Source organism: Enterococcus villorum, from assembly GCF_007990225.1.
Classification (GTDB): domain Bacteria; phylum Bacillota; class Bacilli; order Lactobacillales; family Enterococcaceae; genus Enterococcus_B; species Enterococcus_B villorum.
Genome location: NZ_BJWF01000020.1, coordinates 1 through 46,337 on the forward strand (window position 1 = coordinate 1; position 46,337 = coordinate 46,337).

Consider the following 46,337-nt stretch of genomic DNA (forward strand, 5'->3'; position numbering starts at 1 on the left):
CCGAAGAAGAATATTGTATCTTTTACATGGGTACACCTATCTATAGTCTTACTCCCTACGATTATGGTCCTTATTATCATGGTGATTTTTTTAAGGGAGGTATTCCTAATATTAACTATCTAAAAATCAAACAGGGAGTAATCAATAAAATAAAAAAGATAATTGTCACTTATATTATTAACAATTTCTATTATTGGCGCCAAAAATATTCTCCCGCTGATTTTCAATATGAAGCAAAAAAACTAAAAGAAGAATGGAGCTTGGATTAAATCAAGTTCCATTCTTCTTTTAGTTTTATTTTAAGAGAGGATAAGCTGTTGCAAGGGTTTCTTTTCCATTTGCTTTTACATTTAGTTTAACTTCAATCTCAAATCGCCCTCCGCTTTCCAAATTACTAAACGTATGTTCACCAGGACTAATAGAAGCGGGCTTTTCCATCTCAATAATCCGTTCCACTTCACTAGTGATTTTTTCCGCATTCCAATTATCAGGAAAAACAGTCGAAAGCGGGCCCTTTGTTGTCACGATTTTCCCATCTACTTTATAATAAACTTTAGCCTTATAAGGCATGCCTTCGACTACTTTTCCTTGTGGTTCATAAATGATCCCGCTTTCTTTAGCATAAAAATTAGGATGTTGCGAATGCGCACCAGTTAAAATTGGCTTGCCGTTTTTAGCTGTTTTCACTTCCCCCGCCAGATGGTTTAAGTTTTTTGTTTGAAAGTACTTCGTCGTTGGTAGTTTTTCCACCAGTAGTTTATTGGGACTGCCAGCTAAAACTGCTTTTTCTTCGGTAGCTAAAACCGCTTTGGCTTGGGCTTCTTCAACTTCAATGACCGCTAAGGTTTCGCCTGCTTCCACTGATTTTAACAAGGAGCGCATTTCTCCCCAAGGCAGACACATGGCGACTCCAGCTGGCAAATTGCATTTTATACACTTCATTTAAGGTAGGAGAGGACTCTGGATCATCTAGAAGTTCAGATAATAACGAAGCCCCTTCACGGAAACTCTTTTTTTTCGTCAACCGATACAGTTGATTAACCGCCTCTGAACGAACTTCTTCCTTTAAATACGGACGTGAAAACTCAGCAAAAGCTGTAGCTTGCACAATGGGCGAAATGGCTGCTAATGCAAAGCGTGTGCTTAAAGGAAAAATCGAATTGGCGCCATACATGAGGTCTAAATAATCCGAAAGAATCAAATTATCAAAAACATTGTGCCCACTTTTTAACGATTGAAATCCTTTGTCCGAAGTTTCTGAATCAAACGCTACCCTTTCAGAAGGAGAAAGACCCAAGTTTTTTACTTGTTTATGAATGACAGGGTAAACTTTTGCTTCTTGTAAAGTTCGTTCAGAAGCTAAAGCCATCCATGTTGGTTGACAAGCCGAAACGAGTAAGAGAATCACTGAAAATAAACCAAACCATCTTTTTGTCCACTTTTTCATTTGTTTACGCCTTTTCTTTTGATGCCTTGAGTATACAAAAGAAAGAAAGCGCTTTATATATAGTTTTCATTTTTTCTCTCACCTAAATTTTCTAAAAATAGAAAAAATAGGAGCGATAAAAATAATAATTTTGCGTACTTTTTTATTTTCCCCTTTTAATACCCCTTTTCCCAATTAAACACACTCCCCTTTAGTCACTATCAAAAAGAAAAGAGGATACAAATGGAAACATATACTAATCATTCTTCACATTTTTTGATGTTCGCCTCAGTTTTAAAAAGGGCGTGTTTTACTTTTCTCGTATGTTCGCTTAAAAGAAGAAAAACACAAGTGGGATTCTTTTTTCTTAGCTTTTCTCACGGAATTTCTTTGCAGAATAAGTTTACCTGACTATATGTAAGGAAAGATGGAGGATGAAATTTAAAATAGTATAAACGGGGTTCAAGTAGCAACTTCTATACAATAAGCACTAAATTCCCAAAATATGAGGAGATATTTTAAAAATTTATCTTTTATTCGCTGAAGATAACCCTACTTTCATGACCTTTCCACGGTATTTAAAGTGCTAATCGTTGACACCAATACAAAAAATCTCAAAACAAGAGAAATTGTTTTGAGATTTTCTTTTTTACTGTGCTTGAGATGGCTTGTTGCCTTTTAATAATTGATAAGCGATCAGGTACCCTTTTCACCAAACGAATCACTCGTTTCATTTTGATCCTACAAACGATTTAATACTTCCTCCACATTTTTGATCATTACTGAAATCGTTCCATCTGGATTATTTACAAATTCAATTAAATCGGGGTTACGATAAACATCTACAGGTACAATCAGTTCAATTCCGTTAGACAATTTAAACTTTTGTTTGCCAAATTTTTTCTCAGAAATTTCTTGCACTTCTTTGACTGGTGGGGCTTCGACTACAAAGCCTTGTTCTTTTACTTCTTCTTGAAAGGCCAGCTTAGCTGTGATATTTTCTTTAAACACTTTCTCAGCAATCATTTCATGATCCAGTCTTCCTTTTTCTTCAATCGTGTCGTAAACTGCTTCTTTCAAATCAGCCACAAGATCAAATTCTTCTGTTTCAAATTTTTTCCCTAAACTTTTAGCTACTTTTTGAATCACTTTGACATTTTCTTCAAGTGAAGGTGCGGGTACACTCTCGATCACTCTACCAGAAAAATAAAGTTCTTTTTTCCCAGAAAACTCATATTTTTTTTCAATCAATTCATAAGTCAGATTAGTTAAATCAACTGCAAAAGCTTCATCTGCTTTTTGAGATTTAGACCCCAAGATCGCTCGATTTAATATCAAGCGATTATCAATTCCTGCTTCATCTGCCTCTACAAAGTGAGTATATGATTCACGATAATTGACTTTTAGCAAAGCCAGATACATGATCGTATCTACTTCGTATAATACGACGAACACATCTGCACTTGGTGCCTCTTCACTTTGTTGATAAATCTCAAACCAGCGTTGAACAATGCCTTCGCTGGCTTCAACAAAATGTTCTTGACAATTTTGCAATTGTTGAGCTATCACACTGTCAGGTGTTAATTGACCTGTTTTCGTTTGGGCAGAAGAAATTTTTTGAATTTTCTTTTGTAGAAAATCACGAATAAATTCCTTCGTTAAATCCAATTCTTTTTGAGAAAATACAGGAGATCCTGTTTCACGATCAATAATATGCAAAATGGCTTTTTTTAAATAAATATCCATATTCTCATTCCCTTCTGATTTAGTTTACGGAAAATAGTAAAAAAATACCAGAACGAAAATCATTTTTCTTCGTTTTTGATAAAAAAACTACGTTATTAAACAAAATGGATTCTTTTTTTTTTAAAATGCGCTACACTTAACTGTGAACTAAAAATTAAGGAGTTGAAAATATGAATTCATTAACAAATACGTATCGTTTATCAAATGGTTACGAGATTCCTATTGTAGGTTTTGGCACTTGGCAAACGCCAGATGGAGATGTCGCTGTTTCTTCTGTTAAAAAGGCATTAACAGCTGGTTATCGCCATATTGACACTGCACAAGGTTATAAAAATGAAGAAAGTGTCGGTCAAGCTATCAAAGAAAGTGGCATTCCTAGAGAAGAAATTTTTCTAACTACCAAACTATGGAACGCCAATCACAGCTATGATTTAGTCATGTCTTCTTTTGAAGAATCCCTACAAAAACTTCAAACTGACTATCTTGATCTCTTTTTGATTCATTGGCCTAATCCTGTGGCTTTTCGTGAAAACTGGGAAGAAGCAAATGCTCAAACTTGGCGTGCTTTTGAAGAACTATATGAAGCTGGGAAAATCAAAGCAATCGGTGTCAGCAATTTCTTACCCCATCATTTAGATGCACTAGCGAAGACAGCGAAGATCATGCCAATGGTCAACCAAATTTTCTTAGCGCCAGGTGAATTACAACCTGAAGTGGTCGATTACGCTAAAAAACACGACATGATTCTTGAAGCTTATAGCCCACTAGGTACAGGAAAAATATTTGATGTGCCAGAAATGCAAGAAATTGCTAAAGCTCATGAGAAAAGCATTGCTCAGGTTGCTTTACGCTGGTCGTTGCAACATGGCTTCTTACCCCTTCCTAAATCGGTGACACCTAGTCGCATTAAAGAAAATACGGAGTTATTTGATTTTGAACTTTCTGAAGATGAGATGAAGCAAATTGATCAATTGGATGGCGTAGTTGGAAAAGCTAAAAATCCTGATACCGCACAATTTTAATTGAAGGAAGCTGGATAAACATGAAACCGATTGAACGCTTAAACGCACTTTCTGACGAGATCACTCGTACTTTTCACTCTGATTTTATCTTTTTAATCAGTCCAGACAAGGTTCAACATTTTCCAGCACGTAACTGGACGCATGATCAAAAGATAGGAGAACTGGTCAACCGATTCGATCATTCCCTTATGACGACAACATGGCAAGGGCATGAAGTGATTTACTCACCAGATTTGACAGTTTTTGCTTTAATTCCTCACAAAAATAATTAAAAATGATCATTTAGAACCATTTATTCTGATTTGTCTACCTGCATTAAGTAAGTTGTTTTACTTGATGCAGGTAGTTTTTGTTTGATCCTTGGCTTTTATGATTGTCCTAACATTGCACCATTTGAAGTTTTTTTGATAATTTTCGTTAAAAAAGTTGTTTTTTTCATTATTAAACAGCATATATATAAGTTTTTTTCGTTTAATCCTTTTCAATTCTCTTTTTTTTTCTTATAATCGTAAAGGTATGAGCGAAGGAGAGAACTTATGAAGAAAAAACAAAAACAAAAATTACTTAAACAATTCCGTCCTTCTTTAGATGGAATCAGAAATCAATTATTTCATTCATTAGAAGATGAAAGCTTACGTCGCTATGGATTACCATTACAAGTGATGCTTGATCCAAAAGATCGAAAAATCTTAACCATCGGCTTAGCAGGTAAGACAAATGAAGACACACGCATCAATGTCCCGATTGATGATAACTTTACGACTGTCTTGAAACGTATTCGTTCAGGAGAAAAAGGTATCTTTGAACGTTTCCGTGACAATTTATTGATTGAAATTGTTTCTTACTGGAATGATCAACGTCTTAAAAACGATGAACCTACAGCTCAAACAGTTTCTACGCCAGTAGCTGAAACAGCTGTTAAAGAAACAAAACCTGCTGAAACAACAAAATCAGTGGATGAAGAAAAAGCGAACACTACTGAAAATCAACGCTCAACAGACTCTGTCGCTTTAAACTTTGCTGATTTCTCTCAAGCAGTAGCTGAATATCCAAAATTCTATGCAGAAAAAGATGTGAGTGCTGCCATCATTTATGAAAAAACTGCAGAGGCACCACGCAAATTAGCTGAAATTTCTATGACAGAAGAAAATAAATTTACTATCGAAAAAGCGTTAGAACGCAAATACAAAGTAAAACTTACTTTGATTCCATTGATTGAACAATTTGCTGCAACTGCTCTTAAAGAAAGATAACAGTATTCTTAGGCTTTTTAAAAAATTTAAACGAAAAAAGGAGTGGAACTACACCACTCCTTTTTTCATCTCCTATCAAGAAAATGAACTATCTTTTCAGCTCCATTTATGTTAAGTTGCTAACCAAAAAAGTGAGAATAAACTCCTAATTCATAAATCACTTTAGTAAGTATAATCACAAAAACCAAAGATAATAGAACTAATATTATTTTTTGCTTTTTCGTGAATAGCGGATGTTTTTTTTCCTTGGGTTGTTTTTTACCTGAAAAACTGAGGGGATAAAAGAAATGCACCCCACATAAGAAAGAAATACCACCAGCGCACTAAGCGCAAAGCCAGCTAAAATATCGCTAGGGTAATGAACTCTTAAATAAATTCTAGTACATGCAATAAGAAGTGGATAACCTGTTAAAATCAAAGCTATTCGCCTCACCTTTCGTCGATCCCAAAGAACAGAAAGCGAGAGAATAACTGAGAGAAAAAACGCAAAGGCTAACAAAGAATGCCCACTAGGAAAAGAATAACTGGTACGGGTTTCGACTTGCCACACATCAGGTCTAGTTCTGGCTATTACATTTTTTAAGATATAACCAGCACCACTAACAGCAAGGATGTTAAAAACGTTCCAAAGTGCCAATAAATGATAATTCTTTTTCCATACATATATGGCAAAGAAAAATGCTAATCCTAATGTTGGTCCAATTGTTGCTAATTTTGCAAAATAGCGAACGATCGTTGTTATTATTTGATTTTGTGGCCACGCGAATGTTGTATAAATGGCAGAATCCATTTTCTTAAACCATAAAGGATTGATTTTCACGCATAAAATTAATCCTATGAGAATACTCAATGCAACTACTGACAAAATCAGTGGTATTTTTCGATCATTCTTCATAAATAACTTCCTTTCTACTCTTATATCTACCTGCTTTTTACTGGGATTTTTTAAATCCAAGTATCATTCCTAGCCCACACCCCAAAATAATCAGCGATGTTCCTCCTTGGCTCAGAAATGGTAAAGGAATACCAGTTAAAGGAAGTAACCCAATAGATGCACCGATATTTTCCACGATTTGAAACAACAATCCAAATACCCATACGATCGCAAGATATAGATTTCCTTTATTATTGGTTTGGATAGCAGTATAGATCACTTGATAGAAGAGATAAAAATATAAAAAGACAACCGTCACACTACCTAAAAAGCCAAATGTTTCGGCAATTACTGTAAAAACCATATCTGATTCACGAACAGGCACATAAATGGCTGGGATTTCTGCTGGTCTACCGCTAAATCCACCTGCGCTAACAGACAACAAACTTTGTGCTTGTTGTTAACCAATAGACTGACTGTAAGCAAATGGGTCGATCCATGCTCTAACTCGATCCAATTGATAAGTTTTAAAATTGAGTCCATAAAGAATTTGATTGCCGTATTCAGTAAAAACTAAACAAATTAATAGAACACCTATGATGAATAAAATGCCAGAACAAATGGCTAAAATTTTCCAGTGGACACCTGCGATCATAAAGAGCGCGCCTAAACAAATAATAAATACTAAGCTCGTTCCAAAATCCTTTTGCATATACATCAATAAAAAAGTGGGTAAACTAATCAACAGTATATTCATCACATACTTAAGATCGGATTTAACCGTCCGTTCACTGACTTTTTTTTCATAATGCAAAGTAAAATAGACAATGACTAGAGCAAACGTTAACTTGACTAATTCGGAAGGCTGAAAAGAAAAGCTTCCTATTCTTAGCCAACGTTTCGTCCCCGTCAATTGATACATCACCGGATCATAAAACTTATACAATAAGCTCATAATAGCTAATGAAACTACATAAAAATAAGGAGATAAACGTAATAGTAATGCGGTTTTTATTTTTTGGGTCAGAAACAATAAGCCCAAAGAAGCCACACAAAAGATAATCTGCTTCAAAACAATATGTTGATAGGATACCTGATCATAGACTGCTGCGCCATACTGCACACCAATACTTAATAAATAAAAGAGAAAAATCGGCAAAAACAATGCATAATTAAACTCAAATGATTTTGACTTCACAAACAACACCTCTTAAATGAAAATATTAATTAGTTGTCATAAGCACTTGTTACGACATGACTAAAACATCTGTTATTAACTAACCTTCCTCTCCCATCTTCTCTAATTAGGCGAAAAGTATTTCACATGAGGAGAAATAAAAAAATAGCTTAGTCAAACAATGCCATGATTTATTTTCAAGTAAATGGTGTAAATAGCCAATTCCAAAAAATAAGCCGAAAATTCACAAAAATCAATGATGATTTTTAGAAGTTTCGGCTTATGTCTTAAAGTTGTGTCCATCAACAACTGTCTCATCGTGTGAGTTTTGACACTAAACAACGTAAAGAATCTCTCTTAGCTATCTTATGAAGAGCCTTAATTCGACAATTCCTGTTTTACACATTGGCGTCTTTCGACGTTTCTGCGCAATAGCCTATGTTTGTTTAGGAGTCTCGCCTAACAAGTATTTGAATTTTAAAAAAGTATAACGTTTAACCAAAGATTTCACAAGGGTATTTAAAGGAAAGCTCGAAAAAATTTAGGCTTATTTAACCATTTCCTAAGCTTCCCACAAAAAACTACAAAAGAGAAGATCGAATTAACAAAGGGTAATTCATTCTTTTTAGTCTTGTTGCTTTTCTCGAATTTGATTTAAATAGCTTTTAGCTATCTCTTGATTCATTTGATCTGCTTCTCTTAGATACATTGCAACTTGTTCGATTTCATCGCCTTTAGCGCCTACTGTAATGGCTAATGCTCTAGCTTGTAAAGACATGTGTCCCTTTTGGATTCCATCAGTTACTAATGCACGTAACGCAGCAAAATTTTGAGCTAAGCCAACAGCAGCTATGATTTGAGCTAGTTCGGTAGCTGATGTTACTTTTAACATCTCTAGTGCAATTTTAGCTTTGGGTAAAATTCTTGAAGCACCACCCACTGTCGCTACTGCCAAAGGAACAGTTAATTGACCAATAAGTTGATTATTCACAATTTGCCAATCTGATAAACCTTGATACATTCCGTTTTTTGAAGCATATGCATGAATCGCAGCTGAGCAAGCCCTCGTGTCATTGCCAGTTGCTAGTATTACTGCTTCAATGCCATTCATAATTCCCTTATTATGCGTGGTTGCACGATAAACATCTAAATGAGCATATTCTGATGCTTGTTGAATTTTTTCTGCTACTAATCGCCCTTCTTCTTGGCTTTTTCCTAGCTTTTCAAAAGGAATAGCGCAAGAAGCTGTGGCTAGTGATTCCGTGGCAAAATTACTTAGTATACTAAACAAGATTTCTTTTTGAGGAAACCATTCTCGTATTCGAAGAGCTACACCTTCCAAAATTGAATTAACAATATTTGCCCCCATAGCATCTTTCACATCGATGAAAAAATCAATCGACAAATACACATGGTTTTGTTTCTTGAATTCTCTAGTGGTAATTTCTCTAACGCCACCTCCTCGTTTTACGATGGAGGGATAACTTTCATTGGCACATTGGATCAACTCTGCTTTTTTTGCTTCGATGGTTTGGATAAATGCTTGATCAATTGTTTGACCAGTTAAAACAATTTGTCCTCGCATTAAACGTTTAGGCGTTTCTGCTAAGATATTTCCACAAATTTTAGCTCCATTGCTGGCTGCGGCAATCACAGACGGTTCCTCTGTAGCCATTGGAATCCATTTTTTCATTCCATTAATTTGAAAATGCTGAGCCACACCTAAAGGAATCTCTACTTGACTAATTTGATTTTCGATCAAATGGTTGGCGATTTCTTCAGATAACCGTTCATTTTTTAGATCATCTGCTTGTCTTTCGCTGATAACACCTTCATTTATTAACTGATGTCGACGTTGTTCAGGTGTCAATTGATAAAACTTTTTTTTTTGATCATTTATTCCATTCATTTCGTGATTTCCTTCAAGTAATACGGCTAGGCCTAGTCCGCCACCAATACATAAAGAAGCCACACCATAAGTTTGCCCGGTTCGTTTTAACCCATAACTTAATGTAGTCAAGATTCTTGCACCACTTGCACCAATGGGATGTCCTAAAGCAATCGCACCACCATCCACGTTTACTTTTTTTTCATCTAATTGCAACTGACGATTAACTACAATTGAAGAAGCCGCAAATGCTTCGGTGATTTCAAACCGATCAATTTGCTCAACAGAAAGAGCCGTTTTTTGCAACAATGTTTGGATAGCTGTGATCGGTGCAATTCCCATAATACTAGGATCAATACCTATTTCTGCTACCCCTTTAATCGTTGCTAAGTAAGGGAGATTATTTTCAATGGCATATTCTTTAGATGCCAAGATTAAAACGGAAGCACCATCATTTAAAGGCGATGCATTTCCAGCGGTCACTGTACCTGCTTCTGAAAAAACAGTTTTTAATGTTCCTAATTTTTCTAGTGTACTATTTTCTCGAATCGCTTCATCTTTTTCCAACACGGTTTCATCAGGTAAAAAAATAGGAATAATCTCTTCTTTAAATACACCACTTTCACTTGCTCGGGCGGCTTTTTTTTGTGAGTCTAACGCATATTGGTCTTGTTCTTGTCTTGTAACTGAAAATTTAGTTGCAACTTTTTCAGCCGTTAAGCCCATATGTGCATGTGAAAAAGCATCGGTTAAACCATCATTAACCATACTTGCTATTGGTTCTTGATAAGTCGCAGTTTTTTCTTCATACAGTTGAAGCAATGGTGCGCGAGTCATACTTTCAGTTCCTCCAGCTATGACTAAATTCGCTTCACCTAACTGAATAAGTTGACGTGCCAAGATCACTGCCTTCATCCCTGATCCGCAGACCTCATTAATTGTCATGGCAGGAACATTTACGGGAATACCGCTATTGATGGAAATTTGTCTAGCCACATTTTGACCATTTCCAGCTTGTAAAACATTACCAAATATGACTTGATCAATTTTATCTTTATGAATACCTGTTTTTTTCAACAGTTCTTTTGTAATAATTGCTCCTAATTCTACAGCAGAAAAACTGCTTAAACGACCACGATATTTCCCAATTGGGGTTCTCGCAGCATCTATAATTACGACTTCCTTCAAGTAATCCACCTCCTAGAAAAATATACCATTGTTTCTACTAAAAACAAATAGTCCATGACTGCTTCAAAAAAAACTAGGAATAAATTTTACAAATCCTTAAATATTCGCTTTTTTATACTTCTTTTAAACTTTTTATGATACTTTAGTAAAGTAAGTTTTTTATCACAGTAAAGAGGTGTTGAAATGAAAGTTGGAATTGATCGTCTTTCCTTTTTTATTCCAAATTTATATTTAGATATGACTGAATTAGCTAAACGCAGAGGAGATGATCCTGCAAAATATCATATTGGGATTGGGCAAGACCAAATGGCTGTTAACCGAGTATCAGAAGACATCGTCACACTTGGAGCCAATGCGGCAAGCAAGATTGTCACAGATGAAGATCGTGAATTGATTGATATGGTGATTGTTGGCACAGAATCGGGCATTGATCATTCAAAAGCAAGTGCTGTAATTATTCATCATTTATTGAAAGTACAACCTTTTGCTCGTTCTTTTGAAGTAAAAGAAGCTTGTTATGGGGGAACTGCTGCTTTACACATGGCCAAAGAATATGTAAAAAATCATCCTGAACGAAAAGTTTTAGTTATTGCTAGTGATATTGCACGCTATGGGTTAGCTAGTGGCGGTGAAGTCACTCAAGGAGTAGGTGCAGTGGCGATGATGATCACAAAAGATCCACGCATTCTTTCACTCGAAGATGATAATACATTTTTAACAGAAGATATCTATGATTTCTGGCGCCCTAATTACAGTCAATTTCCAGTAGTTGATGGTCCTTTATCTAATTCTACGTATATCGAATCTTTCCAAAAAGTATGGAATCATCATAAAGATATCACAGGACTTACTTTAGAAGATTATACTGCGCTAAGCTTCCATATTCCTTATACGAAAATGGGGAAAAAAGCACTGCAAAGCGTCTTGGATCAAGCCGATGAAGAAACGCAAGCACGCTTATTGGCTCGTTATGAAGAAAGTATTCATTATAGTCGCCGTATTGGTAATCTTTATACTGGGTCCCTTTATCTTGGGCTAATTTCACTTTTAGAAAACTCACAAGCATTAAAAGCTGGTGATCGACTTGGTTTATTCAGTTATGGTTCTGGGGCTGTTAGTGAATTTTTTACTGGTTATCTAGAAAAAGGCTACCAAGAATTTTTATTTACCAAAGAGCATCAAGAAATGTTGGATAAAAGACAAGCCATTACAGTTGATCAGTATGAAGAAATTTTCAATGAAACATTACCTCAAAAAGGTGAACAAGCTGAGTATTCTTCTACTGTTCCTTTTTCAATCTATAAAGTAGAAAATGATATTCGATATTACAAACAATATTAGAAATAGAACATGTGAGGGTGTGAGACAAAAAGTAAAGAATACTTTCGTCTCACGCTCTAAATATGTGTAAACGGTGTTCAAAGGCTTACATCTGCGACAATAAGCTCAAACAGAGGAAAACATGAGAAGCTGTTTTTCTCTGTTCGTTCTTATTGCTTGATGCAGGGCAGCCTTTTCACGACCTCTTGACGTAAACGGTGTTCAAGTAGCAACTCCTCAGCAATAAGCGCTAAATTTCTAAAATATGAAGAGCTATTTTAAAAATTTACCTCTTATTCGCTCGGAGCTGACCGCTACTTTCACGACCTCTCGTTTTGAATTAACAACATGCGATAAGTCAATTTTGTTGTACTTATTGTATGCTCGTTTTTTTGAAATTGCTGGTCCAGATAGGTAATCAGTTGTGGATCATTTTTATATTCTTCATAATAGTTTTCTATAAGTAAACGCGAGATTTCTTCTTTTACATCATAGGTAAATTCTTTTATTTGATAGGAATATTTTTTCTGTTTCAAATAGTTTGCAAACTGATCCATTAAGTGAGGCGAAGTGTTGGGATCTTCTTCAAAAATGCCTAAGCGTTTTTCTAATGGTAAAAATAGATCATCTTTTGAATCGACAACTCGGATAATGACGCAAGTTTTCTTTGTTTTGCTTAGCAATTGTTCTAGTTTTTCAAAATTGTCTAAAGCTGGATTTGCAGCAGTAAAAACCAAGTCATAAACTTTTGGTTGCTTCAAAAACTCCTTAAACGGTCGTTTTGTAAAATGAACATTTTCTATGCCAAGCTTGTTTGCTTCTATTTTTGCAAATTTCAGCATCTCAGCAGAAAAGTCAACTAACTCAAAAATCCCTGCTTCTTTAGCCATAGATAAATAGCGTCCTGAACCTCCTGCTATATCTACTACTTGATGAGTAGGCAATACCCCGTTATCTTTTAAATAAGCAATCACATCTTCCACTATTTTGGTCTGTGATTCTATTTGATTCAAGTAATAATCTGAAGCAAATTCGTCCCATTCTTGTTCGTTCATTTTATTTCCCCTTTGTAATGATTAGACGTTTTTTCTCTTTTCGGAATAAATAAACATTTTTCCTTCATTAATTTTCTATTCTATCATATTTCTCTTTATTCCCTTCGCAAAAAAATAAACCGTTGCGCTTAGTCAACAGTTTATTTTTTTAGGATGTATTTGCTTACAAATGGATTATTTATCCACTCTTTTTCTAAACAGTTGCAGCACTTTCTAAGGCCATCACCCCTGATAAATGATCTGACAAGTACACACTTTCTGGTTCACTTTCTAACCAATCACGGTAAGCTAAAAGATGGTCTCCTTTTTCTGCATGCTTAGCTAAAATGTCACAACTAGATTGAATAAATGTACGGATGAAATCTGCGTTTGTTTCTTTATAGAGTAATTGTAAGTATCGGTATTCGATCCCTTTAAATAAACCGATATCTCCGCCATCTCCTTCATCTTGAAATACGCCTGTTTTACCAAGTACTTCAATAGAGGTTTTTGCACATTGAAGCGCCTCATCTAAATATTCCTGTTCCTTTGTGACATGGTAAAATTCAATCAAAACCCCAATATAAACCCCTTGATTATAAGTAAATTTCCATTGATAATCAATTTTCCCATCACCCATTCTATTGATGCCGTCTTCCACAAACTTAGAATCTTCTTGTACAAGGTTTTCTTTCATCCATTTTAATGTTTTTTCACTGATTTCTAAATAGCGAGGATTCTTATCCAATTGATAAAGACGTAGTGCTAAGATGATGATTGGCGCATTCACTGGTGTATTTTTATAGTCAAGCTGCGTACGTTTCCAAGCAAAACCTCCACCCATCTGTTCATTCCAAGCAGTGTCAAAAATATCTAAGCATACTTCACGGGCATCCTCTAAATAGTTTTTTTCGTGTGTCAAGTGGTATAAACGTAAGGCTGCTAAGCCATTCCACAGCATATCATCATAATATTCGTGAAGTAACGTACCACCATTTCTGTTTTTATTATACTGATACGTTTTTTCTGCTAATGCCAAATAGTGAGAATCTTTCGTGCGTAAATAGGCATCTATACGCACATCGATCAAATGTGCCATCCACCAATAATGAAAAGAGGCGTTTTGTTCTTCTTCTTTCAACGGATAAACATTGTTCATCCATTGTTCTTTATCGTTTGATGTATAGTAATAATCAATACTTTTTTGTGCTTTGTCTGCTAATTTTTCAAATTTATTCATTCGATGATCCTTCTTTCAAAATTTTATTTCCCTGTTTTTGTGCATTTTCTAGTGCTTGCTGAGGGGTTTCTTTTTCTGCTAACATATTTTCTAATTGTGGATTGACAGCCAACTTTTCTAAGTCGGAATAGCCAGTTACTGTTGGACGAATTTTAGCAAAATCCATCGTTTCTACAAATGCTTTATATTTCTCATTATCAGCAAAGTAAGGATCTTTGGCCGCTGTTTTATTGGCAGGTAACCAATTTGAAATTTTTGCAAATTCGATCCCAATTTCTGGATTGATCGTCCACCATTTAATGAAATCCCAAGCAGCGTCTTTATTTTTAGCATTCTTAGGTATGACCAAACCAAATCCACCAGTTAGTGCTCCCTTGTCTCCATTAGGTCCAGAAACAGGTGGAACAACCCCATATTCCAGTCCCTCTACTTTATCGTAATCAGCTAAAGCCCAAGGACCGTTATACATCAATGCGACTTTCCCAGCTGCAAAAGCATCTGTTCCGTCATTAAATCCTTGTTGGTAGACTTTTTTTTCATTTAACAATTGATTCCAAAAATTCAATACTTCTAGCCCCGCTTTAGAATTGAAGGCCGTCGTTTTACCATCTTCAGAAAGCATCGTGCCACCAGCTTGTTGCAACCACATATTGAATAGACCGACATCATCTAATGAAAAACCAGCTTGCACTAATTGTTTTCCTTCCCACTTCGTTGTTTTTTCAGCGACATTTAAGAGTTCTTCCCACGTTTTTGGTGGTGTGACACCTGCTTGTGCTAATAGTTTTTTATTATAAAAAAGTGAGCGATTATCTACTAATAATGGGATACCGTATTGTTTTCCATCAGCGCTCATTTCTTTGACTGTTTCTTCATAGAAATCATTCAAATCAATGTGATCTTTTTCAATCAAACTGTCCAGGTCTAACAAGGCGTTTTTTTCTGCATACATTTTTGTGTTGACCCGATCCCACATAATCACATCAGGAATCTCTCCACCTGCCATACCAGTAAGAAGTTTTTCTTCTACATTGTCCTGCACTTTATAAGTAACAGTATAGGAATCTTGACTTTTATTGTATTGATCAATCAATTGATTTAACTGGTCTACTTGAGTGCCACTCCAAGAACCCCAAAATGTAATTTTTTGCTTTCCATCATCGGTTTGTTCCTTTTGCGTGCCACTTTTTCCACACGCACTGAGCAAAACAAGCACACCAGCAATGATTAAACCTTTAACTATTTTTTTCATTTTTTCTTCTCCTTTTTTATTTTATTCCCGCTTCTGCCAATCCTTGCACATAATTTTTTTGTACAAAAATAAATAAAATCAAAACTGGCAAAGTAGCTAAAATCGTTCCAGCCATCAGCGGTCCATAATTCGTACTGTAATTATATTGAAATGCAGCAAGTCCCACTTGAACCGTTTTCATTTCTTCAGCATTTAAGACGATCAACGGCCACATAAATGCATTCCATCCCGATTGAAAAGTCATGATTCCTAAAGTTGTTAGAGCTGGTTTTGCTAAGGGAAAATACACTTTTAAAAAGATTTTAAATTCACTTGCGCCATCAATTCTGGCACTTTCTCCAAGTTCATGAGGCAATTGTTCAAAAAACTGTTTCATAAAAAAGATTGAAAAAGCTCCCGCAGCACCTGGAAGTAAAATTGCCCAGTAAGTGTTAATCAATCCCAACCCGCCAGATCCTACTAAGTTATTTCCTCCTAACAATGGAAAACTTCTTAAGGCAATAAATGTTGGAATCATTGTCACGATACTTGGTATCATCATGGATGCTAGAAAAATAAGAAATAAGACTTTCTTCCCCTTAAATTTCAGTTGTCCAAAGGAATAACCCGCTAAGGAACCGAAAAATAGATTAGTTAATACACCACCCAGTGCTAAAATCAATGAATTTTTCAAATAGGACAGAAAAGGCATCGTCAAAAATACTTCTTTGTAGTGATCAAGTGTAAAATGCTTAGGTATGAAAGACATCGAACCACTTAAAATTTCACTATCTGATTTAAATGAGGTGGCAATCGTCCATAGGAAAGGTAAAACAGTCGTCATACTGATCAAAATAACTAAGAGATACCACAAAAATATTTTTGTCGTTTTTTTCTTTGATACCATTCATTCTCACACTCCTTCAATGCTAAACCACCAAATCCTTTATTATAAATATAATAAACTAAGGTGATTGTTGAATTTCCGGGTTCACCCTTGGTTAGCATATAGGCCTGATCAAAAACTTGAAACGCCCCAATGATCAATTGTGTGGTGACTAAAAAAGTAGTTTTTGATAATTGTGGCCAAGTGATGCGGGAAAATTTTTGCCAGCTATTGGCTCCTTCCATATCAGCTGCTTCATAAAGTACTGGATTGATTCCTTGAAGACCTGCTAAAAAAATCATCATATTTCCCCCAAAAGTCATCCATACACTCATAATAACAATTGCCGTCATCGCCCAATTGGAACTATAGAGCCATGCTGGACCATCGATGCCCACAAGTCTCAATAATTGATTCAGTAACCCATACTGGGGATTCAATAACCAATACCAAATAGTCGCTGTTGCCACAGTGGAACATAGCACCGGCAAATAAAAAAAAGTGCGAAACAGCGTAGTACTTTTTCTTTTTTCATTTAAAAGCAACGCAGTACCTAAAGAGACAACTAGACCTAAAGGAACATATAAAAATGTATAGGCTAAGGTATTTTTTAAAGAAATAAAAAAGAATTCATCATGAAAAATTTTTTGAAAATTAGCTAGACCTAACCAATTAGCCGGCTCGATGATATTGTAATCGGTAAAACTAAAATACAAAGCCATCACAATGGGCAAAATCCCAAAGCCAATCAGTAGAACAACAGGAAATAAAATAAACAGATAAGCGATGTTTTGTTGTTCATTTCTCCCCCGTCGCTTTTTCTGGCTACTTATTTGTTGCATTTTCTCTCCCCCCTTAAACCACATTTATAATAATCAATATATTAAATGTTTTATAAATACAATTATATATATTAATTACTATTTGTCAACGCTTTCAAAGATTATTTAAAAAATAAATCACTTGATTTAATTATATGTTATATTTAATATACAATTAGAGAGAACGGAGGGTATTCCATGAATAAACCATTGTATCAAATGATTTATAATGAACTAAAGCAACAGATAGAATCAGGTAAATATGGGATTAATGAACTTTTACCTACCGAAAAAGAGCTATCTTCCACTTATCAAGTGAGTACGATTACAACAAAAAAAGCACTAGATTTATTAAAAGAAGAAGGATACATTGTTAGAAAACCCAGAAAAGGTTCAGTGGTCATCAGTAATAGAAAAAATGAAGCCAATTTCAATAAAATGATTATTGGCTTAGTGATAACAAATTTTTCTGATTTCTTTGGCACAGAAATCCTTCGAAGTATTTTAAATTATGAAGCTGATAAATTACATGTCATGGTAAAAATCACTTATGGCGATATAAAAAAAGAAAATGAGTTTATTCAAGAGTTAATGGATTCAGGTATTCAAGGATTAATTCTTTTACCTACGTCCTCCGAATATACTTCGCCAAAAATACTAGAATTAATTGCACAAGATTTTCCTATCGTCGTTATCGATCGGTTAATGGACCAATTACCTGTTTGTAGTGTGCAAACAGATAGCTTTTCTGCGTCAAAAGAATTAATCAACTATTTATTTGATAAAAATCATCACAAAATTGGGTTGATTACCTCTGACAGTCATGTCTCAACGATTGATGAACGCATTGATGGTTTCTTAGCCGCCCATGTTGACGCAAATCGTGCAGTTAGTCAAAAACAAATTTTTTCAGTAATTGATTCTGTTGTGCCTGGTTCTTCAAGAAATATTTCAGAAGACGTTGACTTGATTGTCGCATTTTTACAGCAAAATCCTACGATAACCGCATTGTTTGCTACAGAATATAATATTGCTTTGTTAGCTAAAAGTGCGATCGAACGACTAGCAAAAACAGTACCTAACGATTACTCAATCGTCTGTTTTGATCATCCAACCATTAATCTATTTGATTTAAACGCCTTTATTTTTACTCATATTGAACAAGATCAAGCTGCTATAGGTGAAGAAGCCGTAAAGCTGTTGTTGAAAAAGATCAACGAACCAGCGCTCATCGAAAAAGTAAATCTTGGTTACCGATTGATTGAAGGCGATTCTGTCACTCGGATTTAATAAAAAAACGCTTGAAACAATCTTTGTCTCAAGCGTTTTTAAATAGTAATAAATTGCTATTTTTTATCTTTATAAATCATATCAAAATAAATATTTTAGATTTTAGCTCCAATATATCTATGGTTTTCCAAACCAAAAATAGGAGCAAATAAGACTTTCTTTTTATCCTGAATTATATTCATAATTGCATCCATTTTAATTATTTCAAGAGACTCTTCATGATACAATATCAAATATTCAATCTCGTCATTGAACTTATAAAGCCATTTCAACAAATCTAAATCTGCAGTTATCCTGTATGTATGGTATATCTTATGACACCCATCATCTTTTTCTACGGCTGTATGCAAATGATGATCCATATACTCCATTAAAAAAATACTGTGCTCTTTATTTCCTATATATTTTTTACTGCTTTCTATGTGTTTCTCCCAATTCTTTTTGATTGATTTTACAATATTGTTATGTGAATGTTCTTCAAAATTTTTGCTAACTGAATAATTAGTTATTTCTCCTATTCTGCTTTTTTCAAATTGTTCAGTAAAAATTTTTTCACTCTTTTGTTCTAATATAACTGACTCCATTTTTTGTTTTGCGCCTTTTTTATTTTCAAGCGAAGAAGTAATAGCAAAATGCTCAATAAATCCATTTTCAAATAAAAAATCTGGAAAATGACTATTTTTTTCATTAGGATTCGCATTATTGATCCACTGTTTTATTTCTTTAAATTCTTCTTGAGAGATTCCAAAACAATTTTCTATTTTCATTTTTCTTTGAATATTTTGAATACATTCCCATTCTTTATTTTTTTGTTTTTTTAAATTTCTACTCATATATCTATCCCTACCTTTATATTCACAATATAAAGATTATACATAATCAGATTAAAAATATAACTATACATATTAAAAATTCTATTTTAAAATTTGTGTTTAAAATAAATATGTTTAACTTAAATTAATATTACATATATAATTTTCAGCCAAATATAAATAAAAAGAATGGATATGTAACCATTTGTAGATATCTACGTAATTTTTGTAACAGTTATTATATATTTTTATTCATCAGATTCATATCTTGTTCTTTCGAATAGAAAATTTACGCTTTCTATCAAGATTGTATTTTTAATAAACAAAATGACAAGAACACCACTAAGCCTGTTTACTTTCTAAATCATGCAACTGTAGGTAAAATAAAAAATAAGCAGGCCAGTTACATTTAAATAAAAACAAAGTTAATTTTATAAACTGATAGACGGAGGGATTAATATGTGTGGACGCTATTTTTTTGACTTATCCTCTGAAGAACTCAGAGCGTATTATGAGCAAGTTGCACCGCATGCCGTTGACAAACAGATCCATGTTGGTACGAATGAAATTTTCCCATCAAACTATGTGGTCACTTTAGGAATGAATAATGAATCCGATCTCGTTCCTGGAATCACTCGTTGGGGCTTTGAGGGATTTAAAAAAGGCCAGTTGATGATTAATGCACGTGCGGAAACGGTAGAAGAAAAAAAGACCTTTGCCAAACCATTCAAAGAAACACGTTGTGTGTTTCCAATGTCTGGTTTTTACGAATGGGATGCAAACAAACAAAAACTGTTTTTTACTAACCCTGGCAACAATGTTATTTATGTTGGGGGTTTTTATCGGATTCATAAAAAAGATGTTGGCTTCGAAACAGAATCAATTCTCATGACAACTAGCCCCAATGAATCAGTTGCACCAATTCACGACCGTATGCCACTAATCGTAGAAAAAGATCATATCAAAGAATGGCTGACGGACTTAGATTTCGCTAGGAAGTATCTTACTGCTGATATGCCTGCATTACAACGTGTGCAAGCATAGTATCACCACACTTTATCTCCGTTTACAATAAAAATTGATTTATTAAAGCATCCCCCATAATAGTTAGTTTTTTAGGTTTAACTTTTATGGAGGATCTGTTTTATTTCTAAAAAATAACAGGCATTGTTTAATGACTATATCTGCATTAAAATGGTGTAAATGATTAATTAGGAGGATAATATATGCCCAATTTAAACTGTTTTTCTGGCGGATTAGAAAGAAGTGAGCAAGCAATTAATATTCTTGATGAATTACTTTCTGATAAGAATTCTGAACTTCATGATGATTTAAGAGCTGTTCTAATGAATTATAAAGGTGAACTCATTAGAAAAAGTTCAGGCATACCTTTTATTTTAAGCAGAATGAATTTGGATATCTCAAAAAGTTTACAAAAGAAAAATATCATTTTAACTAATACTCAAACAAGTAAACTTAAACAGTTAACTTCTCTATCTACTATCCATTATGGTTATTAGCAGGACAACTTTCTTCGATCGTACGTTCTTTGAAGCTGTTATGACAGTCCACTGATTAAATGAAATAAGGACAACACCATTTGCTCTTCACACGGCACTCATTTGAATTAGTTATTCCAACCATAAAAAAATTCCCTCTGACAATTCAAATTTTTTTATTCGGTTGTCTATTTTAATTTTAGTTTTTTATCTAAACAATCCTCTCTATCATCTAAGTAAATCAAAGGAATCATTAAGTTTTACCATTCGCTTTTTTATCCTGCGGTGATTTACATCCATAACTAAAACAATACATCTCCTCTTGCAAGTGTCAAGACACCAATGGTAAAATAAATACCATGTCTTGACACCTCTTTTTTTTGTCAAAAATTCTTACTCGCTTTAGTATCAAAATATCTTAGCAACTATTATCTAAATAATAAATAAGTTCAGTCTAAATAAACAAAAAGAACAAAAACTGACGGTGTCTTTTATTTAGGAGGAAACAAATGAATTACATTCAACTTAACGAACAACTCAAAGAATTTTTAATTGAAGACATTGGTCGTGGTGATCAAAGTGCAGCGATCTTCCCGGCATCAGAACGTGCCAGTGGGACTTTTCTATTAAAAGAATCAGGAATTATTTGTGGTCTTTGGTTAGCACCGATGATTTACGAGTTGCTTGGCGGAAATGTTCAATTTACCTCTTTCGTCGAAGAAGGAACTTTCTTAGAAGCCAATACACCAATTGCCACAGTTTATGGCCCAATACAAACACTTTTGACAGGGGAACGATTAATTTTAAATCTGTGGCAACGATTAGGTGGTATTGCTACAGCTACACATTTAGCAATTAAACAATTAAATGATCAAACGATTCGAGTCACAGATACTCGAAAAACAATTCCTGGATTACGACAACTAGATAAATATGCTGTTACTCAAGGTGGAGGCTTTAATCATCGAAAAGGATTAGATGATGCTATTATGCTAAAAGATAATCATATCGCTTTTTTTGGAAGCATCACCAAAGCAGTGCAGACAGCTCGAGAACAGAATGGTCACATGATTAAAATTGAAGTAGAGGTTGAAACAATTGAAGCCTTTAAAGAAGCCGTTGCTGCAAAAGTAGACGTCATTATGATTGACAATCAATCACCAAAAAAAATTTCACAATTCTTAGTTCACAATCATCAAAAAATTATCACAGAAGCTTCTGGAAATATTACACTACAAAATATCCATGAATACCAAGGTTGTGGTGTGGATTACCTTTCTTTAGGTTTCTTAACCCATTCCGTTTCTGCTCTCGATATTAGTTTTAATAGCAAAAATGGAAATGACAAAGTTACTATTTGTTGAATAAAACAAAAAAGCCAGCGTTTTTATACGCTGGCCGATAGGATATACTCCCTTAAACTTAAAAAAATGTTTATACTTGTTCTTTTTGTACCTTCACCAGAATCAATTTTGTGATTTCCATCAAAATGATCGTTACTAAAGCAATTCCCATACATGTTAAAACTTCAGTTAAACCAAATGCTTCTGGAATTGAAAAGACTTCTTTTAAACCAGGAATCATCGTTAAACAATATAAGGCGCTACATACGACCACAGCAAGCAAGACACTACGATTTGAGAAAAATCCCGCTTGAATCGCTGTTTGTGTGTTCGAACGAGCTGGAAATGTTTGGAGTGTGCGACACCAAATCAGAGTAGAAAAGGACATAGCGACACCAAACTCAGGTGAATGCTGCATTCCTAACCATTGAGAAAAGATGACGGAAATCCCGATCAATACCCCACGGTAAGTAACAGAAATTAATGTTTTATCAGTAAAGATACCGGAATTTGGATCTCTTGGCGGTCTTTTCATTGTTGCTGGTTCTGCTTTTTCTGTACCGAGCGCAATCGCTGGTAAGGAGTCATTCACCAAGTTGATAAATAGTAACTGTAAAGCAGTAAATGGATTTGACCAATCAGCCACTAAAGCAAAAATAATGGCAATGATCGCCCCTAAATTTCCTGAGAATAAATAGGAAATGGCTTTTTTGATGTTGTCAAATACATTTCGCCCAACTTCTACAGCACTCACAATCGAAGCAAAATTATCATCAGTTAAAACCATCGCCGCTGCATCTTTGGCGACATCCGTACCTGTCCCCATTGCTATACCAATGTCTGCTTGTTTCAACGCCGGTGCATCATTGACACCATCTCCTGTCATTGCTGAGATATGTCCTTTCGTTTGCCAAGCACGAACAATACGGATTTTGTTTTCTGGAGAAACACGTGCATAGACCGTCACTTTCTCTAAAATTTCATTTAATTGTTCTTCGGATAACTCATCAAGTTCTGTCCCAGTAAGTGCTTGATCTCCATTGGCAAAAATACCAATCTCTTTAGCAATTGCCACCGCAGTTGTTTTATGGTCACCGGTGATCATAATCGTTTTGATACCTGCACTTCTCGCTTCTTTGACTGCTTGTGTGACTTCATCTCTAGGAGGATCAATCATTGCAAGTAACCCAACTAAAATCAAGTCATCTTCATCTTCAAAAGACAAATTAATATTTTCAATTGGACGATACGCAAAAGCTAAAACACGTAATGCTTTGTTTGAAAAAGCTTCGTTTTGCTCCTTAAATTTTTGCATCAATTCATCAGTCATCGGTACCACTTCACCGTCTAACAAGACTTTTTTACTACGTGCAAAAACAATATCTGGTCCACCTTTAACAAAAAGGTATTGATTTTTATTAATGTTATGAGCTGTTGACATCAATTTTCGATCAGAATCAAAAGGTAACTCAGCTTGTCTTGGATAATTATTACGAATCTCTTGGTACGGTTGATTTAACTTTTCACTAAAATCAATAAACGCAACTTCTGTTGGATCCCCTAGTTTTGTTCCGTCTTCACTGATTGAGGCATCATTGGCTAAGACACTGATTTCAATTAATCGTCTTTCATCATCGGTCCACTTCGTTGGGTCATTGGTAAAATCGCCTGTTGAACCATTTGCCAAATAATAATCAACAACCGTCATCTTATTTTGCGTGAGCGTTCCGGTCTTATCCGTACAAATAATGCTGGTCGAACCAAGTGTTTCAACAGCTGGTAATTTACGGATAATGGCATGCCGTTTCGCCATTTTATTTGTTCCTAATGATAAAACGATCGTGACAATTGATTGTAAGGCCTCAGGAATAGCCGCAACTGCAACCGCAACTGCAAACATCACTGCACTTACAATATCTGCAGTTAAATCGCCTGTGCCCTCACCTAGATAAATACGGAATAATTGAATTCCTAAAATAACTAATGATAAACCCAAAATGGCTAAACTTAATTTCTTGCTAAATTTATCTAACCCTCGTTGGAGTGGAGTCACTTGTTCCGTCGTTGATTCAAGTAAACCGGCAACTTCACCAATCTCTGTATTGTTTCCAGTTGCTGTTACTAAAAACTTCCCACGACCATAAGTAATAATGGTTCCACTAAAAACCATGTTTACACGATCCCCAATCGGAACGGTCTGAGTAATGCTTGTGACTTCTTTTTCCGATGCCACGGACTCTCCGGTTAACATTCCTTCATCAACTTTTAACGAGCCAGCTTCTAACAAACGACCATCCGCAGGAACATAATCACCTGCGTCCAGTAAAACAATATCTCCTACCACTAATTCATTGGCAGGTATCGTTTTTTCTTTACCATCACGTATCACACGAGCGTCGGGTGCAGAGAGATTTTTTAATGCTTCTAAAGAGCCTTCTGCTTTTTTTGTTTGGATCACACTGATTACGGAGTTCAACATCAATACAGCAAAGATCACAAAAAATTCAATGTAATCGCCCATGACCATTTGAATCAAAGCAACAATCAATAAAACAATAACCATTGCATCTTTAAATGTTTCTAAAAACAATTTCCAAGTTGGTTTCTTAGGTGCTTCTTTTAGTTGGTTCAATCCATCTCTTTCTAGTTTTTCTTTTGCCTGTGATGTACTTAAACCATCTGCTGAGCTCTGTGTTTTTTGCATCAACGAGTCAATTGTTTCTTTATAGACAGTTCGCTGAGCTTGTTCCTTGTTTTCCAAAATTCATCCCCCATTTTGTTTTTTCGTTACCAAATGGCATTCTGACTGAAAAAAAAGAGACCTAAGACAAATACAGATTTGTCTTAGGTCTCACCATTTCATACAATACCAGAAAACCATTCGGTTAACTTACTGTTGATATTATCACAACAAACGTTGTCGGTTACTCCCCTAAGGAGATATTCAACTATACTATTATCCTACATGAAGGAATAAAAAATTGCAACCCATTTACCTTGCACTCATTATTTTTTCATTATCTTTTTATTCCCGCTATCTCAATTTTAGGTTTCTTGTGTTTCTCATGATATAATATTGATTGTTATTCTAAATAAGGAGGATACTGATTTGGTCACAACTATAATAACTATTCTTTATTTGATTAATGCACTGATTGCTTTAGTGACTATTTTAATCAAACCTCGCGATGTAGCAGCCATTTGGGCATGGCTACTTGTACTCTTCGCACTTCCAGGAGTTGGCTTTGTCCTTTATCTTTTCTTTGGTCGTGGGTTAACTGATAAGAAAAAATTCTATTTAAGACAAAGCGATTTAAAAGAGCTAGAAAACTTTCAAGATTTTAAAGGAGACACGATTGATCATTATAATCCAGTAATGGACAATCAAGAACACCAACAATTCGTTGACTTTTTTTCCTCGCTCAATCGTATGCCACTCACCCGACGAAATTCTGTCACCTTGCTAACAGACGGTCAACAAAAATTGACTTCTCTTTTAACTGATATCAAGCAAGCCAAACATTCAATCCATATTGAATATTACGCATTCGTAACTGATCATATTGGTCAACAGGTATTGTCATTGCTTGAAGAAAAAGCCGCAGAAGGTGTTGAAGTTCGTTTACTTTATGATGCATTTGGTTCTCATGGCACCAAAGCCAAAGATTTTAATCGACTGATCCAACAAGGTGGTCATGTCCATACTTTTATTACTTCTCAAAGAGCTCTACTTCGTTTTCGTTTAAATTATCACGACCATCGAAAAATTGTAGTCATTGATGGGAAAATTGGTTACACTGGTGGCTTTAACATCGCCAATCAATACGTCAAGACAACGAAAAAATTTGGTTATTGGCGAGATACTCATATTCGAATCTATGGAGCGGCAGCCTCTTTATTGCAACTACGCTTTTTAACCGATTGGAATGTTTCTGTGCCAGAGCAAAAGAAAGTTGGGTATCATCTTGATTATTTCTTTCAAAAAGAACAGGGGAAAGATTTTAAAGAGGCAAATACTTCTATTCAGCTAGTCTCAAGTGGACCGAACAATGAACGGGAACAAATCAAGTTATCATTTATTAAATTAATCACCGCAGCAAAAAAACGCATCTGGATTCAAACGCCTTATCTTGTTCCAGATGAAAGTGTCATCGCCGCATTAAAAATTGCAGCTTCTTCAGGGGTTGAAGTAAAAATCATGATTCCAAACAAACCGGATCATCCTTTTATTTATCGGGCAACACAATATTATGCTCGCCAATTGATCAAAGAAAATGTTCAAATTTTGATTTATGAAGCTGGTTTTTTACATGCCAAAACATTGATTATGGATGATGAAATTTGTATGGTTGGTTCTGCAAATCAAGATATTCGTAGTTATCGCTTAAATTTTGAAACAAGTGCAGTTATTTATGATCCAGTATTTTTAGACCAATTAGCCAATCAATTTTTGCTGGATGAAAAACAATGCCTACCGATGACGACTGAAACAGTCAAAGAAATGTCTACTTGGTTGCTATTTAAACAACAAATTTCTCGCTTGTTTTCTCCAATTCTGTGAAATAGAAAACTTTTCTGGGACAAAAATAACTATTACTTTTTTCTCATATTCTAAAACTGAATAAACAGAGAAAATAAACAGAGAAAATAAACAGACACTCTTCAAAAAATAAGCCAAGGTTGACAAAAAAATGAATCCTTTTCAAAATAAAAAAGGAGATTCCTTTTTTCCTTCAATAGACATTCTATTTTCGTTTTATAGCTAGTTATCAATCCAGTTGTTTTTCAGCTGCCCAGTGATTGATTGGGCCATATTTATGTCCAACAATAATTTCTTCACGAATCGCAATATTGACATATTCTTTAGCGATACGGATTGCTTCTTCTACTGTTTTTCCTTTTGCCAATTCTGCTGCAATACAAGCAGATAATGTATCTCCTGTGCCATTAATTCGATCAGTAGGATAAAATTTTTCACTTAGCCAAAAAGATTGACCAGATTCCAGTAAAACATAATCTCTTACTTCTTGTTGTTTGCTTTCTTTTTTATGAGCTCCCTTAATCATCACGTTTTTTGCGCCCATCTTTTGAAGCTGGTTCGCTGCTTGGGCATAATCATCCTCTGTTTTTAACGTACGTCCAGTTAATTTTTCCGCCTCATAAAAATTAGGCGTCAAAACAGTCGCTAAAGGCAATAATTTTTCCTTTAAGCTCGTTAAAGCAGCTTCTTCTAGTAATAAATTGCCATGCTTTGTGACAATGACCGGATCCACTACTAACGGACCAAAATCATACTTTTGATAATTATTTACCACTGTCTCAATCAACTCAGCATCCGCTAGCATTCCCGTTTTGGCAGCTCTTACTTGATAATCTTTTGCAATCAAGGAAAATTCTTTCTCAATGAAATCACTTGGTAAAGTAATACTAGCGCCGATGCCATAAGAATTACCTGCCACACAAGCAGTCATGATTGATACACCATAAACACCACGAGTAAAGAATGTGTGCATATCTGCTTGCATGCCCGCACTTCCATCACTGTCTGATCCTGCAATCGTCATCACTTGTAAAAATTGCTTATCCATTTGTACCATCCCTTTTATCTAGCTTCAATTATTTTCTTTCCCATTCACTATACCACTTCGCAAGTGATGCAATCAACTTGATCGAACGAACAGATGCCGTTTGTCTTTCCGATCATGAATAAGAAGAATGAGCAATAAAAGTGATGAAACATCAGACTATCTAAAAACTGAGGTGCTCCCAAAAAGTTTTACGTTTTCACGTGCATCTTTTTGGGAGCGCCTCACTTCTGTCAGAAACTCTAAATCAAAATCATTAGAATTATTTTACTACTAATACATTACACGGTGCATGGGTAACAACATAAGAAGTCGTGGAGCCGACTAATACCCGTTCAACGGCGTTCAATCCTGTAGCACCCATAACAATCAAGTCAATTTTTTCTTTTGATTCATTAAAATTTGCAATTAAAGTCTTCGGATATCCATATAAAATATACGTTTCAATATCTGTTAATCCTTTTTCGATGGCTAAATTGCGATGTTCCTTCATTTGATTTTCTGCTACTTCATCTAATTCTTCTTGCAAATTAGTCGTTACAAAAGCAAAATCACCATAATAGTTACCAGTTACTTCATTTACATATAAAATATGCAGTTTTGCATGGTTTCTTTTAGCAATTGTGACCGCTTCTGCAAAGGCCTTTTCAGCTTTTTCTGAACCGTCAATTGCAACTAATATGTTTTGATACGTATCTACCATTGAAACCGCCTCCTTTAAAATAAGTGTAGCATGATTATTTTATTGGAACAAATAATTAGATAATTCTTCCTTCTATTATCGAAACAAGATTTACTTTATTAATTTTGTTTCTCTAGCCTTCGAAGCTAGTCCAGTATCACGATTATTTGTAAGAACAGATTGTTGAAGGGATGAATTTTTTATATTAGAAAACACCTGAAATATTTTTTTGGTAATCCCATTTTTTTCTTGCAATTTACTCTCTTTTTTAAGAAGTATTTGACTTTTTTTCACTTGTGTTCCATCTGCTTGTCGTTTATGTAAGTCTTCCATTCCTTTATTATCAGAAATAATAGCTTGTCTGGAAATAATCTTTTCTATCCTTTTAGGTTGATTGGACGATGGTTGTAGCATAACCTCTTGATGACGTTTGTTTTTTAATTCGTCTGATATTTTTTTGATTCTTTGCATTAGAAATTCTTTTATCTCTAAGGAGTTAACTTGCTGATAAATGGTTGTTAAAAAATTTTTGTCTCTTTGTCTTCCTCTTCTAAATGCTTTGTCCGCTCTTAATGCAACGTCAAGATTCATCTCTTCTTTTAATACAAGGATCTTTTCTTTTTGTATGATTAATTCTTTTAGTTTTATTTGTTCCTCTGCGGTTATGAAACGATCAATTCCATTAGCAATACGATCTTTAAATGGTAACTCACTTTTATTCGTGGAAGCAACCACGTACGCTTTTAATTCAAGCTTTGTTAAATGGCTCTTCTTTACAATTTGTTGAAGAAACGGATCTTTTTTTAAATATGTATAAAATGCTTGTCTTTCCTTTAAAGTTAAATACGGAGCCATTACCGTCTGGATCACAGTTTCTCTTTCCGTTGGTGTTTTAAAATTTTCAACTAATTCTTTCACAAATTTCTGCAGTTGAATGTCATAAGGTGTAGCTGTTTTGTTGATATGTTCTTTAAAAGGAACTATTTTGGTAATCATCGCATTTGTTAATTCACTTGAATTTGTTTTTGTTTGTAAAAATACGGCTGCTCTGACTAATTCTTGGCATGCTTTGTCTTCGGCGATTGCTTTCTCCTTTTTTCCGTTCAACTTTTCTTTTTCATTTTTCTTTTTATCCAACATTGGCAAGGATAAAAATTCTAAGAAATCCTTAGTTATTTCTAAAGAAGAAAATGTATAAAATGAATGCGTTGCTTTTCCTATTTCATCCATTGTTAGTTTCTCTCGGTTATTCAGTGCGACAATTAGCGCTTGTTTATTTTTATAAGTGGATTGATGAATCAACTGCACAAGCTTTTTCCAAGTTGCAAACTTTTTCTGTTCTTCGGTTTTTAAATTTGGTAAAACTTCTTCTTCAAAAATAGCATACTCTTTTCTTATTAATTGGTTAGAATCATGTTTTTCTCCTAACATTTCGATATATAAATTAATTCCTTCATTCATTAATTTAGCCGTATCATTTGATTCCAAATTCATCCCTTTAGTCTCCTAACTTTTATTTATTACTTAGTAGTAGCTTTTCATTAATTTACAATATTAAAGTCTTCTCTAGTTTTAGAAATTCATGGTTTTGACAATAGTGAGAAGAGTATAGAACAAAATATAAAAAATACTTTCACCTCACACTCTAAATATATACAAACGGTGTTCTAAGACTTGCATCTGCGACAATAAGCCCAAACAGAGGAAAAACATGAGAAGCTATTTTTCAATTTTCTTCGCTAATACTCAGGTCAAAACACTCTTTTCACGACCTCTTCTTAAACGGTGTTCTAAGAGCTGTCCTTCGGTATTAGTTCAAAAAATTTTAAAATATGAAAAGCTATTTCTCAATTTTATTCACTAATACTCAGGTCAAAACGCTCTTTTCACGACCTCTTCTTAAACGGTGCTCAAGTAGCAACTCCTCAGCAATAAGAGATAAATTTCTAAAATATAAAGAGCTATTTTAAAAATTTATCTCTTATTCGCTCGGAGCTGATCGCTACTTTCACGACCTCTTCTCCATAAACGGTGTTCACAGCATTGCTTCTGCGGAATTAAGCTCGAAAAGACAAAAATATGTGAAGCTATTTTCGCATTTTCGTTCTTAATTCTTGAAGCAGATCATGCTGCTCACAACCTCTGATAAACGGTGTTCAAAAGCTAGCCTCTTCGGCATTAAATCAGAATTCATCAAAACATGGAAAGCTGTTTTATTGAATTCTTCTTTAATGCTTGAGGCTGAACAGCTTTTTCACGACCTCTTCTCATAGTTTATCAAGTTCAATCGTTGAATAAATAACTAGACTTCATGCGCCTGCTGTTCAAATAATTTGACCATCGTCTTAACTGATTGCTTGCGGGTATTTTCACGATCATGTAAATGCTCATTTTGATTAATGGACTGTTTAACTGCTTCTTTTTTTCTTAATTCCAGAGATATAAGGGGTTGACTGATCGCATTTTGTCTTGTTTGCGTTTCATTACTTTGCATCCGCTGAGGTTCATTTGAGTGGCTACAACTTTGGTTAAGTGATTGATGAGTTGCCTCTTTTATTCTAGAATGCAATGACAATGGTCGCTGAACCAAATACTCCGTTTCTTTCCTATTAGGAATACTTGCTTGTTTTACCACCTCTGATTTTTGAAGTTCTTTTGGTAATATTTTTGGTATCTGTCTACTATCTATGTTGGTATAATTTTCAATTAAGTGATATGCTTTTTTTCGAATTCCATAGAAGCTACCATTATCATCACATCCATAATATTTACGGTACCTTGGATTTAATTTTACCTTGATACCAGAAAAATGTGTCACTACTGCACGAAGATTCTCCGAACAATCCCACGTCTCTCTTTCCCATAATTGGTATAATGCCTTTTCAAAACAGATTGATTTTTCTTCTTTGTTTTCATAAGGTTGTAAAATTTGTTGAAATTCTTTTGTTTCATACCATTGATCTACAACCTTACGTAGATAATCTGAAGGATTCGTGCATTTAATAAATGGTATTTTTTTCATGCATTTTTCAAACAATTCTTGTGCCACTTCTGGTGCTTCTTGTGTTAATTTTTTTATTATTTCGTGAGTTGTTAGGTTCTTTATAAATTGATTTTCTGCACTCAATGTTTTATCTTGAACATTCACTCCATGCGCAGATTGTTCAATTGCTTCTGTCAACTTTTCTTTTGCCGATAGCAGATCATTTGTAAGTGAATTTCTCGACAATTTATTTTCTATCTGTTCCATTTTATTCATTAGACAGCCTTCGATTTCTTCTACTATCTCGTCGTGTGTTTCTCCATACTCATCAGGTCCTGTAAAAAACAGTTGTTTCCACTCATTCATTTGTTCTTCTGTATAATTTATACCTAAATCCGTTATTTCTTGTTTTAATAACTCCTCTTTATTGTTTCCTTTTTTTTCCTTAAAGTCTACATATTCAAATGCAGCCATTATCTCAGGCAAATAATACTTGATCTTCTTACTTTCTAATTCTTCTTTGATTTCTTTTATTAATTGCACTTGAAGTAAAGGGAGTCTATTATTTCGAAGGTATACCACTCGCTTTTCTATCTCTGTGTCTAGTGCGCAAATGGCTTTCAGTATAGTTGCTTTGTTAAAAGATTCTTTCTGTGCCATTTTTTGCCCCTGTGATTGAGGCCTAATCAATAGACCATAAGCCAGTTTTTCCATTTTTTTTGGCGTAAACGGTAAAATTTGCTGATAAAAATTTGCTTGTTCTTCTCTATTTAGTTCTGAATTTGCTCGTTGTAAGATATACTCTTTCATTGTTGTTGAGTGTGTCTGTCTAAATACCGTCAGGAACAGTTCGCGGTTTTCTTTCATATCAGTTTTTAATCCTTGATCAAATTTTAGCGCTGTTTCAATGCCCAACTCATCTGCTACTAAACGTACAAACTCTTTATGAGTGATCAATTCTTCCAATTTCGCTTTCTCATGTGTTGGTAGTAGGTAATCGATTCGTATATTTATACGATCAATAAAAGGAAGATCACTTTTATTCACAGCAGCCCAAACATAGGCTTTTAATTCCAGAGTTGTTAAATTATCTTGCTTCAGCGTTCGTTGCAAAAACGCATCATTTTTCATAAAAGTGTAAAATTGCTGTCTCTCCTTTAATGTTAAATATGGATCCATCACTGTCTGAATAGCTGCTTCTCTTTCAGTAGGTGTTTTAAGCTGTTCATTTAATTCTTTAACGAATTGTTGCAATTGAATCGCAGATGAAATTTTCTTTTTCGTCGGAATTTCTTCGGGATTAACCATTTTTTGTATCAGATGATTGGTTAATTCAGTTGATTTTAGGCGTTGTTGTAAGGATACTGCGGTCCTTACTAACTCTTTCATCTCAGGTGCTGTAACTTCTTTTTCCCTTCTTCTTTCTCCTGTACTTGGTAGAAATAATAGTGTTAAAAATTGCTTGTTTAGTTCTAATGAAGGAGAAAATGCATGAAAATCAATCACTGCTTGACTGATTTCTTCTAGTGTTAAATTTCCTCGATTTTTTAAGGTCGTAAGCAGCGCTTGGCTACTTCTAGTATTCGATTGATTCATTAGACGGATTAATTTTTCCCCAGCTAAAATAGTCTCTTGATTTGATTTATCTAATTGAGAAATAAAATTTTGATCATTTATAATACTAGTTTTAGGTTCTTTAATATGCAAATCGACTAATCGATCCATTTTTTTATAAAGATTTTGGGTTTTCATTTTTTCTTTTATACTTGGATTTATCGTCTCAACTAAATCCGAATGATTTTGTAACTCTATTTGAGGAACAGGGAATAACTCATGACATGTTTTTATGATTTTATCTGCTAAGATTTGTACTTCTTGCTCCGTATCTGGCAAAGCTCTATGTTTTTTTCCAGAATATTCTGATACTAAAAATTGAATAAATTCCGCACCATATTTTCTATCTAGTTTATGTAACTGTTTTATTTGCTTTTTAAGCTCTACCTTTGTTCCTAAGTACTCTTTTTCTATTTTATGAGCTAAATTCGTATAATGCGCTAGCACTTGCAGTGTCGCCTGTTCAAAATCTTTTAGAGGAAGATTCGGGATAATTCTTTTATATATAGAAAGTAATTCTCTGATAGAATGATCTTGTTTGATCAGTTCTAAAACCTTTTCGTGGTCATATACATTTATTTCTCTGCTTATAAAAGAAGTATTTTCCGTTATGAATTTTATTCCTCTTGTCTTCAATTTAAGGTATGTTTCTAATCTTTCTAAGTAGTATCCCAGTCCATTATCAAATTCCCAGTTTTTTCCCCACATTATAGAATTAATTCTACTTGAGTAGCTTGCTATTCTTTTATCTATGTCATTATCAATGATTGATTCAACCCACTGATCTCTCTTTTTTCCTTCTAAATTTATGTTATTTGCTTTCAATGCTTCTTTTACTTCACTTAGAATTTCTATATTTGCATAACTTCCTTCTTTTAAATTTTTATTTTCTTTTAATACCTCTTCTATTATTCCGATCACTTCAAACGGATTGTACTTTGCAGATATTTTATCTAAATCATTTTTAAGTTCTTCAATAACCATGCTTTCTTTATTCTCTAAAGCATGGTTATTGACTTTTTGAAATATCTCTTCAAAAGTTTTTACCTCATTTGGATTAATCGCATGAATAAACTCTTTCATTTCGATATAGTCTAAATCTTCCTTTATCTTTTTTTCACTTGGCTGTTCCTCTGTTAGATAGTAACTGGCTTGTTCATTGATGTTTTGTTGAAGGAAAGACGTATCGATTCCCCGTTGCTTTTGGCCATTCCCACCGTTTATAGTTTTTTGAGAAAAAGAGGAATTTGCTTTATTTTTTTCTGAATTCATTATGGATTCTCCTATCTTTTTATGTTAGTTATCTAACGATCAAAATATGTACATAAAAACGCTTACTTATGTTTATAATCATTTTGTTAGCATATACAAATTGGGATTACCTGTTACTTTTTTCTCCATTCATTGTGTGACGCAATGGAGTGTTATGGATCCGTATGTGTCTTTCTTTTATATGTACTGTTTTTATCAAAATAATTTTTATTAAGAACTAATGAACTTATAGTTTTAGAAGAAGCTATAAGTTCATCGATTTTTTTCCATTATTTTTGTTTTTACGTTTCAAAACCATTTTCAATGGCAATTTTTTTAAACCAATGACCCGATTTTTTGATGGTTCGCTTGCCGTCTTGTTCTAAATCAACTGCAATTAAGCCATAGCGATTTTTGTAAGCATTTGTCCAGGACCAATTGTCCATACAAGTCCACATATGGTAACCGACACAATTTGTTCCTTCTTGAATGGCTTGGTGGACATATTTTAAATGCTCTTTCACAAATTCGATGCGATAGTCATCCTCAATGACACCCTCTGAATTGACAAAGCGTTCTTCACCTTCCACTCCCATACCATTTTCAGAAATATAACATTTGATATTTCCATAGTTTTCACGGGTATTGGTTAAAATATCATAAATTCCTTTTTCATAGATTTCCCATCCACGATAGACATTCATCTTTTTATTTGGCATCTCGTAATAATCAAAATAATCTTCTGGCATTGGTCCATTTTGATGATCAATAGGGGTTTCTTTAGCTTTGATTCGTCGGGGTTGATAGTAGTTAATTCCTAGCAAATCAATGGTATTTTCTTTAATAGTTGCTAAATCACCTTCTTCCATCTTTGGCATCATATCTAACTCTTTCACAATGGCCACGAGATCTTGAGGAAATTCTCCTTTTACCGCTGGATCAAGGAAAGAACGATTGAAAAAAGCATCAGCAATTCTTGCAGCTTTTACGTCTTCTGAATTGTTTTCATCCCGAGGATAACTAGGGGTTAAATTTAAAATAATGCCGATTTCTCCTTCTTGCTTGGTTGCATGATAAGCTTTGATTGCTTTAGCGCTTGCTAAATTTTCATGAAAAGCAACTTGAATTGCTTCTCTTAAGTTAATATGATTTGGATAATGAAATTGGTACAAATAGCCTCCTTCCACTGGTACAATTGGTTCATTATGGGTAAACCATGTTTTGACTAAATCACCAAATAAGTCAAAACATGGTTTCGCATAATTTACATAGGCATCAACTGTTTGGCGTGATAACCATCCTCCTTGTTTTTGTAAATCCAAAGGCATATCAAAATGATACAAATTAATAAATGGTTCAATTCCTTGTTCTAATAATTCTGTAAAATAGGCACGATAAAAAGTCACCGCTTGTTGATTCACTTTACCTGTCCCATTAGGAAATAGACGACTCCATTGAATGGACGTACGAAATGTGTTGTGTCCAGTCTGTTTCATTAATAAAACATCCTCTTTATACTTTGTATACACTTGAGAAGTTTTTTCAGGTCCCACTTGTTGGAAGAATTTTTCTGGTTCTACTTCATACCAATAATCCCAAATATTTTCTCCTTTGCCATCTCCAACGGTTCGCCCTTCTGTTTGCGGTCCGCTTGCAGCAGTTCCCCACCAAAATTGATCTGGAAAATGATAGGTTGTCATTGCTTTCCCCTCGTTTCTTTTAATTTGTTATCGTCATCATAAACAATCTTTACAAATAAATCAATACTTTTAAAATAAATGACTAGACATTTTCTATGCCTATGGTTATACTACCCTTGTAATCGATTGCAAAAATAAATCTGAGGTGAAAAATATGAATGGGTTCATGAATAAACTGTCTCAAAAAATAATGCCCTTAGCAAATCTCTTAGGCCAAAATCGTTACTTGACTGTCTTAAGAGATGCGTTTATGTTGTCATTTCCTTTAACGATGTTTGGCTCCATTGTTGTGGTGGTAAACAATTTACCATTTTTCAGTGATAGCACAAAAGGAACGCTTAGCACGCTCTTTGGAAATGGCCAAAATGCAACAATGAGCATTATGTCTGTTTTTGTTACTTTTGGTATCGGCTATTATTTATCAAAATCATATGACGTAGAAGGTATTTTTGGCGGAGCTGTTTCTTTTGCAAGTTTTTTAATTTTGACACCATTTGTCATGACGACAACTAGTGGTGAAGAAGTTTCAGGCGTATTGTCTCTAGATCGGCTAGGGGCTAAAGGAATGTTCATTGGCATGATCGCTGCATTTTTAGCGGCAGAAATTTATTGTAGAATCACAAAGCGCGGTTGGCAGATTAAAATGCCTGATGGTGTGCCACCCGCAGTGACAAAATCATTTGCCGCTTTGATTCCTGCTGTCGTAACACTGACTATTTTCTTAATAATTAACGCCATTATGACTGGAATCTTTCATGCTAATCTACATGATCTCGTCTATGAAGTCATTCAAAAACCATTAACTGGTTTGGGTAGCAGTTTACCTGCCACTTTGCTTGCTTTATTCTTTGTTCAATTTCTATGGTTTTTTGGTTTACACGGTCAAATCATTGTTAATTCCGTGATGGATCCGATTTGGAATACGCTAATGTTAGATAATTTAGAAGCCTATCAACATGGCAAAGAATTGCCACATATCATTACAAAACCATTTATGGAAACTTTTACAGTTGGGATTGGCGGATCGGGTATGACTTTAGCCGTGGTTTTGTTGATGGCTTTTATTTTAAAGAAAAAACAATATCGTGATGTGGGACGCTTAGCTTTAGCACCAGGAATTTTCAATGTTAATGAACCGGCTATTTTCGGATTGCCAATTGTTTTGAATGCAACTATTTTAATTCCTTGGGTCGTTGCACCATTAATTGTTACCACCTTTAATTACTTGATGATGGCTACCGGAATTGTTCCTCCACCAACTGGTGTGTCTGTGCCATGGACAGTTCCAATCATTGCTAGTGGCGTGTTAGCCACCAATTCATGGCTTGGTGGCCTTTTACAAGTTGTAGACTTTGTTATCGTAGCTTTTATTTGGTACCCATTCTTAAAAGTTTTAGACAAACAACCCGATTTAGATGTTGTCTAAATTAACGGTTGCTTTCTCGAATGACTTCGTCAAAAGCTTTAATCGTTTGACTGCTTTGCAAAAGAATCGATTTATACGTGAGCTTACCCAATTAAAAACATAACATTTTTGGTAGATTGGGCACGCTGAACCACTGAGTTCATCCACTTTACTTATATAACGATGTTATTAATAGCTTGTCGAACGAAATAACTTTCGTTATACTTAAATACGAGGTGAAAAATGTGCCAAAATATGAAGAAATCGCTAATGTTTTAAGGGAAAGAATTCGTTCAAAAGAATATCCGCCTAATAGCCTTTTGCCAAATCAAGTCTGTTTGGTCGAAGAATTCGGTGCTAGTCGAATGACAATCAAAAAAGCCATTAATATCCTAGCCATGGAAGGTTTGGTTTACTCGCAAAGAGGTTCAGGGACAAAAATTTTAGACCATCCTTTTATTGAAAAAGATACTTCTCCTGCAAATGAATATGAAGGTCTCAGTCATCAAATGAAACGACGTCAGCGCTTGCTTACAAGTCAAATCATTCAGTTTGATGTCGAGTTTCCTGCTCCCTTTATTCAAGAAAAATTAATGATCGGTGCAGAACAACCTGTTTATAATATTCATCGTTTAAGAATCCTCGAAAATGAGCCTTATATTTTGGAACACACATTTATGCCAGTTCATTTAGTCCCTGGGCTAAAAAAAGAACATTTGTTGACTTCTATTTATGACTACTTGCATCAAGAATTAAACCTACACTTTGCTGGAGCTTATCGTGCGATTTCCGCTGATAAAAGCACTACTTTTGATCAAGAATACCTAAACTGTGCAAAAACAGATCCAGTTTTAGAAGTTCAGCAAGTCGTTTATTTAAAAGATGGGCAACCCATTGAGTTTTCTACAAGCAGAAATCGCTATGATGTCCGTAATTATTCCTTGTTAGATGTTCGTTCAAATTAAAAATAAAAAATACTTTTCGCCACAGTAAGTAAATGGCGAAAAGTATTTTTTTCACTTGTTCAAAAAAGTTTTGAATAAAAGAATGATTGATTCAAGCAAAGCACATCCACATTTTCTATAACAGAACTACTTTATGTCAGATAACTTTTGATCTACTTATAATTTTCAAAAAAATCAAGCAGTTCTATCCACTTTTCAGTTGTTTGAAAACTATGCCATTTAAAAAATTGTACTTTATTGTTTTGAGCTAAATATTTTTGTTGATCTACTGGGTAATCAGTAATAACGATTTCTGGATCTTCATTCACAAAAATAATTTTTTCTCCTAATAGCTGTCGCATTTGTTTTTTTTGCCTTGCATCTTGAACTTTTCCAAATTTCGACTCATGAAATACTTTTATCTTTCGATTTTGTTTTTGCACAAGCAGTGAAATCAGCATACAGTATTGAAAAATCAAACGATTATTCGCATGATACAATTGTTCAAAAATTTCAGATTGGTTGGCCAAATTAAAATATAACTCCTTCACTTTTAAATATAAGTCTGGAAATACACGTATATAATCTTTTTCTGTTGTCGTTTTTCCAAAAGCATCTATTTTATTTTCGGAAGAGAAAACCTTTGAAGAGGAATGGATAATCCATGCATTTAGTACCAGGTATCTTTTATCTTGAACATTGATTGGCAAATTAAAAAATTGTTGGGTTGTTTTCGCAAATATCTCTGCTGTTCTCCAAGAATCTGTATCTAAATGCAAAGAGCGCATCCCTTGTTCTGTTATTTCTTCTGGTAAATATGTAGTCATTACTGAAAACATGTAATATAAAAACTGATATTCCGTTTCTGGAAGTTTGTCTACCATATAATTTTCTTTTATCACACTTTTTAATATATCTTCTCTAAATACCTCATAAGATATATTTAAGTGTTTGATCTTCGTCATTTCCTCAGGCAGTTCTTTTATCATGTGTTTCCTTTTTATTCTATAAAAGCTTAATGCAACTATTTGAATAAACTTTTCTTGATCAATGTGACGGTACAAGGTAGGTAATTTTTTTAAAGTTTGTTTTAATTTCTCAATACTCGTCTTTGTCAAATCAAAATTTTTTTTATGTGTTTCATCAAATATTTGCCAATACATCGTGTGGAAAAAATACCTGATGCGATATTCTTCTCCTTTAAACAAGGTTTTACTTTTTAAATCCAAAGATACATCATAATTTGATAAAATCGTATTTAATTCTTTCAATTTACGTTGAACAGTTCGATTACTTAAATAATAATATTGTGCAGTTTTTTCCAAAGAAACATAACGTTCACTAAATAAACGATCCAATATTTTAAAAGGAATCGTTTCTTTCAGCATCAGAGCATACAATTTTGAAAGCAAAAACTCTGATGAAAGATTGATCGAAAGTTCAGCGGTATCTGTAATTTCGATCGTATACGCAGGATATATCGCTTGCAATTCTTTTGCCCGATCAATGATCAAGTTCATTCTGCTTCTAGTATGTTTTAGCTTTTTTGCTAATTCAGACAAACTGCCATAACGAAAATCGTTCGCTAATAAATAGGAAAATAATTCATATACTTCTTGGTCTAGATTATTTAAAAGAGAATTATACATTTTACTGCCTCAACTTTCCACGTGATCATCTATTTAATAATTATTCACAAATTTTACATTTATTAGTATATATGAAATCTCTTTTTATTGAAAAAGATAACTGTGTGTAAGTATTTGGCGTATTTTTGTATTTTTTAAACATAATAATATTTATCATTCGTTATACGTTCTTCCAATCATTCATAAATGTTTAGCCATTGTGTCAAACATTTAATATTGTCTTTGTCGAATAAGCTTTTTTAAGTATACAATTTTAAATTTGATATGATTTTTTGGCATAAAAATAGCACCCCAAGTTAGACAAAAAGTCTAATCAAGGGGTGCTTTTAAAAGCAGTGTCTTATTTCTCACCAACAATAGTTATCAATCTTTATTTTTTTCATTAAATTCTTTTTCTGGAAGAATGGTTAAGAAAAGAATCCCTAAAACAAGTACTGCTCCAATAATAGTTAATCGTTTCATTTGTTTTTCTCCTGTTTTTGGTAATGATGTTTTTTGCGTTTCTGGCTGTTTTATTGAAAAATCATCAAATGCATCATTAGAATAATTATCAGAGTGAATACTTGGAACTGTTCTAATTCTGTTCTCTTTTTGATCAAAGATTTTCGAATTGGTCTTTTTTTCCGTATTTTTATTATAAGGAATTGCTGGGGTAACCACCTTCTCATTCATTTGCTTTTCTAAATCAGTTTGTGGGTTCTTTTCGTAAATATAAGTGACTAGCATCGGTTCTACTTCGTATTTTCCAGTTTCTTTTCCTGTTATTTCTTTAACCGTATACCCAGCGATTTCTTTGGCAGTCAATTGGTAGGGTGTTCCTACCCAAGCAGTTAATTGTTGTTCTTTTGCTAATTCTTTTCCATTTGTGTCAAGGTATCTTACGCTGATTTTTCCTATTTTTTGAGTATAAACAAAGGTAATTTCTTGCGTTTGTTCGGTATAAATCCCCTTGTCTAAGCCTTTGATTTCTTTAAAAGTGTAATTTTTCAATTCCTTCATAAATGGACTTAGGCTTATAGGTGTATCAATCAATTGCTCATCTACCTGATCTTCTTGAATTTTTTTACCTGCTTCATCTTGATAATGGAAAATAATTTTCCCTGTTTTCTTTTCTTTCTCATAGATATAAGACACTCTTGAGATTTCATCATTGTACTTTCCACTTTCATTACCGATCACTTGTTTTAACACATAGCCGGAAATGACTTTAGGTTGTGTTTGATAGTCTTCATTAATCTTTCCAGAGAAGAACTCATTACTAGCCAATGGTTTGCCATTTTCATTAAGATAATCTACTACTAAAAAGCCTTTTTCTGGTTGTTTCTTCGTATAAATAATGGTGACTTCTTGGTTTTTTTCAGTAAATTTCCCATGAATTTGTCCATCTACTGATTTTAATACGTAATTTTCAAATGGTTTTATATCTGCAACATAATCGTCTTCGATATCTCCTGTTAAAATAGTATCTTCTGCTAACTGCTCTTTCTGATCTGTTTGGTAATGAACGATAACATTTCCTTGTTTTACTGGGTCTTTCGTGTAAATATAGATGATGTGCGTCAGACCAGCATTATAAATTCCATCAGGTTGTCCAGTTACTTCTTTAAAACTGTACCCAGGAATCTCTTTGGCTATTGTATGATACGACGTTGAAATATTTTCACTCGTTATTTCACTTGGAGCAATTTTATTGCCTGCTTCATCTTGGTAGTCCACTAATAAAAAACCAACCTTAATATCTTGTTGAACCTTTGTATAGATAAAGGTGACTTCTTGATCTGTTTCACTAAATTGCCCGCTTGCTTTTCCTTTGATTTCTTTTAATGTATAACCATCAAAACTAGGGATATCTGCAAAGTAAAACGACCCTGTGTCCCCTGTTAACTCACTATCTGGTTCTAGTGTTGTTTGATCTTCTAATTGATAATGAAGGGTTACTTTCCCTTGTGGCAACGGATCTTTTGTATAGATATAAACAACTGTCGTTATACCTTCGCTGTAAGTTCCTGTTTCTGCTCCTTTTACCTCTTTTAAGCTATAACCTGATATTTCTTTTGCCATTGTAGTATAAGGCGTGCCGACGTCTTTCATTGTCACTTCGTCAAGCGCTAGTGGTTGCCCATTTTCATCTTGATATTGTGCTAAAAGTATTCCTTTTTCTGTGACCTTCTTACTATAAATGAATGTCACTTCTTGATCTTCATTTGTAAATTTGCCACCAGTTTTTCCCTTAATTTCCTTTAATGTATATCCTTCAAATGTTTTGAAATTAACCGAATAATAAGCATCTACTTCACCAGTTAAAATATCATCTTCTGATAATGAAGTATGATCTTCTGATTGATAATGCACAGTAACTCTACCAGAAGGCAAAGGGATTTTTGTATACACATAAATAACTTTAGTCACTTCTTTAAGATAATTTCCTGTTTCTGCTCCTTGGACTTCCTTCAAAGTATAGCCAGGAATGTCTTTTGAAGTGGTGTGATAGCTGCTCCCAATTTCTCCTATACTCACTTCATCACCAGCTATCGGTGCGCCCTTCTCATCTTGATACTGCGAAATCACTACGCCTTTTTCTTTATTTTCTTTAGTATAGATTAACGTAATTTCTTTCTTCTCATCAGTAAAAATCCCTGAAATGGCATCGCCTTCTTTCACACCAGCAAAAACGTACCCATCAATTTGTTTGATTGAGGCATGATAAGTTTCATCTAGTTCCCCAGTTAAAATTTCATCAGGACTTATTTCGACCAACTGCTTATTCTCGTCGTAAGTCATATAATGAACGGTAACTGGCTCAGATTTTTTCCAAATCGCATATAAGGTTATGCCTTCTTTTTTGGTCGTTATCGATTTACCAGGTGCATAAATTTCTTCTGCTTTAGTTGCTGACTTTTCAGTTGACCAGCCAATAAATTGATAACCTGATCTTTTTGCCTTTAGATCTGATGATGAAGGAATCGTTCTTTCTAGACCATTGTAGCCGACTTGATAATAAGTTTCCTGATTGCCTTGTTCATAGTATTCTTTGCCTTGATATATCGGAATCGTTTCATCAAATGTAAAAGTACCACCGTTACTATCATATTTTAGCCAATCCATCTCAACTGCTCCAATATCTGCTTGTGTTTCTCTTGATAGGTTTCGTTGATCGACTACCACATCCCGAAGATTGTTCACCTGATTATCCGCTACTTTTTCGGGTACAATAGGAATAGTTGGGATGATAACTTTTTCATCAGTGGTTCCAGCAGTTAGTTGATTGTAATTATCGACTAGATCAATGTTCATTGAACCAAACACATCAGCCATTGTGACATTACTTGTTACGCCATTATCATAACCGATGTTTGTTTCCAAGTTCCCAGTTTCTGCAATCGTTGCATCTGCAATATTATTTTTATTCGCATTTCGTGCTTTGTTTCCTACGAATAAATTGTTTGCATAGCGTCCTGCTGATCGATTCGTTAGATAGCCCGAACTTCCAACAGCGCCACCATCATATGCTGCTTCATTTTCAATAAAGCTGTTATTCACATAATCAACAGCTGCTGTCCTACCGTCAAGTGGGCTACCGTTGGCATAAATTTGGATCGCACCACCACTATTTGCCGAATAGTCTTTACCCAGGGCTTTATTTTGAAAAAATGTATTGTTTTTAAATTGAATCCCACTACTTATATTACTATTTGTTTGAATTAAGATTGCACCACCATCATCGCCGGCGATATTTTTTCTAAAGGTATTTCCTTCAAATAAAACATTCGTTCCTTGCACCACATTAAAAAGAGCAACTGCACCACCATCCGCTAATTTCGCACTTCCACTATTGATGGTTTCAACTGCTTTATTTTCTTCAAAATAATTGTTTTTAAAAATGAACTGAGCTGCTGCACTCGGTTGATAGAAATAAAATGCCCCACCTTCTCCACCAACATTTCCTGTTCCAGCATAAAGTGTCTCATTTCCTTTAAATCTTGAATTTGTGACTTCCAAAGTTGCCGCAAATCCTTTACTCGCAATGGCCCCACCAGAATAACCAGAAGCTGTACTTTTATTATTAGAAAAAGTACTATTTTTCAAGACTGTATGGCCTGAAGTATAGAAAGCACCACCGTCATCTGAAGATTGGAAATTATTTACTTTCACATTATCTAGTACGAATTTCCCTTTGTAACCTTCAACCGTCAATGCTCGTACGTTGTTTCCTCGTCCCTCTAAATCTATATTTTTCAACGTTAGACTAGAATCTGTCGTTCCTGTACCACCTTTATAAGTCATTAACTGCTTGCCACTACTAGATTGCAAAACTGCGTTCTGTCCATCAATAGTCACATGGTAAGGAGACTCTACTAATGCAATCGTCGCAACCAAATCATCAGGAAAATATTCTCCAAGAAAAATAGTACGATCTTCAGAAGCGTTTTTCACCCCTTCTTCTAACTCTACCACTGTATTTACAGTTATCTCATCAGCTAATACCGTTTCCTTCAATCCACCAAATAAACAAATACCTAATAACGAACCTACTAATAAATGCCAATTCTTTTTCATCTGCTTCCTCCTTAACTATGCTTTATTTATCAAGATGAATCAAAGAACTATCGTTAAATAAACCTATCTTTTGTCCCTTCTTGATAAACAGTTACACATTTTTACTCTTTCAAATTCACAAAACATCCTAGCAATGAAAATTTATACTTACATCATTATTCCAATTATCTATTTTAAAATATTTTGCAACACGAGTATGATAACCTTTACAAAAGAAGTCACTTTACCATTTTTTGAAAGTAAATATGTTCATTTCCTGAAACAATACGAATTTGTATTTATTTGCTATTGCTCACTTTTTTACTTTCAAGCTTTCTAAAGTAACCGATTCACTTATTTAAAAGAAATTCCTTAACGTGTACTTATTAAAAACATCTTTCTTTTCTTCTTTCGTCATTTTCACTTTAGTTAAAATAAATTGATATTACTTATCAGTCTATCACCTGATTCTATGAATAAAGGGCAATAGAGATACTTTACTCACAACAATAGTTTTACAATAAGATACATGATGGGAATGTCACTACTACCAAATCTTTATTTGATCTCTCCTTTTATAAAATATTTATAACAAATCAGTTTTCTCAACTTCCTTCAATAACTACCTTCTGGCTATCATTCATTTTACATTTTTGAATATAAAATAAAGCGACATCTTTTTTTTAAATATCAGAAAATTTGTCATCTCATCACTTATTGTAGAAATTCATAAACTAAATAAAATGGTAGAATAAATAGATTCAATGGAAAGCTCTATTTCACAGATATAGCTGTTCCAATAGCTAAAAAAGAATGGTGCGGAAATTTTACTACACAAAAAAAGACAAATGAATCGTTGCATTCATTCGTCTTTTTATATTGATTATTCAAATATTAAAAACAACTACCATAAATTTTTGAAAAAAAGATAGTCGTTTTTATTCTAAAACTGCCACCTAAGTTCACAGCTAAATTTATAACTAGGGCGCTTATTTTCTTCAGTCATTTAAAGTTCCTTTGTAACTAAAAAAATGTCCCATAACTAACTATGTTGCTACTTGTTGTTTTATTGTGTTTACTCAATGAAAAGTTCTCTACTAAAACATTGATATAAGTTTCCAACTTATCCTCATTATTGACTAGATAAACAATTTCTTCTCCATCATTTTTGATGGTTACAGATTCACCGTAGATGATATATTCACGAATAAGTTTTTTTAGAATGCATACTGATATAGTAACTTCTAGCACCTGTGAGACCACGATATTCTTCTATCTTTTTTTTTAGGTTTAAAGATGACAACAATTGGATTATTTTTAAGACTTCGTTTGACTCAGTTATCGTACTCGCTGCTCTTTTAAAATTTAAAATACTACCATTATTTACTGCTACGTCAACCTTATCGATATTTTCTAATGAATGATCTTTAGAACGAGCGGCAGTAAAAAATAAAAGAATAAAACACAAAACTACGATTATTTTTTTCATTTTATTTTTCCCTCTAATGATAAGTTTGAATATGTAGTTGGTATTCCTGTTACCAATTGCTAAGTTTCTTTGCCTTCATATTCACTATATCATAAGTGGATAAATTAGTTTTTACCATTTATTACGCTTATAAGATCAGTAAATGATTTTTTTGATTAGTGCCAAGAAATGAATCTCTTTATGATAGTGTCATATATTATATATCATCCACTTTATATAACTTTCATATAAAAATAGTTAAACCTATCATATTCTCCAAACTAAAGCATGAGAAAAAGTTGGAACAAAACCGTGTCCTCTTTCTTTCAAAATAAAAAGAAAAGCACCAACGCAAACTTGCGTTGATGCTAATGAGATACCGGCGGCCGGGGTCGAACCGGCACGCCCTTAACGGGCACTGGATTTTGAGTCCAGCGCGTCTGCCAATTCCGCCACGCCGGCGTTAAAAA

Annotated in this window: 31 protein-coding genes, 1 tRNA gene, 2 pseudogenes and 1 riboswitch; of the genes and pseudogenes, 12 read left to right on the forward strand and 22 right to left on the reverse strand. The window is 34.1% G+C overall.

Annotation, left to right across the window (positions count from 1 at the left end; genetic code table 11):
- Nucleotides 1-269 (forward strand): annotated as a pseudogene (locus EVI01_RS08210) (hypothetical protein); the annotation flags it as partial.
- A gap of 25 nt (nt 270-294) precedes the next feature.
- Here EVI01_RS08210 and EVI01_RS13675 read toward each other — a convergent pair.
- From EVI01_RS13675 to EVI01_RS08220, 3 genes are all read right to left on the reverse strand, one after another.
- Nucleotides 295-873: an EndoU domain-containing protein gene (locus tag EVI01_RS13675; RefSeq protein WP_186808772.1), complete on the reverse strand. Its 579-nt coding sequence runs from the start codon at nt 871-873 to the stop codon at nt 295-297.
- On the reverse strand, nt 830-1,447 hold the full coding sequence (locus EVI01_RS13680) for a hypothetical protein (RefSeq protein WP_010751308.1): 618 nt from the start codon (nt 1,445-1,447) through the stop codon (nt 830-832). Before EVI01_RS13680 ends, EVI01_RS13675 begins: the two co-directional genes overlap by 44 nt.
- 720 nt (nt 1,448-2,167) lie before the next feature.
- Nucleotides 2,168-3,172, reverse strand: a complete 1,005-nt coding sequence (locus EVI01_RS08220; RefSeq protein ID WP_010751310.1) for a nucleoid-associated protein — start codon at nt 3,170-3,172, stop codon at nt 2,168-2,170.
- A 170-nt stretch (nt 3,173-3,342) separates the two neighbouring features.
- Here EVI01_RS08220 and EVI01_RS08225 point away from each other — a divergent pair, with 170 nt between their 5' ends.
- The 3 genes from EVI01_RS08225 to EVI01_RS08235 all read left to right on the forward strand — a co-directional run bounded on the left by EVI01_RS08225 (nt 3,343) and on the right by EVI01_RS08235 (nt 5,447).
- Nucleotides 3,343-4,194, forward strand: a complete 852-nt coding sequence (locus EVI01_RS08225) for an aldo/keto reductase (protein WP_010751311.1) — start codon at nt 3,343-3,345, stop codon at nt 4,192-4,194.
- A 20-nt stretch (nt 4,195-4,214) separates the two neighbouring features.
- Nucleotides 4,215-4,466, forward strand: a complete 252-nt coding sequence (locus EVI01_RS08230; RefSeq protein WP_010751312.1) for a hypothetical protein — start codon at nt 4,215-4,217, stop codon at nt 4,464-4,466.
- Between the two features lie 264 nt (nt 4,467-4,730).
- Nucleotides 4,731-5,447: a hypothetical protein gene (locus EVI01_RS08235; protein WP_010751313.1), complete on the forward strand. Its 717-nt coding sequence runs from the start codon at nt 4,731-4,733 to the stop codon at nt 5,445-5,447.
- Nucleotides 5,448-5,652: 205 nt separating this feature from the next.
- Here the strand turns inward: EVI01_RS08235 and EVI01_RS08240 are convergent, their stop codons facing one another.
- The 3 genes and pseudogenes from EVI01_RS08240 to EVI01_RS08250 form a co-directional block, all read right to left on the reverse strand.
- Nucleotides 5,653-6,342, reverse strand: a complete 690-nt coding sequence (locus EVI01_RS08240) for a phosphatase PAP2 family protein (RefSeq protein ID WP_010751314.1) — start codon at nt 6,340-6,342, stop codon at nt 5,653-5,655.
- Nucleotides 6,343-6,379: 37 nt separating this feature from the next.
- Nucleotides 6,380-7,519: pseudogene (locus EVI01_RS08245) on the reverse strand (FtsW/RodA/SpoVE family cell cycle protein).
- Between the two features lie 284 nt (nt 7,520-7,803).
- Nucleotides 7,804-7,972: riboswitch (M-box (ykoK) riboswitch) on the reverse strand.
- Nucleotides 7,973-8,123: 151 nt separating this feature from the next.
- A complete protein-coding gene (locus tag EVI01_RS08250) occupies nt 8,124-10,574 on the reverse strand; it encodes a hydroxymethylglutaryl-CoA reductase, degradative (protein WP_010751317.1) in 2,451 nt (816 codons plus the stop codon).
- A gap of 183 nt (nt 10,575-10,757) precedes the next feature.
- On the opposite strand from EVI01_RS08250, the gene EVI01_RS08255 reads away from it, so the two are divergent.
- The gene (locus EVI01_RS08255) at nt 10,758-11,915 is read left to right on the forward strand and encodes a hydroxymethylglutaryl-CoA synthase (RefSeq protein ID WP_010751318.1); all 1,158 of its coding nucleotides are present in this window, start codon (nt 10,758-10,760) and stop codon (nt 11,913-11,915) included.
- 299 nt (nt 11,916-12,214) lie between these two features.
- Here EVI01_RS08255 and EVI01_RS08260 read toward each other — a convergent pair whose 3' ends face one another.
- The 5 genes from EVI01_RS08260 to EVI01_RS08280 all read right to left on the reverse strand — a co-directional run bounded on the left by EVI01_RS08260 (nt 12,215) and on the right by EVI01_RS08280 (nt 17,127).
- Nucleotides 12,215-12,949: a class I SAM-dependent methyltransferase gene (locus tag EVI01_RS08260; RefSeq protein ID WP_010751319.1), complete on the reverse strand. Its 735-nt coding sequence runs from the start codon at nt 12,947-12,949 to the stop codon at nt 12,215-12,217.
- A 193-nt stretch (nt 12,950-13,142) separates the two neighbouring features.
- Nucleotides 13,143-14,168, reverse strand: coding sequence for a glycoside hydrolase family 76 protein (locus tag EVI01_RS08265; protein ID WP_010751320.1), 1,026 nt, complete (start codon nt 14,166-14,168; stop codon nt 13,143-13,145).
- The gene (locus EVI01_RS08270) at nt 14,161-15,420 is read right to left on the reverse strand and encodes an ABC transporter substrate-binding protein (protein WP_010751321.1); all 1,260 of its coding nucleotides are present in this window, start codon (nt 15,418-15,420) and stop codon (nt 14,161-14,163) included. Before EVI01_RS08270 ends, EVI01_RS08265 begins: the two co-directional genes overlap by 8 nt.
- A 16-nt stretch (nt 15,421-15,436) precedes the next feature.
- Nucleotides 15,437-16,306, reverse strand: a complete 870-nt coding sequence (locus EVI01_RS08275) for a carbohydrate ABC transporter permease (RefSeq protein ID WP_010751322.1) — start codon at nt 16,304-16,306, stop codon at nt 15,437-15,439.
- Nucleotides 16,258-17,127: a carbohydrate ABC transporter permease gene (locus tag EVI01_RS08280; RefSeq protein ID WP_146811606.1), complete on the reverse strand. Its 870-nt coding sequence runs from the start codon at nt 17,125-17,127 to the stop codon at nt 16,258-16,260. Before EVI01_RS08280 ends, EVI01_RS08275 begins: the two co-directional genes overlap by 49 nt.
- Nucleotides 17,128-17,304: 177 nt before the next feature.
- Here EVI01_RS08280 and EVI01_RS08285 point away from each other — a divergent pair, with 177 nt between their 5' ends.
- Nucleotides 17,305-18,396, forward strand: coding sequence for a GntR family transcriptional regulator (locus EVI01_RS08285; protein ID WP_010751324.1), 1,092 nt, complete (start codon nt 17,305-17,307; stop codon nt 18,394-18,396).
- Nucleotides 18,397-18,491: 95 nt separating this feature from the next.
- Here the strand turns inward: EVI01_RS08285 and EVI01_RS08290 are convergent, their stop codons facing one another.
- On the reverse strand, nt 18,492-19,229 hold the full coding sequence (locus tag EVI01_RS08290) for a hypothetical protein (protein WP_010751325.1): 738 nt from the start codon (nt 19,227-19,229) through the stop codon (nt 18,492-18,494).
- Between the two features lie 438 nt (nt 19,230-19,667).
- On the opposite strand from EVI01_RS08290, the gene EVI01_RS08295 reads away from it, so the two are divergent.
- The 3 genes from EVI01_RS08295 to nadC all read left to right on the forward strand — a co-directional run bounded on the left by EVI01_RS08295 (nt 19,668) and on the right by nadC (nt 22,071).
- Nucleotides 19,668-20,252: an SOS response-associated peptidase gene (locus tag EVI01_RS08295; RefSeq protein WP_010751326.1), complete on the forward strand. Its 585-nt coding sequence runs from the start codon at nt 19,668-19,670 to the stop codon at nt 20,250-20,252.
- A 182-nt stretch (nt 20,253-20,434) separates the two neighbouring features.
- Nucleotides 20,435-20,728, forward strand: a complete 294-nt coding sequence (locus EVI01_RS08300) for a bacteriocin immunity protein (RefSeq protein ID WP_010751327.1) — start codon at nt 20,435-20,437, stop codon at nt 20,726-20,728.
- 488 nt (nt 20,729-21,216) lie between these two features.
- Nucleotides 21,217-22,071, forward strand: coding sequence for a carboxylating nicotinate-nucleotide diphosphorylase (gene nadC, locus EVI01_RS08305; protein WP_010751328.1), 855 nt, complete (start codon nt 21,217-21,219; stop codon nt 22,069-22,071).
- 70 nt (nt 22,072-22,141) lie between these two features.
- Here the strand turns inward: nadC and EVI01_RS08310 are convergent, their stop codons facing one another.
- Nucleotides 22,142-24,811, reverse strand: coding sequence for a cation-translocating P-type ATPase (locus EVI01_RS08310; protein ID WP_010751329.1), 2,670 nt, complete (start codon nt 24,809-24,811; stop codon nt 22,142-22,144).
- A 348-nt stretch (nt 24,812-25,159) separates the two neighbouring features.
- Here EVI01_RS08310 and cls point away from each other — a divergent pair, with 348 nt between their 5' ends.
- Nucleotides 25,160-26,611 carry a cardiolipin synthase gene (cls, locus tag EVI01_RS08315; protein ID WP_010751330.1) on the forward strand — a complete coding sequence of 484 codons (1,452 nt, stop codon included), beginning with the start codon at nt 25,160-25,162 and terminating at the stop codon, nt 26,609-26,611.
- 208 nt (nt 26,612-26,819) lie between these two features.
- Here the strand turns inward: cls and thiD are convergent, their stop codons facing one another.
- The 5 genes from thiD to gmuD form a co-directional block, all read right to left on the reverse strand.
- Nucleotides 26,820-27,638: a bifunctional hydroxymethylpyrimidine kinase/phosphomethylpyrimidine kinase gene (gene thiD / locus EVI01_RS08320; RefSeq protein ID WP_010751331.1), complete on the reverse strand. Its 819-nt coding sequence runs from the start codon at nt 27,636-27,638 to the stop codon at nt 26,820-26,822.
- A 259-nt stretch (nt 27,639-27,897) separates the two neighbouring features.
- Nucleotides 27,898-28,338, reverse strand: a complete 441-nt coding sequence (locus EVI01_RS08325; RefSeq protein WP_010751332.1) for a universal stress protein — start codon at nt 28,336-28,338, stop codon at nt 27,898-27,900.
- A 90-nt stretch (nt 28,339-28,428) separates the two neighbouring features.
- Nucleotides 28,429-29,811 carry a hypothetical protein gene (locus tag EVI01_RS08330; protein ID WP_010751333.1) on the reverse strand — a complete coding sequence of 461 codons (1,383 nt, stop codon included), beginning with the start codon at nt 29,809-29,811 and terminating at the stop codon, nt 28,429-28,431.
- Nucleotides 29,812-30,619: 808 nt separating this feature from the next.
- A complete protein-coding gene (locus tag EVI01_RS08335) occupies nt 30,620-34,186 on the reverse strand; it encodes a hypothetical protein (protein ID WP_010751334.1) in 3,567 nt (1,188 codons plus the stop codon).
- A 281-nt stretch (nt 34,187-34,467) separates the two neighbouring features.
- Nucleotides 34,468-35,865: a 6-phospho-beta-glucosidase GmuD gene (gene gmuD / locus EVI01_RS08340; protein ID WP_010751335.1), complete on the reverse strand. Its 1,398-nt coding sequence runs from the start codon at nt 35,863-35,865 to the stop codon at nt 34,468-34,470.
- Between the two features lie 154 nt (nt 35,866-36,019).
- Between gmuD and celB the strand changes: the two genes are divergently transcribed.
- Both celB and EVI01_RS08350 read left to right on the forward strand, forming a co-directional pair.
- Nucleotides 36,020-37,291 (forward strand): PTS cellobiose transporter subunit IIC, encoded by a 1,272-nt coding sequence (gene celB / locus EVI01_RS08345; protein ID WP_010751336.1) that lies wholly within the window; start codon nt 36,020-36,022, stop codon nt 37,289-37,291.
- 224 nt (nt 37,292-37,515) lie between these two features.
- Nucleotides 37,516-38,235 carry a GntR family transcriptional regulator gene (locus EVI01_RS08350; protein ID WP_010751337.1) on the forward strand — a complete coding sequence of 240 codons (720 nt, stop codon included), beginning with the start codon at nt 37,516-37,518 and terminating at the stop codon, nt 38,233-38,235.
- A 152-nt stretch (nt 38,236-38,387) separates the two neighbouring features.
- On the opposite strand, the gene EVI01_RS08355 is transcribed toward EVI01_RS08350, so the two are convergent.
- The 4 genes from EVI01_RS08355 to EVI01_RS08370 form a co-directional block, all read right to left on the reverse strand.
- Nucleotides 38,388-39,863, reverse strand: coding sequence for a helix-turn-helix domain-containing protein (locus EVI01_RS08355; RefSeq protein WP_010751338.1), 1,476 nt, complete (start codon nt 39,861-39,863; stop codon nt 38,388-38,390).
- A 363-nt stretch (nt 39,864-40,226) separates the two neighbouring features.
- Entirely contained in the window at nt 40,227-44,420 is a 4,194-nt protein-coding gene (locus EVI01_RS08360; protein ID WP_010751339.1) for a MucBP domain-containing protein, read from the reverse strand.
- 1,180 nt (nt 44,421-45,600) lie between these two features.
- Nucleotides 45,601-45,888 (reverse strand): hypothetical protein, encoded by a 288-nt coding sequence (locus tag EVI01_RS08365; protein ID WP_010751341.1) that lies wholly within the window; start codon nt 45,886-45,888, stop codon nt 45,601-45,603.
- 356 nt (nt 45,889-46,244) lie between these two features.
- Nucleotides 46,245-46,329: transfer RNA gene (locus EVI01_RS08370), tRNA-Leu, on the reverse strand.
- Nucleotides 46,330-46,337: the final 8 nt, after the last annotated feature.

Coding starts and splice junctions, on each gene's coding strand:
- EVI01_RS13680 (WP_010751308.1), bottom strand. CDS start 1,447: ATGAAAAAGTGGACAAAAAGATGGTTTGGTTTATTTTCAGTGATTCTC.
- EVI01_RS08220 (WP_010751310.1), bottom strand. CDS start 3,172: ATGGATATTTATTTAAAAAAAGCCATTTTGCATATTATTGATCGTGAA.
- EVI01_RS08225 (WP_010751311.1), top strand. CDS start 3,343: ATGAATTCATTAACAAATACGTATCGTTTATCAAATGGTTACGAGATT.
- EVI01_RS08230 (WP_010751312.1), top strand. CDS start 4,215: ATGAAACCGATTGAACGCTTAAACGCACTTTCTGACGAGATCACTCGT.
- EVI01_RS08235 (WP_010751313.1), top strand. CDS start 4,731: ATGAAGAAAAAACAAAAACAAAAATTACTTAAACAATTCCGTCCTTCT.
- EVI01_RS08240 (WP_010751314.1), bottom strand. CDS start 6,342: ATGAAGAATGATCGAAAAATACCACTGATTTTGTCAGTAGTTGCATTG.
- EVI01_RS08255 (WP_010751318.1), top strand. CDS start 10,758: ATGAAAGTTGGAATTGATCGTCTTTCCTTTTTTATTCCAAATTTATAT.
- EVI01_RS08260 (WP_010751319.1), bottom strand. CDS start 12,949: ATGAACGAACAAGAATGGGACGAATTTGCTTCAGATTATTACTTGAAT.
- EVI01_RS08265 (WP_010751320.1), bottom strand. CDS start 14,168: ATGAATAAATTTGAAAAATTAGCAGACAAAGCACAAAAAAGTATTGAT.
- EVI01_RS08270 (WP_010751321.1), bottom strand. CDS start 15,420: ATGAAAAAAATAGTTAAAGGTTTAATCATTGCTGGTGTGCTTGTTTTG.
- EVI01_RS08275 (WP_010751322.1), bottom strand. CDS start 16,306: ATGGTATCAAAGAAAAAAACGACAAAAATATTTTTGTGGTATCTCTTA.
- EVI01_RS08280 (WP_146811606.1), bottom strand. CDS start 17,127: ATGCAACAAATAAGTAGCCAGAAAAAGCGACGGGGGAGAAATGAACAA.
- EVI01_RS08285 (WP_010751324.1), top strand. CDS start 17,305: ATGAATAAACCATTGTATCAAATGATTTATAATGAACTAAAGCAACAG.
- EVI01_RS08290 (WP_010751325.1), bottom strand. CDS start 19,229: ATGAGTAGAAATTTAAAAAAACAAAAAAATAAAGAATGGGAATGTATT.
- EVI01_RS08295 (WP_010751326.1), top strand. CDS start 19,668: ATGTGTGGACGCTATTTTTTTGACTTATCCTCTGAAGAACTCAGAGCG.
- EVI01_RS08300 (WP_010751327.1), top strand. CDS start 20,435: ATGCCCAATTTAAACTGTTTTTCTGGCGGATTAGAAAGAAGTGAGCAA.
- nadC (WP_010751328.1), top strand. CDS start 21,217: ATGAATTACATTCAACTTAACGAACAACTCAAAGAATTTTTAATTGAA.
- thiD (WP_010751331.1), bottom strand. CDS start 27,638: ATGGATAAGCAATTTTTACAAGTGATGACGATTGCAGGATCAGACAGT.
- EVI01_RS08325 (WP_010751332.1), bottom strand. CDS start 28,338: ATGGTAGATACGTATCAAAACATATTAGTTGCAATTGACGGTTCAGAA.
- EVI01_RS08330 (WP_010751333.1), bottom strand. CDS start 29,811: ATGAATTTGGAATCAAATGATACGGCTAAATTAATGAATGAAGGAATT.
- EVI01_RS08335 (WP_010751334.1), bottom strand. CDS start 34,186: ATGAATTCAGAAAAAAATAAAGCAAATTCCTCTTTTTCTCAAAAAACT.
- gmuD (WP_010751335.1), bottom strand. CDS start 35,865: ATGACAACCTATCATTTTCCAGATCAATTTTGGTGGGGAACTGCTGCA.
- celB (WP_010751336.1), top strand. CDS start 36,020: ATGAATGGGTTCATGAATAAACTGTCTCAAAAAATAATGCCCTTAGCA.
- EVI01_RS08355 (WP_010751338.1), bottom strand. CDS start 39,863: ATGTATAATTCTCTTTTAAATAATCTAGACCAAGAAGTATATGAATTA.
- EVI01_RS08360 (WP_010751339.1), bottom strand. CDS start 44,420: ATGAAAAAGAATTGGCATTTATTAGTAGGTTCGTTATTAGGTATTTGT.
- EVI01_RS08365 (WP_010751341.1), bottom strand. CDS start 45,888: ATGAAAAAAATAATCGTAGTTTTGTGTTTTATTCTTTTATTTTTTACT.